Origin of the sequence: Burkholderia sp. FL-7-2-10-S1-D7 (assembly GCF_001524185.1) — a bacterium.
GTDB classification, from domain to species: Bacteria; Pseudomonadota; Gammaproteobacteria; order Burkholderiales; family Burkholderiaceae; genus Burkholderia; species Burkholderia diffusa.
In genome coordinates this window covers 1-57,671 of the sequence record NZ_LOWY01000039.1, presented here as the reverse complement: position 1 = coordinate 57,671, position 57,671 = coordinate 1, and the positions used below count along the sequence as shown (strand labels likewise).

The window sequence follows — 57,671 nt, the reverse complement described above, 5'->3', positions numbered from 1 at the left end:
ATCACGCCCGACGGCAAGGTCACCGTGTTTACCGGCAAGGTCGAGCTCGGCACCGGCGTGCGCACCGCATTACTGCAGGTGGCCGCCGAGGAGCTGAACATGAAGCCCTCGCTGATCACGTTCCTGACCGCCGACACCGGCGCGTCGCCCGACGAAGGCCTGACGGCCGGCAGCCACACGATGGCGGACAGCGGCTCCGCGTTGCTGAACGCCGCCGCGCAGGTGCGCGGGCTGCTGGTCGACGGCGCCGCGAAGCAGTTCGGCGTCGATCCGCGCACGCTGACCGTCGCCGATGCCGTCATCAAGGCGCCGGACGGCCGCACGATGCGCTACGCTGACGCGGTGCGCACCGTCGACCTGCACCGCAACGCCACGCCGACGTCGCCGCTGAAACCGCCGGCCACGTTCGCCGTGATCGGCACGTCGCTGCCGCGTGTGGACATTCCGAACAAGGTCACGGGCGGCGTCAGCTACGTGCAGGACATGGACCTGCCCGGCATGCTGCATGCGCGCGTCGTGATGCCGCCGGTGTACGACGCGAAACTGCTGTCGTTCGACGAAGCCGCGATCCTGAAGATGCCCGGTGTCGCGCGGATCGTGCGCAACGGCAGCATGCTCGCGGTCATCGCGCAGGGCGAATGGCAGGCGGTCGTCGCGCAGCGCGCGCTGTCCGCCGGCTGCCGCTGGTCGCCCGGCCGGGCGCTGCCCGATCCCGCGACGGTTCATCAGGACCTGAAGCGGATCGCGACGCAGCGCATCGAGATCGCCAACACGCATGCGCCGAGCGCGCCGGCGACGAAGACGCTCTCCGCCACGTTCCTGAAGAACTACCTGCTGCACGGCTCGATCGGGCCGTCCTGTTCGGTCGCGCATCTCGAGAACGGCACGCTGACCGTGTGGACGCACTCGCAGGGCGTGTATCCGCTGCGCGACGCGCTCGCCGAGATGCTGTCGATGCCGAAGGCGAACGTGCGCTGCATCCACACCGAGGGCTCCGGCTGCTACGGGCACAACGGTGCGGACGACGCGGCCGCGCATGCGGCGCTGATCGCGGCCGCGATGCCCGGCAAGCCGATTCGCGTCCAGTGGATGCGAGAGCAGGAACATACGTGGGACCACTTCACGCCGGCGATGATCACCGAGCTCAGCGCGTCGCTCGACGCGAGCGGCCGCATCGTCGACTGGAACTACGCGCTGTGGAGCAGCTCGCACAACGAGCGCATCGTCAACGCCGGCCGGCTGCTGCCCGCGCGGATGCTCGAACCGCCGTTCGTCTCCGCGCCGTCGACGCCGATGCTGCAGCCCGAGGGCGGCGGCGATCGCAACGCGATCCCGCTGTACGCGCTGCCGAACATGCACATCGTCAACAACTTCTCGCCGACGATGCCGCTGCAGACGTCGGCGATGCGCTCGCTCGGCGCGCACACGAACGTCTGGGCGATCGAAAGCTTCATGGACGAGCTGGCGCACGCCGCCGGCGTCGATCCGGTCGAATTCAGGCTGCGCCACATGCAGGATCACCGCGCGAGCCAGGTGATCCAGCTCGCCGCCACCAAATTCGGCTGGCCGCGGCCGCCGCGTGCACGCAATCGCGGCGTCGGCTTTGCGTTCGGCAAATACAAGAACCTGATGGCCTACGTCGCGATCGCGGTCGAGGTGTCGGTCGTTCCGGAAACCGGCCAGGTGACGCTCGAACGTGCGGAAGCGGCCGTCGACGCCGGCCAGGTCGTATCGCCCGACGGCATTCGCAACCAGATCGAGGGCGGCATCATCCAGTCCGCGAGCTGGACACTGTACGAGGCACTGAAATACGATACGCAACGCGTGCGCAGCTTCGACTGGAGCAGCTATCCGATTCTCCGCTTCGACGCCGCACCGCAAAGCATCAAGGTGCATCTGATCAATCGTCCGGGCGCACCGTTCCTCGGCGCGGCCGAGGCGTCGATGGGGCCGACCGCGGGCGCGCTCGCCAACGCGATCTTCGACGCGACCGGCCAGCGCCCGCGCGAAATGCCGTTTGCCGGTGAAGGGCTCAGGAAACGCATCGACGCATAGCGGCATCATACGACTACAACAAATCGCGCCGGCACGAACCGGCGCGGGCAACAAACAGGCTGGAGATTTCTGAACGATGGATACCTTGCTTTCGATGCGCGTGTTTACGCGCATCGTCGAGACGGGCAGCTTCACGCGCGCGTCGGACACGACCGGGCTCACGACGCCGCGCGTGTCCGCGCTGCTGAGCACGCTCGAGCAGCATCTCGGCTGCCGGCTGCTGAACCGCACGACGCGCCGTATTTCGCTGACCGAGGACGGGCAGGCCTATTACGAACGCTGCGTCGGCGTGCTGCGCGAGATCGACGACATGGAAGCGGCCGTCTCGCAGGCGCGCAACGTGCCGCGCGGCCGGCTGAAAGTGAACCTGCCGCCGGCCATGGCCAAGCAGATCATGGTGCCCGCCCTGCCCGAGTTTCTCGCCGCCCATCCGGGCATCTCGATCGAGCTCGGCGTGACCGATCGCCAGATCGATCTCGTCGGCGAGGGTGTCGATTGCGTCGTGCGGATCGGCGCGCTCGACGATTCGGGGTTGGTCGCGAAACGGATCGGCAGCCTGACCACCTGCACGTGCGCGGCCCCCGCGTATCTCGAACGATGCGGCGCACCCGAGACGGTGGACGATCTCGCTCAGCACATCGCGGTCACCCACATCTCGGCCGATACGGGCCGCCCGCGGTCCTGGGACTACGTCGTCGACGGCGAAACGCGGATCATCCAGATGTGCGGCACGGTCGCGGTCAACGACGCCGACACCTACATCGCGGCCGGCGTCGCGGGCATCGGCCTGATCAAGACCTCGCTGTACCTGGTCGAGCCGTATCTGCAATCGGGGCGCCTGCGCGAGGTGCTGACCGATTTCAACACGCCGCCCCGGCCGATCTCGATCCTCTATCCGCCGAATCGGCATACGCCCGTCAAGCTCAAGGTCTTCGTCGACTGGCTCGCGGGGCTGTTCGCGCAGATTCCGACGCTGCAGGGCAAGCGCGCTTGAAGCCGGCAGTCGACACCCGCCGTTGAAACCGATCGTCCGCGCCGCCGCGCGCACCAAATGAATCAAGTGAATTAAGACGCGATTTAGGACTATTCAGTCCGCTCGATCCAGACTGCTCTCATCGGGCTTCGCGAACCGCGACATCCGCGCCGGAGGCCCGTTTCGAGAGGCGCGTCATGAAGATCGCGATCGCCACGCCGTCCGTCCCGGCCGGTTTCGATGTCCTCTGTTCCGCCTTCGCCAGTGGCCGCATCGTGTCGGCCGGCGAAGGTATCCACGCATGAACCCGCCCACGATCTGCCCCCTTTGCGTGCCACGCAATGCTCGATTGCGCCCCGGACGTATTCCCTTGTTATCGATCGATCAATAATCTTGACGGCAATGCAGCGGCGTCCGTTTCGCCGCGACGGCAATCGTAGCGCCCGCCCGATGAACGGGCACCCGACCTCACTTTTCAAGGAGTCGACCATGTCAGCAGAATCCACCCCGGTTGCAGCCCACGGGCACGCGACCAAGCTCACGCAGGGCCTCATCCTGCTGTTCGCGTTCAGTTGCGGCGCGATCGTCGCAAACCTGTATTACGCGCAACCGATCACCGAGCTCATCGCGCCGAGCCTGCACATGTCCGGCGGAACCGCGAGCCTCATCGTGTCGCTGACGCAGATCGGCTACGCGCTCGGCCTGTTCTTCATCGTGCCGCTCGGCGACCTGCTCGAGAACCGCAAGCTGATGATCGTCACGGCCGTCGTGTCGATCGCGAGCCTCGCGGCCGCCGCGGTCGTCCAGACGCCCGGGCTGTTCCTCGCGATTTCGCTGCTGGTCGGCTTCAGCTCGGTTGCCGTCCAGATCCTGGTGCCGCTCGCCGCGCACCTCGCGCCGGATCATTCGCGCGGCCGCGTGGTCGGCACGATCATGAGCGGGCTGCTGCTCGGCATCCTGCTCGCGCGCCCGCTGTCGAGCGTGGTGGCCGACGCGTTCGGCTGGCGCTTCGTGTTCGCGGCCGCCGCCGTGCTGATGACGCTCGTGACGGCCGTGCTCGCGCTGACGATCCCGTCGCGCCAGCCCGATCATCGCGCAACCTACTTCGAACTGATCGGCTCGCTGCTGCATCTGGTCCGCACGATGCCGGTGCTGCGCCATCGCGCGTTCTACCAAGGTCTGATGTTCGCGTCGTTCAGCCTGTTCTGGACCGCCGTGCCGGTCGAGCTGACGCGTCACTACGGGCTGTCGCAATCGGCCATCGGCCTGTTCGCGCTCGTCGGTGCGATCGGCGCGACGTCGGCGCCGGTCGCGGGCCGCCTCGCGGATGCCGGCCACACCGTGCGGGCGACGCTGATCGCGCTGGTCGCCGGCACGCTGTCGTACGCGGTTGCGTTGATCCACGGTGCCGGCCTGTATGGCCTCGTCGTCACGGGCATCGTGCTCGACTTCGCGGTGCAGATGAACATGGTGCTCGGCCAGCGCGAGATCTATGCGCTGCATGCGACGAGCCGCAACCGCCTGAACGCGCTGTACATGACGAGCATCTTCGTCGGCGGCGCGGTCGGCTCCGCGCTCGCCAGCCCGCTGTACGAGCATGGCGGCTGGTCGCTCGTCGCCGCTGTCGCCGGCGCATTCCCGATCATTGCGCTTGCTCACTACCTCGTGATCGGGCGTCCGCACGCCGAACGCCACGCACAAGCCTGAACCGGCGCCGGCACCGGTTCACGCGCGAATCCCGCCCGGGCCGTTCGCGCGCCGGAACGCTGCCGGCACGTCACCCGCATCCCAACCGAACTTTCCGCAGGGCCCGTCACACGATACGCGGCGTCGCCCTGCTCCACGCAAAAGGAATCCATCATGTCTTCCCTGCTCAGCAACTACGATCTGCGCGGCCTGCCGCTTCCGAACCGTGTCGTGATGGGGCCGATGACGCGTTCGCGCGCGCCGTCGCGCGGCCAGCCGACCGAACTCATGGCCGAGTACTACGCGCAACGCGCGTCCGCCGGCCTGATCGTCACCGAGGCGACCAACGTCAGCCCGGCCTCCGCGTCGTTCGAACTGACGCCGGGGCTCGTCACCGACGAGCAGGCGGCCGGCTGGAAGCAGATCACGGACGCGGTCCACGCGAACGGCGGCCGCATCTTCGCGCAGCTGTGGCACGGCGGCCGGGTCAGTTCGCTGACGCTGCTCGGCGGCGACGCGCCGTTGTCGCCGTCCGGCGTCAACGACGATCTCGAGCACTTGCAGGTGTGGGCGCAGTTGCAGAACGGCTACTACACGAAGATTCACGCGACGCCGTCGCGCGCGATGACGACGGACGAAGTCGCCGGGACGGTCGACGAATTCCGCCAGGCGGCCGTCCGCGCGATGGCGGCCGGCTTCGACGGCGTCGAGATCCACGCGGCCAACGGCTACCTGCCGCACCAGTTCCTGTCGTCGACGCTGAACCGCCGCGACGATCGTTACGGCGGCTCGGTCGCAAATCGCGCGCGCTTTCTCGAGGAAATCGTCGATGCGGTCGGCGGCGTGATGCCGCTCGACCGGGTGGGCGTGCGCATCTCGCCGTACGCGAAGTACAACAACGTGCGCGACGCCAATCCGGATGCGACGTATGCGTACGTCGGCCGCATGCTCGACGAAGCCGGCGTCGCCTACGTGCACGCGGCGGATACCAACGGCTGGAGCGGCGAGCCCGATCTGCCGCGCATCGTCGAGAACACGCGCAAGCACTTCGGCGGCACGCTGATCGTCAACGGCGGCATCGCGCCGGATGCCGCGAATTCGCTGATCGATGCGGGCGACGCGGATCTCGTCGCATTCGCACGTGCGTATATCGCGAACCCCGATCTGGTCGAACGCCTCGCGGCGAATGCGCCGCTCGCCGCGCCGAAGACGGTCGGCTGGTATGGCGGCGACCGCGCCGGATACGTCGACTATGCGCGTCACGACGTGGCAAGCCGGACCGCCTGAGCCCGCACCGGCGGCCGCCCGGCGCGACAATCGCCGGGCCGCCCCGACGGCCGACGAAGCCGGCCGGATCGTCCGGAACTAACCCTTCAGGCGTCTTTCCAGCGCGCGCCCAGCACGCGTCCGCAGAAATTCGGCCGGTGAAAATCCGGATCGGCCCGCTCGAGCACATCCGCGCTCCACGTGCCGAACGTCGACGCCGGCCGGTGCGCGACCCCGCGTGCGATCGCGTCGAGAAACGCATCGCTGAACCCGTCGCCGCGCGGGTACGCGGCGAGCAGCGCCCGCCGCTCGTCGGCCGAATACGCGTCGAAGTCGGTTGCCATCAGGTCGGTCGACACGGCGGACGCCAGCGCACGCGCGAGCGGCGACACGCGCGCGGACACGCCAGGCGTCGTATGCAGTGCGATCGCGCGCCACACGTCGTCGCGCATGCGCTGCGACGTCTGATGGCGCAGCAGGAACGCCTGCGCGGCATCGGCGCTGTCGAGCTCGTAGCGCTCGGTCGAGCGGCCATACGCGGTGCTCAGTCCCATGTTCGCGTACATCGCGGCCACGTACAGCGCATCCGCATCGAGTGTCTCGCCTGCCCGGCGCGCAGCCAGCGACGCGAGGACGAACACCCGGCAAGCGTGATCGGTGATCACCTGCGGTAGCGACGCGCATGCCGCTTCGACGGCCTCGATCGCCATCGGCGTCCGGGGAATGCGGACGCCGGCGACTTCGTCACCGGCCCGTGCGCAGGTGTGCGCAGAACTCATCTCGTCTCCTTCTGCCCCGCGCCGGGGGCGAATAATCATTCATTCATCGCGCGACACGTGCCAGGATAGCCGGCCTGCCCGTTGACCGACGCCATCCTAAAACGCGACACCGGGTTGACCGAATGCTTCGCACTGCTCGACAGCCTCCCGCGCGGCCACATGAAGGCGCTGCGCGAAACGGCGCCCGCGACCGCGCGCAAAACCGGCGTCCGGGCCGTCGCCGGCCGCCGCGCGCGGCTGCGCCGACGCGGCCGGACGACGTTGGCCGATTCCGCCGGCGCCGCCGAATTCGGCCACCGGCGACCACGCCGGGCTGACCGGCAGCGGCGGCGGCGCGAGCGGCGCGAACTCGTCGTCCGCATGCACGACCTTGCCGTCGACGACCGTCAGCACCGATGACAGCGACTTGATCCGCGGTTCGTCGATCGTGAAGTAGTCGTCCGTCAGCACCGCGAAGTCCGCATACTGGCCGGGCACCAACGCGCCCTTGCGATCGTCCTCGTTCGAGAACCATGCACTGCCGACCGTGTAACGGCGCAGCGCTTCCATCCGGCAGAGCCGGTTGTGTTCGGGATAGAGCGCCGTGCCGCCGACGGTGCGCCCGGACACCATCCAGTACAGCGAGACGAACGGGTTGTAGCTCGCGATGCGCGTCGCATCGGTGCCCGCGCCGACCGGCAGCCCGGCCGCCAGCATCGCGCGGATCGGCGGCGTGCGCGTGGCCGCTTCCGCGCCGTAGCGCGCAATGAAGTACTCGCCCTGGAACGCCATCCGGTGCTGGACCGTCACGCCGCCGCCGAGCGCGGCGATGCGCGCGATGTTCGCATCCGAAATCGTCTCGCAGTGATCGAAGAACCAGCGCAGCCCGTCGAACGGCATGTCGCGGTTCACGGCTTCGAGCACGTTCAGGAAGCGGCCGATCGATTCGTCGTAGGTCGCGTGCAGCCGGAACGGCCAGCGATGCCGCACCAGCAGCCGCACCACCGAGGCCAGTTCGGCCTCGAGCACGTCGGGCAGATCGGGGCGCGGTTCGAGAAAATTCCCGAAGTCGGCTGCGGAGTACACCAGCAGTTCGCCCGCGCCGTTCATCCGCAGGAACGCGTCGCCGTCGCCGGGCTTCGCCAGCGTCACCCAGCGCGCGTAGTCGTCGAGTTCCCGTCCGGGATGCTGCACGAACAGGCTGTATGCGATGCGCACCGTCAGTTCGCCGCGTTTCGCGAGCGCCAGGATCGCGCCGTAGTCGTCCGGAAAGGCCTGGAAATCACCGCCGGCGTCGATCGCGCTCGTCACGCCGAGGCGGTTCAGTTCGCGCATGAAGTGCCGCATCGAATTCATCTGGTCGTCGTGACCGAGCTTCGGGCCCTTCTCGAGCGCGGTGTGCAGGACGGCCATGTCCGGTCGCGCGATCAGCATGCCGGTCGGCCTGCCGAGGCGATCGCGCTGGATTTCGCCGCCGGGCGGATCGGACGTGTCGCGGCCATAGCCGATCGCGCGCAGCGCGGCCGCGTTCAGCAACGCGCTGTCGCCCAGGTGCATGATGAAGACCGGCGTGTCGGGCGCGATCGCGTTGAGTTCGGCCACGGTCGGCCCGCGCTTCTCCGCGAACTGGAATTCGGTCCAGCCGCCGACGACGCGCACCCACTGCGGCGCCGGCGTGCGCAGCACCTGGCGGCGCAGCATGGCGAGCGCGTCGGCCAGCGTCGGCACGCCGTCCCAGCGCAGTTCCAGGTTGAAATTCAGGCCGCCGCGAATCACGTGCAGGTGCGAATCGTTCAGCCCCGGAATCACGGTGCGGCCGTTCAGGTCGATGCGAAGCGTGTCGGCGCGCGCGTGGCGCATCACGTCGGGCCCGCTGCCGGCCGCGAGGATCCGGCCGTCCTTCACCGCGAGCGCGGTCACGAACGACTGCCGGTCGTCCTGCGTCGCGATCTTGCCGTTGTATACGATGAGGTCCGCCGATTCCGCGGGTTCCGTCGCCTTAAGCACCGTCCTGCCTCCTGCTTGCGCCCAAAGCCGGCATACGGCCGCACGCGGCAGGCACCCGGACTGACGATACACGGACCATCCACTCCCCCTTGATCATTGAACGATCGGACCGGCAGGCCGCGGCGCGATGGCGCGGCGGCGTCTTGCGCGGGCCCGGCGCGCCGTTACGCCACCTGCTGCATCGCATCCGCCGCCTCGTGCCGCATGCGCGTCCGGGCCGTCGACGGCGTCGTCTCCGGGCGAACGAAGTTCTGCACGCGCGCCAGCCGGCGCACATCGAACGCGCGCGATTGCGGATCGAAATGCCCCGTCAGATTGGCCACCAGCGCCGAAGCCTGCGCGGTACGCCCACGCTCTATCAGGTGATCGGCGAGATCGAGCATGCCGCGCAGCGCCCACATGGCTGCCCCTTGCCCGTTCGCGGTATGGATCCCCATCAGCAGATGACGGTGCCCGTCGGCTTCGCAGGCGATCGCGAGGTCCGCATCGGCGGTGCGCGCCTGTTCGAGCATCGCGAGCCCCCGGGCGCGCAACAGTTCGGGCACGAACAGATGCTCGCCGTGCGCGCGGCAGCGCGCGAGCGTCGCGTCGAGCTTCGTGCAGGCCTCGGCCGCGCGGCCCGTGCGCGTCAGTCCCTCCGCGTACGCGACGGTCAGCGGTGCGAGCGCGCGCCGGAATCCGCTCGTTTCGATGCGCTGCAGCGCAGGCTCGAGCCGCGCGAGACCGGCACCGGGGTGCCCGGTCTGCATGTCGAACTGCCCGGCCAGACATTCCGCGTGACTGAGCCAGATGTCGAACCCGTTCGCCTCGGCGGTCGATCGCAGCGTGCCGAGATAGTCGGAAATCACGTCGTGATCGCCATAACGCAACGCAATCGGCACGGCCGCGGCGCCGAGCACGACGCACAACGCCAGCCCCGCCCCGGCGCGGCGCGCGCATTCGACCGCCTGCGCCGCCAGCCGCATCGCATATTCCGGATCGCCCTGCATCCATACGAGCCGCGTCAGCATCGTCCGGCCGAGCGTCGCGACGTCGATCCCCAGCGCCGCCTCCGCGCACGACGGTTCGCCGGCTTCGGCCAGCTCGTCCGTCGCCGCCTCCAGCCGCTCGCGCGCCTGCGCATGCTCACCGAAGTAATGCAGCGAGGTCGCGACCATCGCGTTCCCCAGCAGCCGCTGCGACCGGTCGCCGCGCCGCTCGGCGGCGCGCTCGAAGCGCGTCGCATAGCGCAACGATTCGTGGATATCGGAGCGCGTCAGCATCGTGTTCCACAGCCCGACCAGCGCACGCGCGTCGAATGCCTCGTCGCCGATCCGGCCCGCGAGCGCGAGCGTCCGGTCCCACATCGCGGTGGCCGTATGCGTATCGCCATCGGTATGCAGCAGTGCCCCTGCATAGGCCGCGCGCAAGCGCATCTCGCGCGCCGCGTCGACGGACGCGGCCCCCCCGGCCTCGATCGCGTCGAGCGCTCGCCGCGCCGGTATCGAACATTCGCGCATCCGCGCCGGCTCCAGCAACGCGAGCACCAACGCGTCCGCTTCCAGCGCCTGCGGCTCGGCCGCCGCAGGCTCGCGCGGTGCCGGCGCGTCGGCGGCGAGACGCAGGCTTGAGAGGTCCGCGGCTTGTGCCTGCGTCTGCATCCGTGCTTCCGCCTGCTCGCGCTCGTAGCGCGCATGACGCTCGGCGATGGCGTCGAATTCGCCCTCGTTGTGCAGCTTTTCGAGCGCATACGCACGCGTCGATTCCGTCAACCGGTAGCGCGCCTGCGTGCCGTCGAACTCGACGGTCACCAGCGACTTCGCGACCAGTTCGCCGAGCACCGCGATCATCTCGGCGGCCGACATGCCGGGCTCCATCGCAACCTCGCGGGCGGCATCGAACGTAAACGGGCCGATGAAGCACGCCATCCGACGAAACAGCGACCGCGCGGCCCCATCCAGCAGCACATAGCTCCAGTCGAACGTCGCCCGCAACGTCTGGTGGCGCGGCAGCGCCGAGCGCAGCCCGCCCGTCAGCAGGTTCAGCCTGTCGTCGAGACGCGACGCGACGATCTCGAGCCCGAGCGTCGCGACGCGCGCGGCAGCCAGCTCGATGGCAAGCGGCAGCCCGTCGAGACGCCGGCAGATGTCGCCGATCAGCCGGATGCCGGCCGGATCGACCGCACAGTCGGGCGTAGCGGCACGGATCCGCGCCAGGAACAGCTCGACGGCCGAATAGCGCTCGATCTCGTCGACGGATGCACCGCCGTCCGGCACCGCCAGCGGACTCACGCGAAACACGGCTTCGACCGAGATATGAAGCGGTTCGCGACTCGTCACGAGCACACGCAGCGATGCGGCGCGCGACGTCAGCGTATCGACGAGGTCGGCAACCAGATCGACGATGTGTTCCGCGTTGTCGAGCACGAGCAGGCCTGGCGACGCGGCGAGCGCATCGCCGATCGGGTCGATGCCCGGCAAGTCGTCCGTCTCGAGTCCCAGTTCCGCGGCAATCGCGAGCAGCACGTCGTCGCGCGTCGCGGCACTCGCCAGCGCCACGAACAGGACGCGCTCGCCGGACCGGCTGCGCAGTTCGTGCGCGACCCGCTCGGCCAGGCTCGTCTTGCCGATGCCGCCCGCACCGACCAGCGTGACGACCGGCGCACGTTCGATCATGTCGACGATCTGCTCGATCTCGGCCTGACGTCCGACCAGCGGAACCGGACGGGCAGCCACGACGGCGTCGTGCGGCAACGCGGTCGCGCGCGGCGGCACCTCGTGTGCGACGGCGGGATTCGCGATCAGCAGGTAACCGCGGCCCGGCACCGTCTTGATCAGGTCGCGGTTCGCGCCCAGCGCCTTGCGCAACGTCGCGACATGGACCTGCAGGCGGTTCTCCTCGACGATCAGGCCGGGCCAGACGGCATCCATGATGTCGTCCTTCGACACGACGGAACCGTTGGCGCGATGCAGTACTTCCAGTATGTCAAGCGCGCGTGCGCCGATACGCAACGACGCGCCGTGGCAGCGAATGTCTCGCTGCTCGAAATCCACCGACAACGTCCCGATCTGGATCATGGCCGCCTCCAGGTTCCCCACGATGACCGCCATGTGAACACGGCAGTTCACCGGGGCGGGAGTGCGCACCCGGCCAGCCCTACGGGCCGGATGCGATATCTCAAAAAGTGGGCCGAGTGTAAACGCCGTATAAATAAAAATCTTGAAGGAAAATGCACTAGCGACCTCCGCATGGGCACGCCCCCGAACCCGCGTCGCGCAAATACAAATGGGGCAACATCGATCGGAATAGCGCCTTCGCGCGCCTGCCGGGCCGGCGCGGCACGAATCGGTTCGCGGCAAGCATTTCGTCAGCCAGCGGACATTTATTCAAGTTATCTTGGGGGCTGCCGGGCGCACCGTATAAACTGCGCGTAAAAATGATCGCGCGCCGTACCCAACCGAAGGATTTTTCCGCCATGCCAGCCTCCCTCGTCGCGCCACCCGCGGCGCCGCCGAAAGACACGCTCGGATGTCTGTCGAGCCTGCTGTCCAAGGATATTGAAAGGTCGGTCGGCGGCCTGAAGCTCCATCGCAAATGCATGCGCGACGAGCAATTCGAGCGTATCGAGATGGCGGCCAGCGATCGCGGCTTCCTGATCGGCGTGTCGCTCAATGGCGGGCACCGGCGCACGATCTACGGCGGGGCCGGCAAATCCGAGCGGCGGTTTCAGCACAACTCGATCTATATTCGCGACTTTTCCCGGAATTTCCGCGCCGACCTGTACGGCAAGTTCGACTTCGTGCTCGTCGAGTTGTCGCACAGCTACCTCGACCATCTCGGCCGCGAGCACGACGGCACGGAAATCGGCGGGCTGACCTGCGCTCCCGACGTGCAGGACGCGGTGCTGGGCCATCTCGCGCACGCCGTCGCCGACAGCCTCGACGCGCCGGGCGCGCTGAATACGCTGTTCGTCGAACAGATGGGCCTCGCGATCGGCACGCATCTGGCGTGCCAATACGGCAGTACGCGCGCGCGCGACCTGCAGCGCAAGGGCGGCGTACTGTCGCCGGCCAAGGCCGCGCTCGCCAAGGAGCTGCTGATGGAAAAGGCGGATCTCGGCGTGTCGATCGAGGAAGTCGCGAACGAATGCGATCTGTCGCGCGGTTATTTCATCCGTGCGTTCTCGCGAACGACGGGACGCACGCCGCATCAGTGGCTGCTCGAACAGCGCGTGATCCGCGCCCGGCAACTCATCGAGACGACCGACATGACGCTCGCGGAAATCGCGGTCGCCTGCGGCTTCTCGGACCAGAGCCACCTGAATCGCGTGTTCGCGCGCATCGTCGGCCATCCGCCCGGCGCATGGCGGCGCGAACTGTCGCGCTGATTCCGTCACGCGCGGCCACTGCTGCCGCGCGCCTTCGCGTCATCGAAGCGGTGTCGTGTCGTAGTTGACCGGCACCCAGTCATACTGCTCCCCGTCCCTGCGCAAATGCCCGAGCCCGGGAAACGCGATGTGCGCGGCACCGACCAGATAACGCTTGTCCACAACGCGTTTCAGCGTATCGCGCCGGGTGCGGCGTGCCGTGTCGGCATCGTTGTCGTACTGGACGGTCGCGTCCGGATCCTGCAACTGGATCGCCGCGACGTGCACGATGTCGCCCCACGCGAGCAGCCCGGCATTGCCGCTCTCGATGAGATAGGCCGTATGGCCCGGCGTATGACCGGGCATCGGCACCGCGCGAATGCCGGGGGCGAGCGTCGCTTCGCCGCGAAACGTCGTGAAGCGCCCGGCCGCGATGTACGGCGCGACCGACGCGGCCGCCGCATCGAAAAACGACGCGAGGAACGCCGGCGCCTGTGCCTTGTTGTCCGGATCGAGCCAGTAATTCGCCTCGATCTCGTTTACGCGGACGACCGCATTCGGAAAGGTCATCCTGCCGTTCGACACGATGCCGCCGACATGATCCTTGTGCAGGTGCGTGAGCAACACTTCGTCGATCTGCCCGGGCGCATAGCCTGCCGCACGCAAGTTGGCGAGCAGCTTGCCGCAGCAATCGCCGTACAGCACGCCGGCGCCGGTATCGACGAGAATCCGCTTCGTTCCCGTATCGACCAGGAACGCATTGATCGACCCCTGCACCGGCGGCTCGAGAAACGCGCGATCGAGATCGCGCCGGATTTCGTCCTTCGACACATCGCGGAAGACGGTATCGATCGGAAACGGATGCGTGCCGTCGGACAGCGCGACGATCTGCAGATCACCGAGCTTCTGCCGATAGAAGCCGGGGGCCTGGTCTCGGCCGCCCGGCCCACCGGCGAACGCGACCGACGCGAGGATGCCGACACACCACGCGACGAGCAGCATGCCGCCCGCGCGCAGGCGCCAGTTCAGGTTCTTCATGTCCGTTTCCCGGTTGCATATCGACGTTGCGACGTTGCGCACCGGCTTGCCGACCCGGCCGGCGAGGTGCGCACGACACCGAGCTTACCGGCCGGGTTCGCAATAATCCTGAGCGCGGCATGAATCGTTCTGAAAGCCTTGCCTCGGCGGCGCCGGCCCGGATTCAGGCGATCTGGTCGAGCGCGCGCTGCGCGTCAATCAATGCATCGCGAAACACGACAGCCGGCTGCGCGCCACTGACGACCGACAGGCCGATGCGCGTCGACGGCACCGAAGCGACGCCTTCACGCACCGCCTCCGCTTCGAGCGCGACCACCGCGTCGAGCCCGTCGCCGGACGCGAGGAACGCACGCACCGCGTCGCCCGGCAAACCGGCGCCCGTCGCAATCTCGACCAGCACGTCCGCGTCGCCGATATCGCGGCCGTCGCGGAAATACGCGGCGAACAGCGCATCGACGAGCGCGACGGCGCTGCCGCGTTGCTGCGCAAACCAGACGAGCCGGTGTGCAAGCCGCGTGTTCGGCGTGCGCGCGATCCGCGCATGATCGAACACGAGGCCCGCCGCGCGGCCGGCTTCGGCCACATGCGCGTCGAGTGCCTGCGAGCGCGCCCAGCTGCCGAACTTCGCGCTCCGGTACGCCTTGCGGTCGATGCCGCCAGCCGGCATCGTCGGGTTCAGTTCGAACGGCACGAACCTGACGCTCACGTTGCCGTCCAGGCCTGCTTCGTCGATCGCTTCCGCGAGCCTGTGCTCCGCGATCCAGCACCACGGGCAGATGAGATCGTAGGTCACCGTTACTTCGAGGGGTTTCATCGCACACTCCTTCCTGTACATTGCCAGTCCTGAAGATAGCGCTTGCGGGCCGGCGATAGAATGCGAACGGCACGCAACGCATCGTTGCGATACGCACAAAGGCACCCAGTCACGAAGTCACAAGGGCGACGACATGGACAAGTTCTCCGCGCTGCGCGCGTTCGTGGAAGTAGCGGAAGCCGGCGGCTTCTCGAGCGCGGGACGACGTCTCGATCTCGCGGCCTCGTCGGTGGTGCGCGCAGTGGATGCGCTCGAGGCGTCGCTCGGCACCGTGCTGCTGAACCGCACGACGCGACAGGTCACGCTGTCCGATGCGGGCGCCGTGTACTACGCACGCGCGAAGCAGCTGCTCGAGGAACTCGCGGAAGCCGACGCACTGGTCGCCGATCGCGGCGACGAGCCGTCCGGGCCGCTGCGCGTGTCGGTGCCGGTCGCGTACGGCATGCGCCGCATCGCGCCGCACGTCGCGGCCTTCCTCGCGCGCTATCCGAAGCTCGATCTCGACCTGCAGCTCACCGACGAACGCGTCGATCTCGTCACCGGCCGGATCGACGTCGCGATCCGGCTCGGCGAAGCGGCCCCGTCCGCGGAAGTCGTCGCGCGACAGCTCGGCACGTTCCAGCGCTATGTCGTCGCGAGCCACGACTACCTCGATGCACACGGCACGCCATCGGCGCCGGGCGAGCTGGTCGATCACGGGTGCCTGCGCTTTCATTTCGGCGGCGACCAGCAGGCGTGGACGTTTGCGGATGGGCACGGCACGACGAAAGTGCTCGTCACCGGGCGCCTCAAATCGAACCACAGCGAAGTGTTGCGCGATGCCGTGCTCGACGGCGCCGGCATCGCGCTGCTGCCCGACTGGCTGGTCGATGCCGACGTCCAGTCGGGCCGCTTGCGCAGGCTCTTCGAACAATACGACGTCACGCCCGATGCGGCGCGCTCGGTCGTCACCGCGCTGTACCTGCCGAATCAGCGCGGCTCGAAGCGCGTCACGGCGTTCATCGATTTCGTCGAGGCGCTCACCGGCGCGCAGCACTGAGCCGCGCGGCACGCCGCGTCACCAGCCGAACTTCGCCTCCACGCCGACATAGTCGGCATTGCGCGCGCCCAGCGCGCGAATCGAATCGGCGAGCTGGAAGTGCACCGCCTCGACCGCCAGCGCCGTGTTCGCATTGACGAGCCAGTCCACGCGGGCCTGCGCGTACATGCCCGTCCACGCGCCGCCCTTGCCGGCCGTGCCGGGCACGGCCTGCATCCCTTGCCCGTAGATCGCGTCGGCCGTCGTCGCGCGCCACTGGAAACCGACCGCGGTCAGCACCGTCACGTTGCCGGCCGGCTTGAACGTCAGCGACGGCTTCACGTGAATCAGGTTGGTGTAGCCCGTATAGCCGGCGAGCGTGAAGTACGAGCCGTTCGGGAACAGCGGGTTGAAGGTGCCCATGCGTCCGTCGCCGGGATGCTTGTCGCCCGACGCGCCGTCGACCTGAATGCCGATGCGCGGCGTGCCCGGCGTCTTCGCGAACGTGTAGCCGCCCAGCGCGCCGAACGCCCACGCACCGATCGTGTCCTGCCCGATGTGCCCGGTCTGCAACATCGCCTCGGCGTCCCAGTCGAACCCGGCAGACTTGCCCGCGTAGCGCATGTCGAACACGTCGCGCCGCTCGGTGCCGGCTCCGTCCAGATAGCGCGCGTTGTCGCGCGTATAGCGCGACCAGTAGGCCGACAGGTCACCAGGCCCCACACCGTTGCGCTCGACGCGCACGCCGTCGAATCTGAGGTGCCGGTTCGACACGTCGTCGAATACCGCGTCGTTGCGATACTGCACAGGACGCGTCGCATAGCCGATCAGCCGCCACTTGCCGATTTCGTAATCGGCCCACAGCGCATCGAACGCCTGGCGCACGTTCGGGCCGTCGCGCACCGACACGAACCGCTGCAAGTCGAACGCCATCTCCTGCCGGCCGATGCGCGCCTTGAACGTGCCGCCGCCGACCTGGTCGACATATGCGACGAACGCCTGCTCGATGTCGAGCTGATCCTTGTCGACCGGGCCGACCGTATCCTTGCCGAACGGCCGCGCATCGACGAACTGGACGAACGCCTGGAAATGTCCGGCATAGCGCAGATCCGCGTGCACCGTCGCGCGCTGGATCACGTAGTTGTCGTCGTGGACGGCGCCGAGCCCGAACAGCGGCGCGTTGTTCAGCTCGAAGCGCTCGCGCAGGCTCGCGCCGAGCGACAAGTAGGTCGACGGGTCGGCGCCCAGCGGGATGTACTTCAGCCCGTCGAGCGGCTTGCGCGGCACGCATGGATTCGCGAGCACCGACCAGTCTTCCTGCCAGCGATTGAACAGCACCGCGGGACGCGTCGCGGTGCACGTCGCGGCGGCGGTCGATGCCGGCGCCGCGGTTTCCTCGGCGCCAGCCGCCGCCCCGGCGTGCGTCGCGACACCACCCACCAGCATGGCGGCCGGCAATACGCCCCGCCACGCCCGCTTTATCGACCGCCGTTCCATCACTTCGACCGCGCGTGAATCTCGGCGACATAGCCGCCCGGGAACTGCACGAGCGCCGCATCGCGCCCGTCCGACGTGAAGGTCGGTACGAGAACGGTCACGCCGGCGGCCTTGGCCTTCTCCAGCGTGGCGGCAAGGTCCGCCACTTCATAGCCGGTCATCTCGCGCCCGAACGGATAAGGCAGATGGCCGTCGGTGGCCAGCACGGTCATCTTGCCGAAGCCCGACTCGATGCGGATGCGGCGGTACGTGTCGTTCGGCCGGCCGATCTCGATGCCCGGCGCCTTGCGCACGTCGGACACGACCTTGCCGCGCGAGAACGCGACGAAGTCGTGCACCAGCTTGCTCGCGCTTTCCGGCGACACGTACACGCGGTTTTCCGGCACGGTCTGCAGCGGATCGTAGTGCGGCGCCTGGGTGTGCCAGTACAGCTGCATGTTCACGCCGCCCGGCCAGCGAATGATCGCGTCGCGGCCGATCGGATCGGGGAACGTGTCGACGACCACGTCCGCGCCATGCGCGCGCGCCGACTTCATCGCGACGTCCATGTCGGTGACGAGGTAGCCGGTGCGCTCCGCGCAGAACGGGTATGGGATCGGCGTCTTGAAGCCGAACACCGAGATCGTGCCGGACGGCGTGAACACGAGCTGCGACATCGTCTGGCTCGGCGTCGGCGTGACCTGGAACACACCCTGCTGCGACTTCTTGCCGCCGAACGTGGCGACGAAGCTGTCGGTGAAGCGGTCGAAGTCTTCCGGCGCGACGCACACGTGCGTCGTGTCGTATTGCGGGCCGACCGAGACGGCCGGCACCTTCGCGGACGAGGTCTCGAGCAGACGCGTCTCGTCCGCTTGGGCCGGCGCGGTCGCCAGCAATGCGCCGAGCACGGCCGTCGACGCGGCCGTCATCCGCAATACCTGTCGCAACTTCAGTGCAATCATCGAAATTCTCCTTGAAAGTGGTAAGCGCTGCCGTGCGTCGCGCGCGGATTCAGCGTGATGCCGGCCCGACGTCGGGCCGGCCGGATCGGTAGGCGAGGAAGCACAAGGTCGCGAGCGGCAGCGCCAGCGCCCAGAAGGCGGCGAATACGTACGCCGCGGCCCCCGCGCCCGCACCGAGCGCGAAAGCCGCGACCGGCGGCAGCGTGCGCCGCAGTCGCGCGCGCGCGGCGTCGCGTTCGGCCGGCGCTGCAAGCGGCACGAGCCAGTCGAACGCATCGATCACCGCCTGCGTGACGTTGCCCGTCATCACCGTGTTGGCGACGACCGAGCGGGCCGTCAACCGGCCGTGCGCGTTCTGGACACCCATTGCCGCGGCGCCGAGCAGACCGCACAGGATCGTGCGCGGCGCATCGGCGTCGGCGATCGGCGACGCCATCACGCCGGCCAGCATGAACCCGGCCAGCAGCACGGCCTGAAGCGCATAGAGCGAACGCGCGCGCGGGCCGTGGCCCAGCGAACGCATCCGGTGATCGAGCACGCGCGCGCCGACGATACCGGCGATGAAGGCCGGGAACGCGAGCCATTTGATCGCGAGCCCTTGCCCGACGCCGGCCAGCCCCGAGCCGATCAGGATGAAGTTGCCGGTGACGTGCGCGGTAAACAGGCCGAACAGCGCGACGAAGCCGAGCGTGTCAACGTAGCCGGCGATCGACGCAAGAAAGACGTCCTCGCCGCGCACGTGATCGGGTGCCGCGGCCGCGGTTACCGGCTGCGTCGGCATGCCCCGGCCTCCTGGATGGCAACGGTTGCGCCGGCGCACATGATGCCTGTGCCCGGCGAGATCAGATCACGCATGTTCCGCTCCGGTTGTGCCGAACGGCCCGGCGGTGCCGACTGGCGTCCGGTCCAAACGGCTGTTCGGAAGCAAGACTAGTTAAGGCGCGTCTTAATGTCATGGCGATGGGCCTGAATTTTCCTGAATCGGCTGCCCGGAGGCCCGGCCGGACGGCGCGGTCGACGCGACGCGACGCACATGCGCAACGGTTCCCGCATCGCGTCGACAGGCACGCCGCGAGCGGCCCTCGCGGTCCGATCGTGTTATTTTTCGATCGATAGCTTAAGCGCGCACGCAATCAGGAGCCGATGCATGACCGAAAGAAAACGCAGCACGCCAGCCCGCGAGCGCGGGACGGACGCCGACGGCGACGTCGTCACGCCGGGCCGGCGCCTCGCGCCGGAAGCGCGCGAGCGGCAAATCGTCGAGAAGGCGATCGAGCACTTCGCGACGCACGGCTTTTCCGGCAGCACGCGCGAGCTGGCGCGCCAGATCGGCGTCACCCAGCCGCTGCTGTACCGGTACTTTCCGAGCAAGGAAGCGCTGATCGATCGCGTGTACGACGAGGTCTACACGTGGAACCCGGACTGGGAAAAAATGATCGCGGACCGTACGGTCCCGCTGCAGGAGCGGCTGGTGGCGTTCTACCGCGCGTACGCGCAAACCATCCTGCGGCGCGAATGGATCCGTACCTTCATCTTCGCGGGGCTCAGCCGCGAGGGCTTCAACACGCGCTATCTGTCGCGGCTGCGCGAACGCGTGTTCCTGCCGGTGCTGCGCGAACTGCGCCACGAATACGACATCGCCACGCCGGCGACGGAGGCCCAGCGCAACGCGGAAATCGAGCTCGTCTGGAGCCTGCACGCGAGCATCTTCTATTTCGGCGTTCGCAAGTGGGTCTACGGATTGCCGGTGCCCGACGATCTCGACACCGAAATCGAACGGCTGGTCGACGCGTTTCTCCACGGCACGCCCGCTACGCTGAAGCAGCTCGCGTCCGGCGCGGCCGCGCGGCGACGCCGCCGCGAGTAGCGCGGCCCCGCGCGCCGCCCGACGAATTCAGAACAATTCATCCGGCGTGCCGGTGCCGCACCATGCGGGCGTCGCTTCGGTCGACCGGACATGATGCCGGACCCGAGCTGCAGCCTTCGCGCGATCTAGTGCAGCCCGTCATGCGCGGACGCCGGCTTCCCGGCCTCGGAATCGTGCGCATGCTGCACGGGATACGGTGCGCGGTCGTGCGACGGCGGGCGCATGTCGACGTCTTCCCGGAAGGACGGTGACGCCGGGGCGTCGTCTGCGTTCGCGGGATCCTCGCGAACGCGCTGCGCTCCGCTCCGCTCCGCGCAGAATGTCACGGGTTTGCCTGCGCGTGTCGTTCATCGAAACCTCCCCGTCGAAACGTGTGCTGAGTGATGCTGCCTGGTCGGCATACCCCCGAGCGGTCCCGTTTATTCCGGCGACGCGCGGTATCCGGCGCATGAAGCGCATCGCGCCGCCCCGGGAATAGGCGCCTCGCTCGCCCGGTATACCGGGTGTGAGCACGACGGATGCCGATCGCGATGCGTTGGCCCCGCCACAACGACGCTAGCGAAATCAAGGAGGCCCATCATGTCCAACGTCCTGTCCCACTGGATCCTGATCGGCTGCGACGCATACGACGAGTACGTATTCGTGCCGTGGCTCAATAAAGCCGTGTATCAGCGCACAGTGACCTTGCAACGCGTTTGCCTCCTATGACGGCGAACAGGCCGACAGTTTCAACTGACCGGGGCCTGATTGCGCCACACCACCGCCGTACTCATCCCGCCTGAGTGCCGCCGCAGCGAACACCGTGAAGCAGTCGCATACTTGATGCATGGCCGTCGTTGGAGACGCCTCTTGCTCACGGTCACGGCAGAACCCGGCGCAGCCGACTATCGAGCCCTGGCCGGCCGGCGCTTGGCCGGACACCACCCCGTCGACGCGGCCGCCTCCTCCGGCAAACATCACAATTCCTTTAACTTTCCGTGAGGACTTCGACACCGGCCGCTGACTACGATGGGCGCATGTTTTCAGGACCTGCTTCCAGGAGCCCATCATGCCCACCCGCAGACATCTGCTGCTGTTCGCCGGCGCCACCGGCCTCGCCACGCTCGCGGCGCTGTCGTCGGCCGGCCGCCGCACACTGGTCAGCCGCGCGTTCGCCGCGTCGACGGCTGCGCCGAAGATGGCCGCGCCGTACGAGGTCACCCTCAGCGACGCCGAATGGCATCGCCGGCTCACGCCCGCCCAGTACGCGATCCTGCGCGACGCCGGCACCGAGCGGCCGTACACCAGCCCGCTGAACGACGAGCACCGCCCCGGCACGTTCGCGTGCGCGGGCTGCGGCCTCGCGCTGTTCTCATCGGCCACCAAGTTCGACAGCCACACGGGCTGGCCGAGCTTCTGGAAGCCGCTCGACCACGCGGTCGCGACCGACGCCGACACGTCGTTCGGGATGGTCCGCACCGAGGTGCATTGCCGCCGCTGCGGCGGCCATCTCGGCCACGTGTTCGACGACGGCCCGCCGCCCACCCACCTGCGCTACTGCATGAACGGGCTCGCGCTCACCTTCCACCCGGCCGCCGCCTGATCCGGCCCCACCTCCGACCGACTGGAGAACGCACCATGCTGCTCATCGTCCTTGCCTATCTCGGCGGCGTGCTCACGATCCTGAGCCCGTGCATCCTGCCCGTGCTGCCGTTCGTGTTCGCGCGCGCCGACCAGCCGTTCGTGCGCACCGGCCTGCCGCTGCTGGCCGGCATGGCGCTCACGTTCGCCGTCGTCGCGACGCTCGCCGCCGTCGGCGGCGGCTGGGTCGCGCAGGCCAACCAGGCCGGCCGCTGGGCTGCCATCGTGCTGCTCGCGATATTCGGCCTGACGCTGCTGATGCCGCGCCTCGCCGAACACCTGACGCGCCCGCTCGTCGCCGCAGGCAACCGCCTCACCGGCCTCGCGCAGCGCGACGGCCGCGCGGCCGGCCCGCTGTCGTCGCTGCTGCTCGGCGTCGCCACCGGCCTGCTGTGGGCGCCGTGCGCCGGCCCGATCCTCGGGCTCGTGCTGACCGGCGCCGCGCTGCGCGGCGCGAGCGTCGGCACGACGCTGCTGCTCGTTGCGTATGCGGCCGGTGCGGCGACGTCGCTCGGCGTCGCGCTCGTGATCGGCGGCAAGGTGTTCGCCGCGATGAAGCGCTCGCTCGGCGCGGGCGAATGGATCAAGCGCGGGATCGGCGCCGCGCTGCTGGCCGGCGTCGGCGCGATCGCGCTCGGCCTCGATACGGGCGCGCTCGCGCAGCTGTCGACCGTCACGACGGGCGGCCTCGAGACGAAGCTCGTCGACCGGCTCGGCGGGCGCTCGAACGGCGCGCCGGCGGCGATGGACGCGACGGGTTCGCCGGCAAACGGCTCGGCAGACCACACCGCGAACGGTTCGGGCGGCGCGCTGATGGCCGCGACGGCCGATGCCGTGCAGTCCGGCGGCGCGATGATGCGCGCGGCGGAGATCACGCCCGCGCCGAAGGCGCCCGCCGCGCTGCCCGTCGAAGGCACGCTGCCGTCGCTCGACGGCGCCGTGCAGTGGCTGAATTCGCCGCCGCTGACCGCGGCCGGCCTGCGCGGCAAGGTCGTGCTCGTCGACTTCTGGACCTACTCCTGCATCAACTGCCTGCGCACGCTGCCGTACACCACGGCCTGGGCACGCAAGTACGCGCCGTACGGTCTCGTCGTGATCGGCGTACATGCACCGGAGTTCGCGTTCGAGCGTGACATCGGCAACGTGAAAAAGGCCGTGCACGACCTTGGCATCGACTTCCCGGTCGCGATCGACAACCACTTCACGATCTGGCGCGCGTTCAACAACGAATACTGGCCCGCGCACTACTTCGTCGACGCACAGGGACGCGTGCGCCGCCACCACTTCGGCGAAGGCGAATACGCGCAGTCGGAACGCGCGATCCAGTCGCTGCTCGCCGAGGCCGGTCACCCGGAAGCGCTGAACGTGCCGCTCGGGCTCGCCGGCGCCCCCGCGAAAGGCGCGCTCGCGGCAGCCGACGGCACCGACGTCCGCTCGCCCGAAACCTATGTCGGCTATGCGCGCGCGGACGACTTCACGTCGCCCGGCGGCGTGGTGCGCGACGCGGCACACCGCTACGACGCGCCCGCCCACCCCGACCTGAACGACTGGGGCCTCGCCGGCACCTGGCAGGTCGGCGCCGAGCGCGCGTCGCTCGCCGCGCCGTCCGGCCGGATCGTCTACCGCTTCCATGCGCGCGACTTGCACCTCGTGCTCGGCCCGGGTGCGAACGGCAAGCCGGTGCGCTTTCGCGTGACGCTCGACGGCGCGGCGCCCGGTGCGGCACACGGCACCGACGTCGACGCGCAGGGCTACGGCACGGTTACCGGGCAGCGCCTGTACCAGCTCGTCCGGCAGCCGGGCGCCATCGCCGACCGCACGTTCGCGATCGAGTTTCTCGATCCGGGTGTCGATGCGTACGCATTCACGTTCGGTTGAACGCATGCCAGGCCGACACCCGACCGCCGTCTTCCCCAACGCATTCCGAAGGAGCCCACCATGAACCCGACACCCACCCGCGCTTCCACGCCGCGACGGCGCACAGCGATGCTGCGCCGCATCGGCGCCCTCGCCGTCGCGGCCGCCGCCGTGTTCGGCTATCAGCGCATCGTCAACTCCGCCGAGCCGATGCGCACCGTGCCCGCGCCGACACTCGACGAAACACCCGGCGCATCGCATGACGAGACGGCCGTGTTCGCGGGCGGCTGTTTCTGGGGCGTGCAGGGCGTGTTCGAGCATGTGAAAGGCGTGAAGCAGGTCACGGCCGGTTATGCGGGCGGCGCGTCCGAAACCGCGCACTATGCACTCGTCGGGTCCGGGCTGACGGGGCACGCGGAATCGGTACGCATCGTCTACGACCCGACGCAGATCACCTACGGCCGGCTGTTGCAGGTGTTCTTCTCGGTCGCGCACGATCCGACCGAACTCAACCGGCAAGGCCCCGACGAAGGGTCGCAGTACCGGTCGGCGATCTTCCCGACCACCGCGCAGCAACGCGCGGTCGCGACCGCGTACGTCGCGCAGCTCGGCTCCGCGCACGTGTTTCCGGCGCCGGTCGTCACGCGTATCGAGGACTACAAGGGGTTCTACCCGGCCGAGGCCTATCACCAGAACTACCTCGAGCTGCATCCCGACGCGCCATACATCGCGTTCAACGACCTGCCGAAGGTCGCCGGGCTGAAACACTACTTCCCGGCGCTGTACCGCGCCGACCCGGTGCTGTGGCGCGATGCCCGCTCGTGACCGGCCACCGGCCGCAGCCGGGCGGCCGCGCATGCCGCGCGCGCCGCCCGCGCCCCGGTTGCGCCGCATCAAACAAACCGCGCACGCCGTGCCGGTGCAAACCCGCATCGCGTCCGCCATGCGGTGCAACTTCGCGTAGACTTCTCCCAAGCCACGCCGCTTGTTGCGGCGTCCGGACCTTCCGTCCAGCCAGGAGGCGTCACGCATGCGCGCAGTGCCTTTGTCTGACCGCGGCACCCTCGAAGACCCGTCCACCGGCGCGGTCGTGCGCGACCTGCGCCGCGTGCCCATCCATCCCGATCACTGGTATCCGCTCGCGTGGTCGCGCGAACTGAAGCGCGGCAAGACGCTCGGCGTGCGCTTCGCCGGCGATCCGATCGTGCTCGTGCGCACCGAATCCGGCGCCGTGTATGCGCTCGAAGATCGTTGCGCGCACCGCCAGGTGCCGCTGCATGCGGGCGTCGTGAGCGGCGAAACGCTGCGCTGCTGCTACCACGGCTGGACCTATGCGTGCGACAGCGGCCGTTGCGTCGACGTGCCCTACCTCGGCCGCGAGCGTTTGCCCAACGGCGTGCGGGCGTACCCGTGCCGCGAGGCGCACGGAGTGATCTTCGTGTTTCCCGGCGACGCGACGCTCGCCGACGAACGCCCGTTCCCCGCGCTCGAATCGGCGGACGACCGCGCATTCAAGACGCGCCGCTTCGGCCGCGAGGTCAAGTGCCACTACTCGTTCATGCACGAGAACCTGATGGACATGAACCATCAGTTCCTGCATCGCAAGCAGATGGGGCAGATGCGGGCGCGCGCACTCGGCCGGCGCCGCGGCGACGACTGGGTCGAGGTCGATTACACGTTCGCGCGCATGGAAGGCAAGCAGCCGGTCGGCGAGGCGCTCGTGTTCGGCTCGAGCAAGAAGCCCGGCGACCAGGCCGACAAGAGCGTGATGACAGTTCGCACCGGCTACCCGTACCAGACGCTGCAGATCCGCTCGAGCGAAGGCACGCTCGTGATGGACCTGTGGATCGTCTACGTGCCGCTCGATGCGGAACAGCGTACCAACCGCACGTTCGGTCTGCTGTCGATCCACAAGCCCGGCATCCCGTTCGCGCTCGATCTCGCGTGGCCGCTGCTCGTCTGGTTCACCGAGCGGATCTTCCGCGAGGATCGCTGGATCGTCGAGCGCGAGCAGGAAGCGCACGACCGGCAGGGCGCCGACTGGAACCACGAGGTGTTTCCGGTCATCAACGAACTGCGCGACCTGCTGCGCCAGTGCGGCGCGCGCACCGTGATCCCGATCCGGGACGCGCGTGACGGCACATGATGCGGGCAGCGTGCCGCGGCGTGTCCGTTACAGGCTGAACGCGCCCGGCAGCAACGCGCGGGCCGTCGTGACCTCGACGGCCCCTTTCAGGTTGGCCAGGATCACTTCGATGTCGGGCTTGCCGATCTCGATGATCACCTGGCGGCACGCGCCGCACGGCGCGATCGGGCCGTCGGTATCGCCGACGACCGCGAGCCGCGTGAAGTCCCCCGGACGATAGCCGGCCGCGATCGCCGCGAACATCGCCGTGCGTTCCGCGCAATTGCACAGTCCGTACGACGCGTTCTCGACGTTGCAACCGTGAAAAACCGTTCCGTCGCGCGCCTGCAGCGCAGCGCCGACCATGAAGAGCGAATACGGCGCATACGCGCGTTCGCGCGCCGCCCTGGCCTGGTCGATCAGTTCGTCTCGTTCCATCTCGATGGTGCCTCCAGTCGTGTGCGGGGATGCGTCGACACGGCGCATACCGGCCGGCACGATACTCCCCCGTCATGTGAGGTGGGCACCGATACCCGCACGTTCCGCCGTGCCGGCATCGGCGCACGGTCAGCCGATCTGCTCGTAAATGGTCGGGTTCGCCTCGCCCGTGTCGCCCAGCACGTAGCTTTGCCGCACCTCGTCCACCGCACGGGCGGCGGCCGCGTCGTCGCGGGCATGCACATAGCCGAGCGGCTGGCCGGCTTCGACACGCTGCCCGATCTCCGCGAGTGCCGTCAGGCCGACACGGTAGTCGATCGCATCCTCCGCGCGCGTGCGGCCGCCGCCGAGCGCGACGACCGCGAGCCCGAGCGCGCGGCAATCGACCCGCTTCACCACACCGCTCGCGGGTGACGGAACCGGCACGATCACATCCGCCCGCGCAAGATGATGCGCGGGCGCTTCGATCAGGTCCACGGGGCCGCCGAGCGTCGCCACCATTCGCGCGAAGCGTTCCGCCGCCGCGCCCGAGTCGAGCGCCTGCTGCAACATTGTGCGCGCCTGTGCGACATCGTTCGCCAGCCCGCCGGTGACGAGCAACTGCGCCGACAGCGCCATCGTGACGTCATGCAGGCGCGCCGGTCGCGACTTGCCCGTCAGGTAGTCGATCGCACACGCGACTTCGAGTGCATTGCCCGCGCACGGCGCGAGCGACTGGTTCATGTCGGTCAGGATCGCGGTCGTCTTCATGCCGGCGCCGTTTCCGACGGCGACGATGCTCCGTGCCAGCTCGGCCGATTTCTCGGCAGTCGGCATGAACGCGCCGGAGCCGACCTTGACGTCCATCACGAGCCCGTCGAGCCCCGCCGCGAGCTTCTTCGACAGGATCGACGCGGTGATCATCGCGACCGACTCGACGGTCGCCGTCACATCGCGAATCGCATAGATGCGCTTGTCCGCCGGCGCGAGCCGCGCGGTCTGCCCGATGATCGCGACGCCGACGTCACGCACCGTACGGCGAAACGTGTCCGTATCCGGTGTCACGTCGTAGCCGGGGATCGCACTGAGCTTGTCGAGCGTGCCGCCAGTATGGCCGAGCCCGCGCCCCGAGATCATCGGCACATAGCCGCCGCATGCGGCCACCATCGGCCCGAGCATCAGCGACACGACATCGCCGACGCCCCCGGTCGAATGCTTGTCGATCACCGGTCCGCCGAGATCGAGCGCACGCCAGTCGAGCACGTCGCCGGAGTCGCGCTGCGCGATCGTCAGCGCGACGCGCTCATCGGTGCTCAGGTCGTTGAAGTACACAGCCATCGCGAACGCCGCCACCTGGCCCTCGGTCACGCTGCCGTCGGTCACGCCGCGCACGAACGCGGCAATCTCGTCGCGATCGAGCGGCTGCCGGTCGCGCTTGCGGCGAATGAACTCCTGCGGCAGAAACATCGTTGCGTCTCCTTGATCGCTCAATTCAGCGAAAAGAACAGGCCGGCAATCGCCGCGCTCATCAGGTTCGACAACGTCGCGGCCGTCAGCGCACGCAAGCCATGCCGCGCGACTTCCGAGCGGCGCTCCGGCGCGACCGCGCTGAAGCCACCCGCGAGAATCGCGATCGACGAGAAGTTCGCGAAGCCGCACAGCGCGAACGACACGATCGCGAGCGTCTTCGGGTCGAGCACCTGCAGGCCGGCCGCCGCGACGTGCGCGCTGCCCTTCAGATACGGCGACAGGTCGCCGTACGCGACGAACTCGTTGAAGATCAGCTTCTCGCCGATGAAGTTGCCGGCCAGCGCCGCGTCGTGCCATGGCACGCCGATGATCCACGCCAGCGGCGCGAACAGGTGGCCGATGATGCCCAGCAGCGTCACCTGCGGAAAGCCCGCGAACGCGGCCACGCCGCCGACGATGAGGTTCATCAGCGCGATGAGCCCCACGAACGCGATCAGCATCGCGCCGACATTGATCGCGATCCGCAGGCCCACCGACGCGCCGGACGCCGCCGCCTCGATCACGTTGGCGGCCCGCTTGTCGTCGAAATCGAGCCCGTCGAGCACGACACGGCTCGGCTCCACGGTCGGGAACAGCAGCTTGCCGAACAGCAGCCCGCCCGGCACTGCCATGAACGATGCAGCGAGCAGGTACTCCATCTTCACGCCGAGACCGGCGTAGCCGACCAGCACCGAGCCCGCGACCGACGCCATGCCGCTCGCCATCACCGTGAAGATCTCGGCGCCCGTCATGTGCCGCACGAACGGCTTCACGAGCGCGGGCATTTCGCTCTGCCCGAGAAAGATCGTGGCGACGGCCGAGCACGCCTCGATGCGGCTCACGCCGAGCACTTTCGCGAGCCCCGCGCCGAGGATCGCGACGATCCACTTCATCACGCCCACGTAATACAGCACCGCGATCAGCGCGGTGACGAAGATGATCATCGGCAGCACGCGCAGGCCGAACACGAACCCACCGTCGCCGAACAGCTGGAACATCCGCGCGTCGACCAGCCCGCCGAACACGAACGCAATGCCGTGATTGCCCATGTCGAGCACGCGATTGACGCCGTTCGCGGCCGCCGCCAGCGCCGCGCGGCCCGACGGCACGAACAGCACCAGCGCGCCGATCGCAAACTGCGTGAGCAGCGCGGCGATCAGGGTCCGGCCGCTCACGGCGCGCCGGTTGTTCGACAGCAGATAGGCCAACAGCAGCAGGAACAGCATGCCCAGGAGACTGCGCAGAATATCCACCTCGTACTCCTTTCTCTCGATGTTTATTTGAATGATCGGCAGGCGGCCCGGCACGCCCGTGAACGCCGTCGGTGGATATTACTCGCCGTCATGCATGACGGCAACGCAATCAAAATGGCATGCGCCGTGCGGTTTCGCTCGCGTCGTGGATTTGCTCAGTTCTTCTATGTACCTGGAAATCGGACGGGCGCGACGATGCTCGATGCGTCCCATATGTTGAGAGAATTGACGGGAGGCCGAGAAGAGGCAGGGACGGCGATGCACGCGACCGGCCGCGTAAACGCGCGCGGGGCGTGCCGTTCGAACAGACACGCCCCGCGCAACGGACGCAGTACGCCGCTCAGCCCGCGCGTTCGACCGGATGTGGCTCGCGCAGCCGGTTCGCGATGCGCGCGGCCTCGTAGTAGCCGGCCGCGGGCGGACGCTTCAGATAGCGCCCCGCGCCGCGCACAGCACGCAGCTCGCCGTCGGCCCATGCGAGTGCGCCGCGCGTGAGGGTGTGGGTCGCGACGCCCTGCACCGTCATCCCTTCGAACACGTTGAAATCGACCTGCTGGTGATGGGTCTTCACCGAGATCGTCTTCGTCGCGGACGGGTCCCACACGACCAGATCGGCATCGGCGCCGACCTGCACCGCCCCCTTGCGCGGATACAGGTTGAAGATCTGCGCGGCGTTCGTCGACGTGATCCGCACGAATTCATTCGGCGTGATGCGGCCATGATTCACGCCGTGATGCCACAGCACCGACATGCGATCCTCGACGCCGCCGCAGCCGTTCGGGATCTTCGTGAAGTCTTCGCGGCCCATCGCCTTCTGCGACGCGCAGAACACGCAGTGATCGGTCGCCGTCGTATGCAGCTGCCCCGCCTGCAGCCCACGCCACAGCGCCTCGCGATGCTCCGCCGAGCGGAACGGCGGGCTCATCACGTGCGCGGCCGCACGCGTCCAGTCCGGGTCGCGATACACCGACTCGTCGATCACCAAGTGTCCCGGCAGCACCTCGCCGAACACGCGCAACCCTTCGCTGCGCGCGCGCGTGATCGCGTCGACCGCGTCCTTCGCCGACACGTGCACGATATACACGGGCACGCCGAGCACCTGCGCGATGCGGATCGCGCGGTTCGCAGCCTCCCCCTCCACCTCCGGCGGTCGCGACAGCGGATGCGCCTCCGGCCCCGTCATCCCGCGCGCGAGCAGCGCCTGCTGCAGCCGGAACACCAGTTCGCCGTTCTCCGCGTGCACCGTCGGCAGCGCGCCGAGTTCGAGCGAACGCGAGAAGCTGTTCACGAGGACCTCGTCGTCCGCCATGATCGCGTTCTTGTACGCCATGAAGTGCTTGAAGCTCGACACGCCGTGCTCGCGCACGAGCGTGCCCATGTCGCGGTGCACCGATTCGTCCCACCACGTAACGGCCACGTGGAAGCCGTAGTCGGCCGCGGCCTTCTCTGCCCAGCCGCGCCACTCGTGGAACGCGTCCATCAGCGGCTGCTTCGGGCTCGGGATCACGAAGTCGATGATGCTGGTCGTGCCGCCCGACAACCCGGCGGCCGTGCCCGAGTAGAAGTCGTCGCTCGCCGTCGTGCCCATGAACGGCAGTTCCATGTGCGTATGCGGATCGATGCCGCCCGGCATCACGTACTGGTCGTGCGCGTCGACCACCGTCGCGCCGGCTGGCGCGTCGATCGTCTGAGCGATCTGCACGATCGTGCCGCCGTCCTGCGGGTCGGCACACAGTACGTCCGCGCGATAAGTGCGGTCCGCATCGACCACGGTGCCGCCGCGAATCAGGATTGCCATTTGGTTGCCTCCTCGTTGACTGTCGGGTACCGCATGCGTTCGCGCATCACGCGCTCGCGATCTGCGCGCGCTGTCCGGCGCGCCGCTTCATCCAGGTACCGTACACGCCGGACGCCAGCACGAGGCCGACGAACCACGCATACGTGTAGAGCGTGTTGAAGAACGCCGGCACGTTCGGGAACGACGCCGGGAACGCGGTGTGCAGGAAGCCGGGCAGGTTCGGCAGCACGCCGATCGCGAGCGCCGCCAGCGCGGCCGGGTTCCAGCCGCGCGCGTAGCTGAAGTCGCCGCGCTCGTCGAACAGCGCGCGCGTATCGAGCCGCGTGCCGCGAATCAGGAAGTAGTCGACCATCAGGATGCCCGCGACCGGCCCGAGCAGCGCCGAATAGCCGACGAGCCACGTGAAGATGTAGCCGTCCGTCGTCGCGAGGATCTTCCACGGCATCATCACGATCGCGAGCGTCGCGGTGATCAGCCCGCCCGTGCGGTACGAGATCGCTTTCGGCCAAAGGCTCGAGAAATCGTAAGCAGGACCGACCAGGTTCGCAGCGAGGTTGCAGCACATCGTGTCGAGCGTCAGGATCACGAGCGCGATGCCCACGCCGATACCCGTCATCCGGCTCGTCAGGTCGATCGGATCCCAGATCGCGTTGCCGTAGATCACGACGGTGGCCGACGTCACCACGACGGACACCACCGACAGCAGCGCCATCGGCAGCGGCAGCCCGATCGACTGCCCGATCACCTGGTCGCGCTGCGAATGCGCGAAGCGCGTGAAGTCGGGAATGTTCAGCGCGAGCGTCGCCCAGAAGCCGACCATCGCGGTCAGGCCCGGCCAGAACGTCGCCCAGAACAGTCCCGCCTTCTTGCCACCCGCAACGAACTGCGACGGTGCAGACAGCATCGTGCCGAAGCCGCCCGCCTGCGACGTCGCCCACCACACGAGCGCGATGCACATCACGACCTTGATCGGCGCGGACCAGCTCTCGAGCCAGCGGATCGAATCGGTGCCGTGCCAGATGAAGTACAGCTGCAGCGCCCAGAACACGAGGAAGCACGCAACTTGCCCAAACGAGATGCCGACGAGCGGCAGCGCGGCGCCGTGCAATGCGTTGCCGGTCAGGATGTTCAGCAGCGTATAGATCGCGCTGCCGCCAAGCCAGGTCTGGATGCCGTACCAGCCGCACGCGACGATCGCGCGCAGCAGCGCGGGCAGCTTCGCGCCCTGCGTGCCGAACGACGCGCGCACGAGCACCGCATACGGAATCCCGTGCTTCGCGCCTGCATGGCCGATCAGCAGCATCGGCACGAGCACGATCAGGTTGCCGAACAAAACGGTCAGCACGGCCTGCCACGGCGACATGCCTTCCTGGATCAGTCCGGCCGCAAGCATGTACGACGCGATGTTCATCACCATCCCGACCCACAGCGCCGCGAAGTGATACCAGCGCCACGTGCGCTGTGACGCCGTCGTCGGCGCGAGGTCGTCGTTGTACAGGCTGCCGGCCGGCGCCGCGGCGCTGTCGGGATCGGCGGGAATCGCTGCTGGTTTCATCGGACGCGCTCCACGTAAACGTCAGCGCCGGCATCGTGCGATGCCGGCAGAACAGGACACAAGCAGCGGTGCGGACGGTGCCGCGCCGCCGGCCGCCGGTCAGGCCGCTTTCGCATGCTTCGCGGGTTCCGCCGGGCCCGCACCCGCGTCGGCACGCGCCGGGTTGTTCGGATGCGTGGTCCAGTTCGCGTAGTCGCCCGCGTCGACCCGCTCCATCGTGATGCATTGCTCGACCGGACACACATGCATGCAAAGATTGCACCCGACGCACTCCGCGTCCACCACCTCGAAGTGCCGCACGCCGTCCTTCTCGGCCGTGATCGCCTGGTGCGACGTGTCCTCGCACGCGATATGGCACAACCCGCACTGGATGCAGCGGTCCTGGTCGATACGCGCCTTGATGTCGTACTTCAGGTTCAGATATTTCCAGTCGGTCACGTTCGGCACCGCGCGGCCGCGCACGTCGTCGAGGGTCGCGTAGCCCTTCTCGTCCATCCAGTTCGACAGCCCGTCGGCGAGGTCCGACACGATCCGGAATCCGTAATGCATCGCGGCGGTGCACACCTGCACGCTGCCGGCGCCCAGTACGATGAACTCGGCCGCGTCGCGCCACGACGAAATCCCGCCGATGCCGGAGATCGGCAGGTTCGGCGTTTCCGGGTCGCGCGCGATCTCCGCGACCATGTTCAGCGCGATCGGCTTGACCGCCGGGCCGCAGTAGCCGCCGTGCGTGCCCTTGCCGTCGACGGTGGGCATCGGCGCCATCTGGTCAAGGTCCACCGCAACGATCGAGTTGATCGTGTTGATCAGCGACACGCCGTCCGCGCCGCCCTTGTAGGCGGCACGCGAGCCCATCCGGATGTCGCTGATGTTCGGCGTGAGCTTCACGAGGCACGGCAACTTCGTGCCTTCCTTGACCCAGCGCGTGACCATCTCGACGTATTCCGGCACCTGCCCGACCGCCGCGCCCATCCCGCGCTCGCTCATCCCGTGCGGGCAGCCGAAGTTCAACTCGACCGCATCGGCGCCCGTATCCTCGACGAGCGGCAGGATCCATTTCCAGTCGCGCTCGTTGCACGGCACCATCAGCGAGACGATCAGCGCGCGATCGGGCCAGTCGCGCTTCACCTGCGCGATCTCTTTCAGGTTCACGTCGAGCGGCCGGTCGGTGATCAGCTCGATGTTGTTCAGCCCGGCGATCCGCTGGCCGTTCCACTGCACCGCGCCATAGCGCGAGCTGACGTTGACGACGTGCGGATCGAGCCCGAGCGTCTTCCAGACGACGCCGCCCCAGCCCGCCTCGAACGCGCGATTGACGTTGTACGCCTTGTCGGTCGGCGGTGCGGAGGCCAGCCAGAACGGATTCGGCGAAGTGATGCCTGCGATGGTGCAGCGAAGGTCGGCCATGTTCGGCTCCGTAGAAATGGGGCGTCTATCGTGATTCGCGTGGCGCGCGCAATGCACGCGATGCGCGGGATGCCGTTGCGTATGCCGCGCTCACGCGGCCTTGGCGGCGCGCCGCGCGAGCGCCGCGTCGATCGCCGCCGCCGCGCGCTTGCCGTCCTGCACGGCCTGCACCGTGAGGTCGATGCCGTCCGTCGCCGCGCAATCGCCGCCGGCCCACACGTCGGGCAACGCCGTGCGTCCGTCCGCGTCGACCGCGATGCGCGTGCCGTCCGCTGTCAGCAGCGCGGCCGCGACACCGTCCGGCACCAGCGTCTGGCCGATCGCCTTCAGCACCATGTCCGCGTCGATGGTGAAACGCTCGCCCGACGCGGCCTCGAATTCGACACCCGTCACATGCCCGCCCGCGCCCACGATACGCACCGGCTTCGCGTGCGTGACGAGCGTGACGCCGTTCTTTTGCGCGAACTCGCGTTCGGCCCAGGTCGCGCTCATCGCGTCCACGCCGCGCCGGTACACCATCGTCACGCGCTCCGAGCCGAGCTTGCGGCTCTGCACGGACGCATCGATCGCCGTATTGCCGCCGCCGATCACGACCACGCGCCGCCCGACCGGCACGTGCTCCAGCGCGTCGGCCTGCCGCACCTGCTCGATGAAGTCGACCGCGTTCATCACGCCGCTCAATTCCTCGCCGTCGATCGCGAGCGTGCGCACGCCGCCCAGGCCCATCGCGAGAAACACCGCGTCATGCCGCTCGCGCAGCGCGTCGAGCGTCACGTCGCGGCCGAGCGCGACGCCCGTCTGCAGCGCGATGCCGCCGACCGACAGCAGCCACTCGACTTCGCGTTGCGCGAAATCGTCGACCGTCTTGTACGCGGCGATCCCGTATTCGTTCAAGCCGCCCGCCTTCGGCCGCGCATCGAACAGCGTGACGCGATGCCCGGCGAGCGCGAGCCGGTGCGCGCAGGCGAGCCCGGCCGGCCCCGCGCCGACCACCGACACATGCCGCCCCGTATCGGGCGCACGCGTAAAGCGCACCGCGCCGCTCGCCATCGCCCAGTCGGTCGCGTGCCGCTGCAGCGCGCCGATCGCGACCGGCTGCGCATCCTGGTGATTGCGCACGCACGCGCCTTCGCACAGGATCTCGGTCGGGCAAACGCGTGCGCACATCCCGCCGAGCGGATTCGCGGACAGGATGTCGGTCGCGGCACCCTTCAGGTTGCCGTTGCCGATCTTGCGAATGAAGCTCGGGATGTCGATCTGCGTCGGGCAGGCCTTCACGCACGGCGCGTCGTAGCAGTAGTGGCAGCGGCTGGCGGCGGCCGCGGCGGCAGTCGGATCGAGCAGCGGCGCGATATCTGCGAATTCGCACGAGAGTTGCGTGGACGACAGGCGATGCGCGGCGATATCGCCGGTTGGCTTGGTGATCATACGCGTTCCTTCGACTGGTGGAGACAAAGCCGTCCCCGCCGGCTGCGAATGCACAGTCGGGGCGGTCCTGCTTGGGAATGCCACGGTCAGGCGATGAGCGGCCTGCCGGCTGCGCTAGATCCGGTCCGTCATGAAGCCGGCTCGCATGCGCGCGACAGCATCGCGTGCAGCAGCACGTTCGCGCCGGCCTCGATCCACGCAGGCGTCGCGTCCTCGATCTCGTTGTGACTGATGCCGTCGACGCAGGGTACGAACACCATCGACGTCGGCGCGACCTGCGCCAGGTAGCACGCGTCATGCCCCGCGCCCGACACGATGTCGCGATGCGAGTAGCCGAAGCGATCGGCCGCGCCGCGCACGGCCGCCACGCAGGCCGGATCGAACGCGACGGGCTTGTAGTAGAAAATCTGCTCGAGCGCGGTTTCGAGCCCGATCTCGCCCGCGATGCGCGCCACACCATCGCGCAATGCAGCATCCATCTTCGCGAGCACCGCGTCGTCCGGATGACGGAAATCGACGGTGAAGAACACGCGGCCGGGAATCACGTTGCGCGAGTTTGGGTGAACCTGCATCATCCCGACCGTCGCGCAGCCGAACGGCGCGTGATCGAGGCCGATATGGTTCACGAGATCGACCACGCGCGATGCGCCGAGCAGCGCGTCGCGGCGGCGCGGCATCGGCGTCGGCCCCGCGTGCGCTTCCTGGCCGGTGAACGTGATCTCGTACCAGCGCTGCCCCTGCGCGTCCGTCACGACGCCGATCGTCTTGCATTCGGCTTCGAGAATCGGCCCCTGCTCGATATGCAGCTCGAACGCCGCATGCAGCTTGCGGCCGCCGCAGGGTACGTCGCCCGCGTAGCCGATGCGCGCGAGTTCCTCGCCGATCGTCTTGCCGTCGACATCCTTGCGCGACAGCCCGTACTCGAGCGGGAACACCCCCGCGAACACGCCCGACGCGACCATCGCCGGCGCGAAGCGCGAACCTTCCTCGTTGGTCCAGATCACGACCTCGACCGGATGCTCGGTCTCGATGCCGTGATCGTTCAGACTGCGAATCACCTCGAGGCCGCCGAGCACGCCGTAGATGCCGTCGAAGCGGCCGCCCGTCGGCTGCGAATCCGCGTGCGAGCCGGTGACGACCGGCGCCGCGTCGGCCACGCGGCCCGCGCGGCGCATGAACACGTTGCCCATCGTATCGACCGTCACCGTGCAGCCGGCGGCTTTCGCCCAGCCGACGATCAGGTCGCGTCCGGCCTTGTCGAGATCGGTCAGCGCGAGGCGGCACACGCCGCCCTTCGGCGTCGCGCCGATCTTCGCGACTTCCATCAGGCTGTCCCACAACCGCTTGCCGTCGACCTTGATCGACGTGTCGAATGCTGCCCGCTTCACTGTTTCCGATACCGCGTTCATTCGTATCGCTCCTGTGGGGTCGGTCATGTCGTCATTCCGGTTGCCGCCGGTGCACGCACTGCTGCTGTCGGGGCAAGCCCGCACCGGCAAGGTGCAGATGCGCATCGTTCGCGTGATTCGTCCGACCGATCGGCGGATTGCCGGCACTGCATTCCGTCGATCATCAAATCCTGTCCGATTGGACAGGTTTTAGACGATCAAAATGCCCAGCGCAATGTCTTTCTTGCGTGAATCGAGCGAGCGAGAAACGTGCCACCGCATCGCAGCATCCCGCGCGCCGATGTGGGCGAGCACGTGCGTTCGATGCGAACCAGCGGCTAGAATGAAGCGCAACGCGGCACGCAAGCCGCGCGAGGGTAACGATGAGACATGACGAAGCGGCCGCCGAAGCCACCGGCGACGACGAAACGAACACGCCCTTGCGGCGACGCAAGGCGCACATCCGCGAGTCCAACGAAGCGCATCTGCTGGCCTGTGCGGAAGCCGTATTCGCGGAGCGCGGGCTCGACGGTGCGAGCACGGCGATGATCGCCGAACGTGCGGGCCTGCCGAAGGCGAACCTGCATTACTACTTCCCGACGAAGCTTGCGCTGTACCGTCGCGTGCTCGACGACCTGTTCGAGGACTGGCATCGCGCGGCAGGTTCGTTCGAGGCCGGCGACGATCCGGTGGAAGCGATCGGCGGCTACGTGCGCGCGAAGATGGATCTGTCGCGACGGCGCCCGCTCGGCTCGAAAGTGTGGGCCAACGAGATCATCCACGGTGCCGCGCACATGCAGGACATCCTGTCGGAACGCGTGAAGCCCTGGTTCGACACGCGCGTGAAGGTGATCGAAGGCTGGATCGCGCGCGGGCTGCTCGCGCCGATCGATGCACACGCGTTGATGTACCTGATCTGGGCAACGACGCAGCACTATGCGGATTTCGATGCGCAGATCCGCGCGCTGAGCGGCAAGCGTGCGTTCACGCAGAAGGCGTTCGCCGAGAAGACCGAGCAGGTCGTGCAGCTCGTGATTCGTGCGTGCGGTGCGGTGTCGCCGAAAACACCGCGAGCGTCGTGACGGGGTGGCCGATCGCCGACGGAACGGTCGGGCCGAACGGGCACCGTTCGACCCGCCGGTGTGCGATCCGCGCGGCGTTTAAACGGCTACCTTGCGTCTGGGCGTGCCGGTGCGCTGCAGCGCCTCCCATTCCTCGACGAAGCCGACCGGTGCATCGGATGGTTCGAGCATTTTCCGGCCGCGCACCAGATCGGCAGCCCGCTCGGCCAGCATGATGGTCGGTGCATTCAGGTTCCCGTTCGGTTCGGTTGGGAATACTGACGAATCGATCACGCGCAGGCCCTGAATGCCGCGCACGCGCAATTCGGAATCCACCACCGCCATGTCGTCCTCGCCCATTCGGCATGACCCGCACGGATGCATCGTGCTTTCCATGTTGGCGCGCACGAACGCGTCGATCTCGTCGTCGGTTCTCACGTCCGGCCCGGGCGCCAGCTCCACCCCGCGGAAGCGATCCATGGCCGGTTGCCCGACGATTTCGCGCGTGAGACGCACGCAGCGGCGGAACCCTTCGCGGTCTTCCTCCCGCTCGAGATAGTTGAACCTGATCTCGGGATGTTCGAACGGATCGGCGGATCGAACCCGGACATACCCGCGGCTCTTCGGCTTGTTCGGTCCGGTGAGCACCATGAAGCCGTGCCCCTTGTACGGCTTGTCACCGTCGTAGCGCATGGCCGCCGGCAGGAAATGGAACTGGATGTCCGGCCAGCGCAGGCCGGCTTCGGAGCGGATGAATCCCCCCGCTTCGAAATGATTGCTGGCGCCCAGCCCGTCCTTGAACAGCAGCCAGCGCAGGCCGATCATCGCCTTGCCGAACCACCCCATCTTGCCGTTGAGCGACACCGGCTCCTTGCACTGGTACTGGATATAGATTTCCGAGTGATCCTGCAGATTCTCGCCGACGCCCGGCAGGTCGTGTCTGACCTCGATCCCTGCTTTGCGCAACACGTCGGCCGGCCCGATGCCCGAACGCTGCAGCAGGTGGGGCGATCCGATCGGCCCGGATGACACCAGTACCTCACGCGTGCAGCGAACGGTATGCTGGACACCGCCCTGCTCATAGACCACGCCGACGGCACGCGTGCCTTCCATCAAGATCTGGCGCGTCATCGCATGCGTGACGACGGTCAGGTTGTGGCGCTGCATTGCCGGGCGAAGATACGCGTTGGCGGTCGACCACCGCACGCCATTCTTGACCGTCATGTGCATCGCGCCGAACCCTTCCTGCATGTAGCCATTGCAGTCGTCTGTCTTGATGTATCCGGCGTCGGCGCCCGCTTCCACCCACGCGCCGTACAACGGGTTCTGCATGTTGTTGCCGTTGTTGGTGCTGAGCGGGCCCGATGCGCCGCGATATTCGTCGCCGCCGAACTTGTAGCTCTCGGCCTTGCGGAAATACGGCAGGCAATTGCGGTATCCCCAGTCGCGGGCGCCGAGCGACTCCCATTCGTCGAAATCGCACGCATGGCCGCGAATGTAGACCAGCCCGTTGATCGACGAGGAGCCGCCGAGCACCTTGCCGCGCGGGCAGTGCAGGCGACGTCCGTCCAGATGCGGCTCCGGTTCAGTCTCGTAGTGCCAGTTGAACTTCTTCGTGTTCATCGGCATCGAGAATGCGCTCGGCATCTGGATGATGACGCTGCGATCGCTCCCGCCGTACTCCAGCACCAGCACGCTGACGTTCGAGTCCTCGGTCAGGCGACTCGCCAGCACGCATCCGGCCGACCCGGCTCCCACAATGATGTAGTCGTAATACTTGGTCATCTTGATTATCCAGCTCAATGAGTGATGCGCGAGCGCCGCTTCAGCCGCGTTTCTTCTCGCCGGTCGTGTATTCCGGCAGGTGCTCTTCGATGTGCGTGATTTCCGCCTCCTCGCGCCGCAGGTCGAGCGATAGGCAGAGCACGTAGTACGCGAGCGCCGACACGATCAACCCCACCAGCCAGGCCAGATCGACGCTGCCCATCGCCTTCGCGAGCGGACCGACGTACACTTCGCGATCTCCGTCGAAGATGCAGAAGAACGGGATCATCGACGCGAAACCGATCAGATACGACAGCAGGCCACGGCCTCCCCAGTTCCCGTACAGGCTGTCGTGCGGTCGAAAGAAATGCGGCACGGCATAGCGGCCCTTGCGCACGAAGAAGTAATCGGTCAGGTTGACCGCCGTCCACGGCACCAGGAAATACAGCATCACCACCAGATAGATATTGAGTACCGACAGGCCAGACCCCGATGCATAGATGCGCAATGCGACGCCGAACTGCAGCAGCACGACGAACAGGATCGCCAGGACGCGTGCCTTCGCGGTCGGCTCGATCTTCCGGAACGAGTCCACGCTGGTGATGGCCGTGAGTTTCGCGCTGTAGATGTTCATCGCGATCACCGGAAGAAACGCGACGATGGTGATGGCCACGACCGCGGTGCCGAGTTGCGGCGCGACCCCGGCGCCGACGCTGTGGAGTGCGACCAGGACATCGGTGGCGTGCAGGTGGGCGCCGAGCCATCCGCCCACCGCGATCATCCAGGCACCGGACAGCGACGCACCGATGAACACCGCGGCAATCAATTTGCCGCTCGGCGTGTTCTTCGGCAAATAGCGCGAATAGTCCGACACGTACGGCGCGTACGCGATGTTGTAGCTGGCCGCCGCCGCGAACTGGGCAATGAAGCCGGTCCAGTTGAAGCCCAGTCGCACGGCGGGAACGCCTGCCACAGCCGGCGCGTCATGGATCCATCCCGTCAGCACGGCCAGCGTCACCAGCCCGTATAGCGGCAGCGAAAGATAGAGCGACCATTTGAACGTCCGGTGCATCCAGTCGTGACCCAGGATGGCGAGGATCGTCGCCGGCACGGTCACGACCAGTGCGACCTGCATCGGATTCCAATGAAACAGCGTCTTGAGGCCCTGCATCATCAGCACGAGGTTGACGATGTTGAAGCCCGCGAATACGAACAGCGTCGCCATCAGCACCAGCACCACGCCGCGATAGCCGAACTGCGCGCGCGACTGGATCATCTGCGGCAAGCCCAGGTGCGGGCCCTGCGAACCGTGGAACGCCATGAACAGCGTGCCGAACATGATGCCCAGCGTGCCGGAAACGGTCGTCCAGAATGAATCGAGACCGACGCTCGGCCCGACGAAGCCGATGGTCATCGTGAAGAACGTGAAGTTACCGACAAACCAGAACGGCCCCTGGCTGGACAGCTTGTCGGTGCGCTCGCTTTCCGGGACGAAGTCGATCGAACGCGCTTCAATCGCGCTCTGGTCGCCGCCCGCCACTTTCAATACGTTTGTTTCTGCTTGCATGTCATACCCCGTGATCGCAAAGGGTAAAGCAGGACGAATTCATCAGACCTGTTCCGAGGAACGGGACGATGGCTTCATTTCAGGATCATGCCGTCCCCGGCCGGCTGCGGACCCTTGCCACGCATGCCGGCGCGGAGCGGCACATCACGCGCACGCTCAGGGCAGCGTGATGCAGACCGCCTTGGTCTCCATCAGGTAGTCGAGCTGCTCCGGTCCCAGGTCCTTGCCGAATCCGGAGGTCTTGAATCCGCCGAACGGCAATGCCGGATCGATCGTGCTGTGCGCATTCACGTAGACCGTGCCGGCCTGCAGTTGCGGAATCAGGCTGTGCACGCGGCCCAGATCGTTCGAGTAGATCGCCGCGGCCAGACCGAACGACGAATCGTTCGCGAGCGCCACAGCCTCGTCGAGCGTGTCGAACGGCGCGGTCACAAGCACCGGGCCGAAAATTTCTTCCCGGACGATGCGCATGTCGTTGCGGCAATTCGCGAAGATCGTCGGTTCGACGAAATACCCCGATCCCGCATGGGGACGCCCGCCGTAGTAGCATTCGGCGCCCTCCCGGATGCCGGTCTCGATGTACGACAGCACCGTGTCCTTCTGCCTGGCCGACACGAGCGGGCTGATGAAGCAGTCGCGATCCAGGCCGGGCGCGATCTTCAGCGTCGACGTGTATTCGGCCAGTGCCGCCAGGAAGGCGTCGTGGATGTCGCGGTGGATATAGGCGCGGGTGCCCGCGTCGCAGACCTGTCCCGAGTTGAAGAACACGCCGTTGGCCACGGCCTGTGCAGCGGCGCCGATATCGGCATCGTCGAGCACCAGCACGGGCGACTTCCCGCCGAGCTCCAGCGTCACGCGCTTGATGTGCTGCACCGCGTTCTGCCCGACATTGCGGCCGACCGGCGTCGAGCCCGTGAAAGTCACTTTGTCGATGCCCGGGTGGCTCGCCATCGCGGCGCCGATCACGCTGCCGCGCCCGGTCACGATATTGACCACCCCGTCCGGAATGCCCGCCTCCTGAACCAGTTCGGCAAAGCGCAGCGTCGACAGCGACGTGAGTTCGGCCGGCTTGACGACGGTCGTGCAGCCAACCGCCAGTGCGGCCGCCAGCTTCCACGCCATCGTCTGCAACGGATAGTTCCACGGCACGATCGCGCCCACGACGCCGATCGGCTCCTTGCGGGTATAGGCCAGGTAGTTGCCGGGCAGCGACGGCTCGACCGTGCGCCCATGCAGCTTGGACGCCCAGCCGGCGAAATAGCGGAACGTGTCGACGGTGCCCTGGATGTCGATCGCGCGGGCCTGCGCGACGGATTTTCCCATGTCGATCGATTCGATCTCCGCCAGTTCGTCGGCGTGGGCTTCGATCAGGTCGGCCAGCCGGTGCAGCAGGCGTTCGCGCTCCAGCGGCTTGAGACGACGCCATGCGCCGTGGTCGAACTGATGACGCGCCGCGGCCACGGCACGGTCGAGATCGGCCGTCGTCGCAAACGGAATCTGCGTGATGACGCCTTCGGTCGACGGCTCGGTCACGTTGCTGAACTGGCCATCGCTGCCGTCTACCCATTCTCCGCCGATGAACATTTTCATCGGCGTGGCCAGAAAGCTGCGGGTCGCATGGGAAACGCCATGGCGTTCGAGATATTGCGCTACAACGGCATCCATTGTGATTTTCCTTGATGGCCCGTCCGGAACCTCGCGGCGAGGTCCGCCGTGCGGGCGACGATGACTGCCGACGTCCTGCGTGACGTCGATCGCGATTACGGATACGAACGCTCAGCGTCCCTTCGCCAGGCTACGCGCGTGGAAAATGAAGCCGATGCTGTTCATCAGCAACTGCGCGGCCAGGATCGACGTCGTTCCGGTCGGGTCGTAAGCCGGTGCCACCTCCACCAGGTCCATGCCGATGATGTTGCCCCGGCTGCGCTTCGCGAGTGCCTGGATGATCTCGAGTACTTCGTAGTACTGGAATCCGCCGTGGCTGGGAGTACCCGTACCCGGTGCGATCGACGGATCGAAGCCGTCGATGTCGATCGTGATGTAGTAGGCGCCGCGCTGCGGAATCTGCTCGAGCACGCCTTCGGTGCCGAGGCGCCTGACGTCGCGCACGGACAGGATGTTGGAGCCCGCCGCACGCGCCGCGTCGTAATCGCTGCGGTTGGACGACGACACGTTGCGGATGCCAAGCTGAGTCATGCCAACGATATGGTCCATTTCCGAAGCGCGACGCAGCGGGTTGCCATGGCCGTATCGCACGCCGTGTCGCTCGTCGACGAAGTCGAGGTGCGCGTCGAAGTGCACGATGTGAATCGGCCCGCGGCCCTCGAACGCCTTGATCACCGGCGCATGCACGGAATGATCGCCGCCGAGCACCACTGGCATCGCACCGGCGGCGAGAATCTTGCTCACGGCCAGTTCGATGTTCGCGTTGCTCGTGGCCATGTCGGTATGCACGATGTCCGCGTCGCCGACGTCCACCATGCGAACCTGATCCTCGGTCAGGTACAGCGCGTCGTCCTCGTGATCGTAGGCACCCGAGTGCCCGAACGAAAACAGGGTCGACGCCTCGCGAATGCCGCGGGGGCCGAAGCGCGCACCGGAACGCCACTGGGTGCCCATGTCGTTGGGCGCGCCGAGGATCGCGACGTCCGCATCGATGTGTTCCCAATCGAGACACACCGGCGCCTTCGCAAAGGTGCAGTGACCGACGAACGGCAGGTTCAGCCGGCCTTTCTCATAGCTGTTGTTCTGCATTGTCTCCATCTCCATCCATGTGGATTCGTATTCAAGCGCCCGACGTTCGCGCGCTTGCCTTTGCAGCAACTATGGGCAAAAATTTTCACCGAAAAAATAGCAAGCAACAGATGTCCATATCGGATTTTCCGATGTACGGGACGGAGGAGAGCGGGACATGAAACAACTGCAGGATGTCGACCTGAAGCTGCTCAGGATCTTCATGACCATCGTGAAATGCGGCGGGTTCTCCGCCGCGCAGGCAGCCCTGAACGTGAGCCAGTCGACCATCAGCGAACAGATGACGAGCCTCGAAACGCGTCTGGGCGTCAAATTGTGCGAACGCGGGCGCAGCGGCTTTCGTCTGACGGAACATGGCGTCGCGACCTATGAATCGGCGCAGCGCCTGTCGCTCGCCGTCGAGGCGTTCTGCATGGACACCCACGCACTCAAGCGGCGCATCTCGGGCAAGCTCCATCTCGGCATCATCGACAACACGGTCACCGATACCGACAGTGTCCTGCCGCGCGCGCTGCGCCAGTTCGTCTCGCGCGGCCACGACGTCCAGCTCGACATCTATATCGGCACGCCGGCCGAACTGGAGGAGCGCGTGCTGGACGGGCGGCTGCACATCGCGATCGGGCACTTTCCGCTCACCGTTGCCGGCCTGTCCTATACGCATTTGTACGAGGAACCCGACGGGCTTTACTGCAGCCGCTATCACCCGCTCTTTTCGAGCGACGCCACCGGCGATGCGCTGATCGATCGCATCCGGCAAAGTCAGGTCGTCGCCCGCGCGTTTCTGCAGCAGCGCGATCTGCAGCTGCTCGAATGCGGCAGCGCCGCCGCGACCGTCGACAATGTCGAGGCACAGGCGATCCTGATCCTGACGGGTGCCTATATCGGCTTTCTGCCCACGCATTACGCGAAGCAATGGGTCGACGCCGGCCAGATGCGCCTGATCGCGGCGGAGCAGTTCACGTCGACATGGCCGTTCTCGTCGATCACGCGACGCGGCGCCGCGCAGCCGACCGTGCTTCGCGCGTTCCTCGACGATCTGATGGCCAATTCGGACAGCCATTCCCTGCCAGCGGAAAGATAGTCAACATCGGATATACATTTCGGACTCCGCCGAAGTATCGGCTCGCCGCGCTTGCGGCAAAGCCTTGTGCCGCAAGTGCTTCATCGTTTTCACGGCGTGCACGCCACGCACCGGAAACCGCTGCCGCCGAGGGCCGGCCTGAATGAGGTGTTGACGACGCGTCCGGCGTGCGACTAGATTGTCGCCAGCTATCGGGATGTGTCAGGAGAGACCGCCGTCCGGCGGCGCCGAAGGGGAATCGCCCCAGAAACTCTCAGGCAAAAGGACTGACGCATCGACTAGCGCTCTGGAGAGTAGGCCTCTGGTCATCGACCAAGCCTCGCCGAAGGAAAAGCGCCCCGTCGGGCGCGTAATCTCTCAGGCAAATGGACAGAGGGGGCATCAGGCACGCAGCCTGGAATGCCCCTGTCGGGTCCGGATGCCGACGCGTCGATCATCCCCCCGCCATTGCACTTCCGGCTTGCGTTTGCCGTTCCATTCAACGCAACCCCGTCAGGAAGAGAGCACATGAGCGAAGTCAGGTACACCGAATCCCACGAATGGCTGCGTCTGGAAGCCGATGGCAGCGCGACGGTCGGCATCACCGATCATGCGCAGTCGCAGCTCGGCGATCTGGTCTATGTCGCCCTGCCCGGCGAAGGCGATACCTTTGCGCAGCATGACGAAGCCGCGACCGTCGAATCGGTCAAGGCCGCCGGCGAGGTCAAGATGCCGGTGTCGGGCACCGTGCTGGAAACCAACGCAGCCCTTGCCGACACGCCGAGTCTCGCGAACGAATCGGCGGAAAGCGACGGATGGTTCTTCCGGATGCGCATCGACGATCCGGTACAACTGGCCGGATTGATGGACGCCGCCGCGTATCGCGCCTATATCGGCGATTGATGGAGACGGCCATGAGCGCTTTCGACTCCCTCACGCAACGCGAGTTGTTCACCCGCCGCCACATCGGCCCCGATGCGTGCGAACAGGCCGCGATGCTGGCCGCACTCGGCGTGGATTCCATCGACGAACTGGTCACGCAGGTGGTACCCGCGGCGATCCGCAGCGATGCGCCGCTCGCGCTGCCCCCGAGCCGCACCGAGGCCGAGGCCCTGGACAGGCTGGCCGCGCTGGCCAGCCGCAACCAGGTGTTCCGTTCGTTCATCGGCATGGGATACCACGACACCCACACGCCACCGGTCATCCAGCGCAACGTGCTGGAAAACCCGGCGTGGTACACGGCCTACACGCCGTACCAGCCGGAAATCTCGCAAGGTCGCCTGGAAGCGCTGCTCAACTTCCAGACCATGATCGCCGACCTGACCGGCCTCGAAATCGCCAACGCGTCGATGCTGGACGAAGGCACGGCCGCAGCGGAAGCGATGACGTTCTGTCAGCGCCTCGCCAAGTCGGATCGCCGGAAATTCTTCGTCGCGCGCGACTGCCACCCTCAGACGATCGAGATCGTCCGCACGCGCGCCGAACCTATCGGCATCGAGATCGTCGTCGGCGATCCGCGCCGGGACTTGCCCGGCGTCGACTGCTTCGCCGCGCTGCTGCAATATCCAGGCACCTTCGGCGACATCCACGATTACCGGAGCGTCGTCGAACAACTTCACGCCGACGGTGCGATGGCCGTGGTCGCCGCGGACCTGCTCGCATTGACGCTGCTCACGCCGCCGGGCGAATTCGGCGCCGACGTGGCGATCGGCACGACGCAGCGCTTCGGCGTACCGCTCGGCTATGGCGGCCCGCATGCCGGTTATTTCGCGACACGCGACGCGTTCAAGCGCACCATGCCGGGACGGCTGGTCGGCGTATCGGTGGACGCGCACGGCCGCCCGGCGCTGCGCCTCGCGATGCAGACACGCGAGCAGCACATCCGGCGCGAGAAGGCCACCAGCAACATCTGCACGGCGCAGGTGCTGCTCGCCAATATCGCCGGTTTCTATGCGGCTTATCATGGCCCACACGGCCTGACCACGATCGCGCGCCGCGTCCACCGCCTCGCTGCAACGCTGGCCGCGGGCCTGCGTCAGCTCGGCCATGCGGTGCCGACCGAGTACTGCTTCGATACCATCACGGTCGACAGCGGCAGTCGTACCGATGCCGTGCACGCGGCGGCTCACGCTCGCCGGGTCAATCTGCGCGCGATCAACGACCGGCAAGTGGGCATCGCGCTCGACGAAACGACCACGGCTGACGACGTCGTCATGCTCTGGTCGATCTTCTCCGATGGTCGCGCCGTTCCCGATTTCACGGCCGTCGAAGCAGCCACCGCAGACGCGTTGCCCGATCCGCTGCTGCGCCACAGCGCTTTTCTCACCCATCCGGCATTCAACAGCCACCATTCGGAAACGCAGATGCTGCGCTACCTGCGCCGGCTCGCCGACCAGGATCTCGCGCTCGATCGCACGATGATTCCGCTCGGCAGTTGCACGATGAAGCTGAACGCCACCGCGGAAATGATGCCGATTACGTGGCCTGCGTTCGCGAAGCTGCATCCGTTCGCGCCGGCCGAACAGGCCGACGGTTATCGCGCGCTGGCGCAGGAACTGGAAGCGATGCTGTGCACGATCACCGGATACGACGCGGTATCGCTGCAGCCGAACGCCGGCTCGCAAGGCGAATATGCGGGCCTGCTCGCGATTCGCGCCTATCACGCAAGCCGCGGCGAAGCGCAACGCGACATTTGCCTGATTCCATCGTCGGCGCACGGCACCAACCCCGCATCCGCGCAGATGGTCGGCATGCAGGTGGTCGTCGTCGGATGCGACGACGCCGGCAACGTCGACATCGACGATCTCGCCGCCAAGGCCGTCCGGTACAGCAACAGGCTGGCCGCAATCATGATCACTTATCCGTCGACCCACGGCGTGTTCGAGGCGCGCGTGCGCGACGCATGCGACATCGTCCATGCGCACGGCGGCCAGGTGTACATCGACGGCGCGAACATGAACGCGCTGGTCGGCCTCGCGCGGCCCGGCGCCTTCGGTGGCGACGTGTCTCACCTGAATTTGCACAAGACCTTCTGCATCCCGCATGGCGGCGGCGGGCCGGGCGTCGGTCCGATCGGCGTCAGGGCTCACCTCGCGCCGTTCCTGCCCGGCCACCGCGAAGGCCGCGTGCCCGGCATCGGTGCGGTGTCCGCGGCCCCGCTCGGCAGCGCGAGCATCCTGCCGATCACGTGGACCTACATCACATTGATGGGATCCCGCGGGCTGCGTCGTGCCACCGAGACGGCGATCCTCAACGCCAACTATGTCGCGAGCCGACTCGCGCCGCACTATCCGATCCTCTACACGGGGCCGAACGGGCGCGTCGCGCACGAATGCATCGTCGACCTGCGGCCGCTGAAGGACAGTAGCGGCATCAGCGTCGACGACGTCGCGAAGCGACTGATCGATTTCGGTTTCCATGCACCGACGATGAGCTTTCCGGTCGCCGGCACGCTGATGATCGAGCCGACCGAATCCGAATCGAAAGCGGAACTCGACCGGTTCGTCGACGCGATGATCGCGATCCGTGCCGAAATCGCGGCCGTGGAAGCGGGCACGCTGGACGCGGACGACAATCCGCTGAAACACGCACCGCACACGTCGGCCGAACTCGTGGGCGAATGGCGTCACGCGTATTCGCGTGAGCAAGCCGTCTACCCGCATGGCGTCGCGAAGATCACATCGACCAAGTACTGGCCGCCGGTTTCGCGCGTCGACAACGTGTACGGCGACCGCAATCTGGTCTGCTCGTGCCCGCCGATGGAAGCGTACGAGGCATAACGTGGCCGGCCCGCTCGGTGCGGAAATCGCATCTTCCGCGCATGAACCGGCCGTTCCGCTCACTACCGCACTCAACCCATACAGGAGCGAACGAGACGCGCAGACCGCGACGCCTGACCCGGCGTTGCGCATGGCTACGCGGCTCCGACGCCGGGAGCAACAAAAATGTTCAGCAAAGACATGCAAATCGAAGGTTTCGACAATGAACTGTGGGCGGCGATGGAGCACGAGCGCATTCGCCAGGAAGACCATATCGAACTCATCGCTTCGGAAAACTACACGAGCCCGCGCGTCCTGCAGGCGCAAGGCTCGGTGCTGACCAACAAGTACGCCGAAGGCTATCCGGGCAAGCGGTACTACGGCGGCTGCGAATTCGTCGACATCGCGGAGCAACTGGCGATCGACCGCGCGAAGCAGCTGTTCGGAGCGGACTACGCGAACGTGCAGCCGCATTCAGGCAGCCAGGCCAACGCCGCTGTCTACATGGCATTGCTCGAACCGCACGACACGATCCTCGGCATGAGCCTCGCGCACGGCGGCCACCTCACGCACGGCGCGCACGTGAATTTCTCGGGCAAGCTCTACCGGGCCGTGCAGTACGGACTGAACGTGGAAACCGGCGAAATCGAATACGACCAGGTCGAGGCGCTGGCCCGGGAGCACAAGCCGAAACTGATCACGGCCGGTTTTTCCGCGTACTCGCGCGTCGTGGACTGGGCCCGCTTCCGTCGGATCGCCGATGCGGTGGGCGCGTACCTGTTCGTCGACATGGCGCACGTGGCCGGCCTCGTGGCTGCCGGGCTGTATCCGAACCCGCTGCCTCACGCCGACGTGGTGACGACCACCACGCACAAGACCCTGCGCGGCCCGCGCGGCGGCCTGATTCTCGCGCGCGCGAACCCGGAGATCGAGAAGAAGCTCAACTCGATCGTCTTCCCCGGCATTCAGGGCGGCCCGCTGATGCACGTCATCGCCGCGAAGGCGGTCGCGTTCAAGGAAGCGCTGTCACCCGAATTCCGCGCGTATCAGCAGCAGGTGATGGACAATGCCCGCGCGATGGCCGCCGTGTTCGTCGAGCGCGGCTACGACATCATCTCCGGCGGGACGGACAATCACCTGTTCCTCGTGAGCCTGATCCGCCAGGGCCTGACGGGCAAGGTTGCCGACGCGGCACTGGGCCGCGCGCACATTACCGTGAACAAGAATGCGGTGCCCAACGATCCGCAGAGTCCGTTCGTCACCAGCGGGATCCGCATCGGCACGCCGGCCATCACGAGCCGCGGGTTCAAGGAAACCGAAGCACGCGCTGTGGCGGGCTGGATCTGCGACATCCTGGCCGATACGGAGAACCCGGCGGTCGTCGAGCGCGTCAAGCGGCAAGTCGCCGAACTCTGTGCCGCATTCCCGGTATACGGCGAGTAACGGTCGCCAAGACCGTCTCGCAACCGTTCGTCGCGAGCGATATCGACGCCCTCGACGAACGGCAGACATCACGGGAGACGAGGCACCGCCAGATATTTCGAAGTCCAAATCCACGTCTCTCCCTAATAAACCGGTACCGACACGCAGGCCGGGCGACTCCCCGCGAAGCCTGCCCGAGGTGCCCTTTTTCCGAAATGACGATGAGCACCCAACCTTCCCGTACCCCACTTCACGACCTGCACATCGAGCTCGGCGCGAAGATGGTTCCGTTCGCCGGCTATGCGATGCCGGTGCAGTATCCGCTCGGAATTCTGAAGGAGCATCTCCATACGCGCGCCCACGCAGGCCTGTTCGACGTTTCGCACATGGGGCAGATCAGGCTGTCGGGCGCAGATGCCGCCGCCGCACTCGAAACGCTGGTACCGGTCGACGTAATCGATCTGCCGGTGGGGATGCAGCGCTACGCGCTGTTCACGAACGAGCAAGGCGGCATTCTCGACGACCTGATGATCACCCGCTTCGGCGACGACGAGCTGTACGTGGTCGTCAATGCTGCGTGCAAGGCCGCGGACATCGACCATCTGAAGCGCAGGATCGGCCATCGCTGCGATGTCGCCGAGCTTGCCGACCGTGCGCTGCTGGCGCTGCAGGGCCCGGCAGCCGCGTCCGTCCTGGCGCGCGCCGCCCCCCGCCTGGCCGAACTGACCTTCATGCAGAGCACCCGGGTCGAGCTAGCCGGTGCGCAATGCTATGTCAGCCGCTCGGGATACACGGGCGAAGACGGTTACGAAATCTCGGTGCCGTCCGACCGAGCGGCAGCGCTGGCGTGCCTGCTGCTCGCCGATCCGGCGGTCGAACCGATCGGCCTCGGCGCGCGCGACTCGCTTCGCCTCGAAGCTGGCCTGTGCCTGTACGGCCATGACATCGACACCGATACCACCCCGATCGAAGGTGGCTTGCTGTGGGCGATCTCCAAGGTGCGCCGCCCCGGCGGCGCACGCGCGGGCGGCTACCCCGGCGCGGACGTCATCGGGAAGCAACTCGCCGAAGGCGTGAAAAGAAAGCGCGTCGGCCTGGTCTCGAAAGACAGGACGCCGGTGCGCGAGGGCGCCGATCTCACCGATTCCGAAGGCCGGACGATCGGCAGGGTGACGAGCGGCGGGTTCGGTCCGACGTACGGCGGCCCGGTGGCCATCGGATATGTCGCCACCGAAAGCTCCGCGCCCGGCACGACGTTGAACGCCATCGTTCGCGGCAAGCCGATCCGGATGGAAGTAGCGAGGCCCCCGTTCGTCCCGCAACGCTACTATCGGGGCTGAGCCATGACGAACACGACAACCCGCCATGCGTCGATGCCCTCGGGAACCAAGCTTTCCGCCGCGGAGAAAATGGCGCGCATCCCGGTGAAGATCGTCGCGACCGAGCCATCCGGCATGCTGCGCAAGCCGGAATGGATTCGCTCGGCTTTCCCGGGCTCGCGCGAAGTCATCGCGCTGAAGAAGGTCCTGCGCGAACGGAAGCTGCATACGGTATGCGAAGAGGCCAGTTGTCCGAACCTCGGCGAGTGCTTCAGCCACGGGACGGCCACCTTCATGATCATGGGCGACATCTGCACGCGGCGCTGCCCGTTCTGCGATGTCGGCCACGGCCGCCCCAATCCGCTCGATCCGGATGAGCCGGCGCGCCTCGGCGAAACTATCGCGGCCATGCAGCTCCAGTACGTCGTGATCACGTCGGTCGATCGCGACGATCTGCGCGACGGCGGCGCCGCCCACTTCGCAGCCTGCATTCGCGACGCCCGGCGAGCCAGTCCGAACCTCACGATCGAAGCGCTGACGCCGGATTTTCGCGGACGGCTCGGGGTCGCGCTGAACCTGCTTGCATCGTCCCCGCCGGACGTGTTCAACCATAATCTTGAAACCGTGCCGCGCCTGTACCGCGAGGTGCGACCGGGCGCCGATTATCGGCACTCGCTCGATGTGCTGCAGGCATTCAAGTCTGTGCTGCCGAATGGGTCGACCAAATCGGGCCTGATGCTGGGTCTCGGCGAACAGCTCGACGAAGTCGAACAGGTGATGCATGACTTGCGCGCACACGGCGTGGACATGCTGACGCTCGGCCAATACCTGCAACCGACCCGCCATCATCTGCCCGTGCAACGCTTCGTCACCCCGGCGGAATTTGCGCAGCTTCGTCAGCGCGCGCTCGCGCTAGGCTTCAGCCAGGTCGCGGCCGGGCCGATGGTGCGGTCGTCCTATCACGCCGATCTGCAGGCGAAAGGCGAAACGGTCGAATGACAGCGACGAATCGGAACGCGACCGCATAGCGCGATTCATCGTCCGGAGCGCTGCGGTACGGCATGCCAACCGTACCGCACGCGCCAGCGTCGCTCGCGTTACGCGATGCGCTCGATCGCGATCGCCGTCGCCTCGCCGCCGCCGATGCACAGCGACGCGACGCCGCGCTTCAGGCCGTACGTTTCGAGCGCGGCCAGCAGCGTCACCATCACGCGTGCGCCCGATGCGCCGATCGGATGGCCGAGCGCACATGCGCCGCCGTGCACGTTGACCTTGTCGTGCGGCAGGTCGAGATCGCGCATCGCGGCCATCGGGACCACCGCGAAGGCTTCGTTGATCTCGAACAGGTCGACGTCGCGCAGGCTCCAGCCGGTTTTCTCCGACAGCTTGCGGAGCGCGCCGATCGGTGCCGTCGCGAACAGGCCGGGCTTGTTCGCGTAGGTCGAATGCCCGACGATCACTGCCTTCGGCGCGAGGCCGAGCCGGTCCGCTTCCGAGCGACGCATCATCACGAGCGCGGCCGCGCCGTCAGAAATCGACGACGAATTGGCCGCCGTCACCGTGCCGCCTTCGCGGAATGCCGGCTTGAGCGTCGGGATCTTGTCGAGCTTCGCTTTGCCCGGTTGCTCGTCGATCGACACGACGGCTTCCGTCTTGCCGGCCTTCACGGTCACCGGCGCGATCTCCGACACGAAGCGTCCTTCTGCAATCGCGCGCTGCGCGCGCGTCAGCGATGCGATCGCGAACGCATCCTGCTCCTCGCGCGTGAACTGATATGCCTGCGCGCAATCCTCCGCGAACGTGCCCATCAGCCGGCCCTTGTCGTACGCGTCCTCGAGCCCGTCGAGGAACATGTGATCGAGCACCTGGCCATGCCCCATGCGCATCCCCGCGCGCGCCTTCGGCAGCAGGTACGGCGCATTCGTCATGCTCTCCATCCCGCCCGCGACGGCCACGTCCGCCGATCCGGCCAGCAGCAGGTCGTGCACGAACATCGCGGCCTTCATCCCGGAGCCGCACATCTTGTTGACCGTGGTCGCGCCCGCCGCCAGCGGCAAGCCCGCCTTCAGCGCGGCCTGCCGCGCCGGCGCCTGTCCCTGGCCGGCCGGCAGCACGCAGCCGAACACGATTTCATCGATGCGCTCGGCGGGCACGTTCGCGCGTTCCAGCGCCGCACGAATCGCCACCGCGCCAAGCTCGCTCGCGCTGGCCGCGGCCAGGTCGCCCTGAAAACCACCCATCGGCGTGCGCGCCGCGCCAACGATTACGATCGGATCCTGTGTCGTCATGATTGCATTCCTCCAGTGTCAGCGCGGTGCCATGCGCAGCGCGCCATCGAGACGGATGACTTCGCCGTTCAACATCGTATTCTCGGCGACGTGGCGCACCAGCGCCGCAAATTCTTCCGGGCGGCCGAGCCGCGGGGGGAACGGCACGCTCTTGCCGAGCGCGTCCTGCACGTCCTGCGGCATGCCGGCCATCATCGGCGTCGCGAAGATGCCCGGCGCGATCGTCACCACGCGAATGCCGAACCGCGCGAGTTCGCGCGCGATCGGCAGCGTCATGCCCACCACGCCGCTCTTCGATGCCGCGTACGCGGCCTGCCCGATCTGTCCATCGAACGCCGCGACCGACGCGGTGTTGACGATCACCCCGCGTTCGCCTTCCGCGTCGGCGTCCTGCTTCGACATCGCTTCCGCCGCCAGCCGGATCATGTTGAACGTACCGACCAGGTTGATCGACACCGCACGCGCGAAACGGTCGAGCGAATGCGGGCCTTCGCGGCCGACGACCTTCTCGCCCGGCGCGACGCCCGCGCAGTTCACGAGCGCATCGATGCGGCCGAACGCGTCGCGCGCAGCGGCAACGGCGGCCTGCCCGTCGGCTTCGCTCGTCACGTCGGTCTTCACGAAGCGTGCGGACGCACCTAGTTCGTGCGCGAGGCTCGCACCGGCGTCTTCATTGACGTCCAGCAGTACGGTCTTGCCGCCTTCGGCGACCACCATGCGCGCCACCGCTGCGCCGAGGCCCGAACCGGCACCCGTAATCAGAAAAACGCGATCCTTGATGTTCATTCGCAGTCCAAAGTCAATATTCAGGATTGAGCAGCCTTCTCGGCTTCCAGCTTGCGCAGCATGAAGCGCTGGATCTTGCCGCTCGGGGTTTTCGGCAGCGCGTCGACGAAGTCGATCGCGCGAGGATAGGCGTGTGCCGACAGCCGCCGCTTCACGTGCTGGCTCAGTTCTTCGGCCAGCGCTGGTGTGCCGTCGAAATCTTTCGACAGCACGACGAACGCCTTGACGATCTCGGTGCGCTCAGGGTCCGGCACGCCGATCACCGCGGCCTCGCTGACGGCCGGATGCTCGATCAGCGCGCTTTCCACGTCGAACGGACCGATCCGGTAACCGGACGATGTAATCACGTCGTCCGCGCGGCCGATGAAGCTCACGGTGCCGTCCGGCTCGAGTTCGACGTTGTCGCCGGTGCGGTAATAGCCGCCCGCGATCGCCGGCGTGTCTTGCTGCCAGTAACCGTCGAACCACAGCAGCGGTGAGCGCGCGATGTCGATCGCGAGGATGCCGGGCTCGCCGGGACCGAGTTCGCGGCCGGCATCGTCGAGCACCGCGACGCGATAGCCGGGCATCGCGAAGCCCGCCGAGCCGGCGTGGACGACGTGCTCGAGCCCGTGATGATTGTTCACGACCATCCCGAGTTCGGTCTGGCCGTAGTGGTCGTAGATCGGCGCGCCGAGCGCCTCGTGGAACCAGCGCACGACTTCCGGATTCAGCGGTTCTCCCGCGCTGCTGACAACCCGCAGTTGCCCTTTCACGCGCGCGGCCGCTTCGGTGCCGGCCGCCATCAGCATCCGGAACGCGGTCGGCGAACCGGCGAGGCTCGTGATGCCGAGCCGTTCGATCACGTCGTAGGTACTGTCGACCGTGAAAGCGCCCTCGTACAACGTCGTTGCATGGCCAAGCAGCAGCGGGCCCGTGATCGCGTAATAGAGGCCGTATGCCCAGCCCGGATCGGCGATGTTCCAGAAGCGGTCACTGGCGCGCAGGTCCACCGCGTCGCGCATGTACGCGCCGAACGCGAGCAGCGCGTGCAACGGCACCGGCACGCCCTTCGGCAAACCCGTCGTGCCCGACGTCGACATCATCATGGACAGGTCGGTGCCCTTGCGCGGGACCGGTTCAAATACGTCGCACTGCGCGTCGAGCGCCGCGCGGAAATCGATGTCGCGCGCCGGCAGCCCGTCGCCCGACTCGCGCACCGTCGCGACCCGCGGGCAATCGACGATCTCGTCGAGCTTCGCGCGATTCGCGATGTTGGTGACGACCAGCCGCGCATCGCTCATGCGCAACCGGTGCTCGATCGCCTTCGGCCCGAACGCGGTGAATAGCGGCTGATAGACGGCACCCGCGCGCCACGTGCCGAGGATCGTCGCGACGAGTTCGGGCGTGCGCGGCAACAGGCCGGCAACCACGTCGCCCGGCTTCACGCCCTGCTCGACCAGCAGGTTCGCGACCCGCGCCGACAGCGCCTGCATCTGCGCGAACGTGAAGCTGCTGTGCTGGCCGCCGACGTCGATCCAGTCGAGTGCGATCGCATTCGCGTCCGCCGCCGCATGCCGGTCGCAGCATTCGACGCAGGCGTTCAGGCCCTGCTCCAGGTCGCCGTGCAGATATGCGGCGGCGGTCTCGATACGGAAGCCGGCCACGGCGTCGGCGTAGGCCGGCACCACCCGGGCGGTTGCTCCATCACGCATGCGTGTCTCCTATTCGTTATGTCCGCCGGCGAACCGGGGGTATATCGATGATGGTAGACAGCCGTCACATTGCAATCAATGACAAACAGAATCTAGAATCGTGATCGCTTTTGCCATGTCTGGAGGGCATGAAAAAATGGGGCCGCAGATGATCTCGCCGGATTTCGTCGAGGATGCGCTCGAGAGCCTGCGCCGGCAGCGGATTCCGACCGAGCCCGTGCTGCGCGTTGCCGGCCTGCCGGCCACCGTGCGCGAGCCCGTCACGCCACAGCAGTACGGTCGCCTGTGGCTGGCGATCGCCAACGCGATCGACGACGAATTCTTCGGGCTCGCGGCCCGCCCGATGCGGCGCGGCAGCTTCACGCTGCTGTGCCACGCCGTGCTGCACGCGGGCACGCTCGAGAAGGCGCTGCGGCGTGCGCTGCAGTTCCTGCGCGTGGTGCTCGACGAACCGCGCGGCGAGCTCGTGATCGCCGACGGCCAGGCGCAGATCGTCCTCACGCAGGCGGGCGCACCGTATTCGGCGTTCGCGTACCGGACGTTCTGGCTGATCCTGCTCGGCGTCGCCTGCTGGCTGATCGGCCGACGCATTCCGCTGCAGCGCATCGATTTCGCGTGCCCGAGCCCCGACCAGCGCAGCGACTACCACCAGTTCTTCGGCGTGCCCGTGCATTTTGACCGCCCGGACAGCCGGCTCGCGTTCAACGCCGCGTACCTCGCGCTGCCGACGATCCGCTCCGCGCAGGCGCTGAAACCCTTCCTGCGCGGCGCGCCCGGCAACCTGCTCGTGCGCTATCGGCACGACACCGGCTGGGTGGCGAAGACGCGCGCGCATCTAAAAGCGCAACCGGCCGCCGAGTGGCCGGACTTCGACACGCTGGCCGTGCGCCTCGGCACGACGCCCGCGACGCTGCGGCGACGGTTGCGCAGCGAGGGGCAGAGCTTCGCGTCGATCAAGGATGAGTTGCGCGGTGCGCTGGCCCAGTCGCTGCTGCGCGGGCACACGCTAAGCGTCGCGGAAATCGCGGTGGAACTCGGCTTTACCGAGCCCAGCGCGTTTCACCGCGCATTCCGGAAATGGACCGGGACGAGCCCGGGCGCATTTCGGCGGGATGTCAATGCGGCGCAGGCGGAGCACTGAATTGCGGCGCGGGCGAGCGTCACACTCGGTGCGAGCGCGCTAAAGGGTAAGCCAGTTGGTTGCGGGTGCCGGACCGTCCGCATGGTGCACGGGAGCGATTGCACTCACCTGCTTTCTGACTTTCGTCGCGTGCCCGCTTCTCGAAATCTCAGCGGAGGCAATAGAAGGATCGATCGACTACGTCGCCGAAGCCGAGGGGATGGTGATCGGGTTCTGGATCCGTACGTCGGCGGATTCGGATCTCCCGATGGCCGGTTGGCTATTCGTCCATCCGGAGCATATGGGGCAAGACGTTGCCCGCGCGCAACGGAAGGAGATCCGGACACCTCCCTGCACTCGCGCATTTCCGTCGCTGAAGTGCAAAAACCCCCGCCTTTCGGGCGGGGGTTTCTGGCTTAGGGAGCCTGACGATTACCTACTTTCACACGGGAATCC

At 67.3% G+C, this 57,671-nt stretch carries 43 protein-coding genes and 1 riboswitch (1 of these 44 running past the window's edge); of the genes, 20 read left to right on the top strand and 23 right to left on the bottom strand.

Annotated features, from left to right (window positions below):
• The 4 genes from WS75_RS16320 to WS75_RS16305 form a co-directional block, all read left to right on the top strand.
• On the top strand, positions 1 to 2,055 hold the 3' portion of the coding sequence (locus WS75_RS16320) for a xanthine dehydrogenase family protein molybdopterin-binding subunit (RefSeq protein ID WP_059681417.1). Its footprint begins 207 nt before the window's first position; 2,055 of the gene's 2,262 nt are visible here — the last part of the coding sequence; its start codon lies off the left edge, out of view; the stop codon is at positions 2,053 to 2,055.
• A gap of 76 nt (positions 2,056 to 2,131) precedes the next feature.
• Positions 2,132 to 3,049: a LysR family transcriptional regulator gene (locus WS75_RS16315; protein ID WP_059681416.1), complete on the top strand. Its 918-nt coding sequence runs from the start codon at positions 2,132 to 2,134 to the stop codon at positions 3,047 to 3,049.
• Positions 3,050 to 3,517: 468 nt separating this feature from the next.
• Positions 3,518 to 4,735 (top strand): MFS transporter, encoded by a 1,218-nt coding sequence (locus WS75_RS16310; protein WP_059681415.1) that lies wholly within the window; start codon positions 3,518 to 3,520, stop codon positions 4,733 to 4,735.
• A 153-nt stretch (positions 4,736 to 4,888) separates the two neighbouring features.
• A complete protein-coding gene (locus WS75_RS16305) occupies positions 4,889 to 6,001 on the top strand; it encodes an alkene reductase (RefSeq protein ID WP_059681414.1) in 1,113 nt (370 codons plus the stop codon).
• Between the two features lie 86 nt (positions 6,002 to 6,087).
• Here WS75_RS16305 and WS75_RS16300 read toward each other — a convergent pair whose 3' ends face one another.
• The 3 genes from WS75_RS16300 to WS75_RS16290 all read right to left on the bottom strand — a co-directional run bounded on the left by WS75_RS16300 (position 6,088) and on the right by WS75_RS16290 (position 11,801).
• Positions 6,088 to 6,759 (bottom strand): hypothetical protein, encoded by a 672-nt coding sequence (locus WS75_RS16300; RefSeq protein ID WP_059681413.1) that lies wholly within the window; start codon positions 6,757 to 6,759, stop codon positions 6,088 to 6,090.
• A gap of 96 nt (positions 6,760 to 6,855) precedes the next feature.
• Complete coding sequence (locus WS75_RS16295) at positions 6,856 to 8,745, bottom strand: amidohydrolase (protein ID WP_059681412.1); 1,890 nt, start codon at positions 8,743 to 8,745, stop codon at positions 6,856 to 6,858.
• Positions 8,746 to 8,909: 164 nt separating this feature from the next.
• On the bottom strand, positions 8,910 to 11,801 hold the full coding sequence (locus WS75_RS16290) for an ATP-binding protein (protein ID WP_059681441.1): 2,892 nt from the start codon (positions 11,799 to 11,801) through the stop codon (positions 8,910 to 8,912).
• Between the two features lie 398 nt (positions 11,802 to 12,199).
• Between WS75_RS16290 and WS75_RS16285 the strand changes: the two genes are divergently transcribed.
• The gene (locus WS75_RS16285) at positions 12,200 to 13,111 is read left to right on the top strand and encodes a helix-turn-helix domain-containing protein (RefSeq protein WP_059681411.1); all 912 of its coding nucleotides are present in this window, start codon (positions 12,200 to 12,202) and stop codon (positions 13,109 to 13,111) included.
• A gap of 39 nt (positions 13,112 to 13,150) precedes the next feature.
• Here the strand turns inward: WS75_RS16285 and WS75_RS16280 are convergent, their stop codons facing one another.
• Both WS75_RS16280 and WS75_RS16275 read right to left on the bottom strand, forming a co-directional pair.
• Complete coding sequence (locus tag WS75_RS16280; RefSeq protein WP_156429809.1) at positions 13,151 to 14,092, bottom strand: MBL fold metallo-hydrolase; 942 nt, start codon at positions 14,090 to 14,092, stop codon at positions 13,151 to 13,153.
• A 199-nt stretch (positions 14,093 to 14,291) separates the two neighbouring features.
• Positions 14,292 to 14,942, bottom strand: a complete 651-nt coding sequence (locus tag WS75_RS16275; protein WP_059681409.1) for a DsbA family oxidoreductase — start codon at positions 14,940 to 14,942, stop codon at positions 14,292 to 14,294.
• A gap of 133 nt (positions 14,943 to 15,075) precedes the next feature.
• Between WS75_RS16275 and WS75_RS16270 the strand changes: the two genes are divergently transcribed.
• Positions 15,076 to 15,981 (top strand): LysR family transcriptional regulator, encoded by a 906-nt coding sequence (locus tag WS75_RS16270; protein WP_059681408.1) that lies wholly within the window; start codon positions 15,076 to 15,078, stop codon positions 15,979 to 15,981.
• An 18-nt stretch (positions 15,982 to 15,999) separates the two neighbouring features.
• Here WS75_RS16270 and WS75_RS16265 read toward each other — a convergent pair whose 3' ends face one another.
• Genes WS75_RS16265 through WS75_RS16255 form a run of 3 tightly spaced genes read right to left on the bottom strand, consistent with a single transcriptional unit; the run spans position 16,000 to position 19,179 of the window.
• Positions 16,000 to 17,457, bottom strand: a complete 1,458-nt coding sequence (locus WS75_RS16265; RefSeq protein WP_059681407.1) for an alginate export family protein — start codon at positions 17,455 to 17,457, stop codon at positions 16,000 to 16,002.
• Positions 17,457 to 18,398, bottom strand: a complete 942-nt coding sequence (locus tag WS75_RS16260) for a hypothetical protein (RefSeq protein ID WP_059681406.1) — start codon at positions 18,396 to 18,398, stop codon at positions 17,457 to 17,459. Before WS75_RS16260 ends, WS75_RS16265 begins: the two co-directional genes overlap by 1 nt.
• A 49-nt stretch (positions 18,399 to 18,447) precedes the next feature.
• On the bottom strand, positions 18,448 to 19,179 hold the full coding sequence (locus WS75_RS16255; RefSeq protein WP_059681405.1) for a YoaK family protein: 732 nt from the start codon (positions 19,177 to 19,179) through the stop codon (positions 18,448 to 18,450).
• Positions 19,180 to 19,545: 366 nt separating this feature from the next.
• Between WS75_RS16255 and WS75_RS16250 the strand changes: the two genes are divergently transcribed.
• The 6 genes from WS75_RS16250 to WS75_RS16225 all read left to right on the top strand — a co-directional run bounded on the left by WS75_RS16250 (position 19,546) and on the right by WS75_RS16225 (position 25,888).
• Positions 19,546 to 20,265, top strand: coding sequence for a TetR/AcrR family transcriptional regulator (locus WS75_RS16250; protein WP_059681404.1), 720 nt, complete (start codon positions 19,546 to 19,548; stop codon positions 20,263 to 20,265).
• 579 nt (positions 20,266 to 20,844) lie between these two features.
• Positions 20,845 to 20,973, top strand: a complete 129-nt coding sequence (locus tag WS75_RS34595; protein ID WP_257129397.1) for a hypothetical protein — start codon at positions 20,845 to 20,847, stop codon at positions 20,971 to 20,973.
• Positions 20,974 to 21,313: 340 nt separating this feature from the next.
• Entirely contained in the window at positions 21,314 to 21,847 is a 534-nt protein-coding gene (msrB, locus tag WS75_RS16240; protein WP_059681402.1) for a peptide-methionine (R)-S-oxide reductase MsrB, read from the top strand.
• A 35-nt stretch (positions 21,848 to 21,882) separates the two neighbouring features.
• Positions 21,883 to 23,763 carry a cytochrome c biogenesis protein DipZ gene (locus tag WS75_RS16235; protein WP_059681401.1) on the top strand — a complete coding sequence of 627 codons (1,881 nt, stop codon included), beginning with the start codon at positions 21,883 to 21,885 and terminating at the stop codon, positions 23,761 to 23,763.
• A gap of 60 nt (positions 23,764 to 23,823) precedes the next feature.
• On the top strand, positions 23,824 to 24,567 hold the full coding sequence (gene msrA, locus WS75_RS16230) for a peptide-methionine (S)-S-oxide reductase MsrA (RefSeq protein ID WP_059681400.1): 744 nt from the start codon (positions 23,824 to 23,826) through the stop codon (positions 24,565 to 24,567).
• A gap of 205 nt (positions 24,568 to 24,772) precedes the next feature.
• The gene (locus tag WS75_RS16225) at positions 24,773 to 25,888 is read left to right on the top strand and encodes an aromatic ring-hydroxylating oxygenase subunit alpha (protein WP_059681399.1); all 1,116 of its coding nucleotides are present in this window, start codon (positions 24,773 to 24,775) and stop codon (positions 25,886 to 25,888) included.
• Positions 25,889 to 25,915: 27 nt separating this feature from the next.
• Here the strand turns inward: WS75_RS16225 and WS75_RS16220 are convergent, their stop codons facing one another.
• The 8 genes from WS75_RS16220 to WS75_RS16185 form a co-directional block, all read right to left on the bottom strand.
• The gene (locus WS75_RS16220) at positions 25,916 to 26,305 is read right to left on the bottom strand and encodes a cytidine deaminase (protein ID WP_059681398.1); all 390 of its coding nucleotides are present in this window, start codon (positions 26,303 to 26,305) and stop codon (positions 25,916 to 25,918) included.
• Positions 26,306 to 26,434: 129 nt separating this feature from the next.
• Positions 26,435 to 27,751: a thymidine phosphorylase gene (gene deoA / locus WS75_RS16215; RefSeq protein WP_059681397.1), complete on the bottom strand. Its 1,317-nt coding sequence runs from the start codon at positions 27,749 to 27,751 to the stop codon at positions 26,435 to 26,437.
• A 20-nt stretch (positions 27,752 to 27,771) separates the two neighbouring features.
• Positions 27,772 to 29,046 (bottom strand): NupC/NupG family nucleoside CNT transporter, encoded by a 1,275-nt coding sequence (locus WS75_RS16210; protein ID WP_059681396.1) that lies wholly within the window; start codon positions 29,044 to 29,046, stop codon positions 27,772 to 27,774.
• Between the two features lie 340 nt (positions 29,047 to 29,386).
• On the bottom strand, positions 29,387 to 30,844 hold the full coding sequence (hydA, locus tag WS75_RS16205) for a dihydropyrimidinase (RefSeq protein WP_059681395.1): 1,458 nt from the start codon (positions 30,842 to 30,844) through the stop codon (positions 29,387 to 29,389).
• A gap of 46 nt (positions 30,845 to 30,890) precedes the next feature.
• Positions 30,891 to 32,399 carry an NCS1 family nucleobase:cation symporter-1 gene (locus WS75_RS16200; protein WP_059681394.1) on the bottom strand — a complete coding sequence of 503 codons (1,509 nt, stop codon included), beginning with the start codon at positions 32,397 to 32,399 and terminating at the stop codon, positions 30,891 to 30,893.
• A 99-nt stretch (positions 32,400 to 32,498) separates the two neighbouring features.
• On the bottom strand, positions 32,499 to 33,806 hold the full coding sequence (preA, locus tag WS75_RS16195; protein ID WP_059681393.1) for an NAD-dependent dihydropyrimidine dehydrogenase subunit PreA: 1,308 nt from the start codon (positions 33,804 to 33,806) through the stop codon (positions 32,499 to 32,501).
• A 90-nt stretch (positions 33,807 to 33,896) separates the two neighbouring features.
• The gene (locus tag WS75_RS16190) at positions 33,897 to 35,234 is read right to left on the bottom strand and encodes an NAD(P)-dependent oxidoreductase (RefSeq protein WP_059681392.1); all 1,338 of its coding nucleotides are present in this window, start codon (positions 35,232 to 35,234) and stop codon (positions 33,897 to 33,899) included.
• Positions 35,235 to 35,362: 128 nt separating this feature from the next.
• Positions 35,363 to 36,643 (bottom strand): Zn-dependent hydrolase, encoded by a 1,281-nt coding sequence (locus tag WS75_RS16185; protein ID WP_059681391.1) that lies wholly within the window; start codon positions 36,641 to 36,643, stop codon positions 35,363 to 35,365.
• A gap of 362 nt (positions 36,644 to 37,005) precedes the next feature.
• Between WS75_RS16185 and WS75_RS16180 the strand changes: the two genes are divergently transcribed.
• Complete coding sequence (locus tag WS75_RS16180) at positions 37,006 to 37,704, top strand: TetR/AcrR family transcriptional regulator (protein ID WP_059681390.1); 699 nt, start codon at positions 37,006 to 37,008, stop codon at positions 37,702 to 37,704.
• A gap of 78 nt (positions 37,705 to 37,782) precedes the next feature.
• Here WS75_RS16180 and betA read toward each other — a convergent pair whose 3' ends face one another.
• The 4 genes from betA to speB form a co-directional block, all read right to left on the bottom strand.
• Positions 37,783 to 39,468 (bottom strand): choline dehydrogenase, encoded by a 1,686-nt coding sequence (betA, locus tag WS75_RS16175; protein WP_059681389.1) that lies wholly within the window; start codon positions 39,466 to 39,468, stop codon positions 37,783 to 37,785.
• Positions 39,469 to 39,508: 40 nt separating this feature from the next.
• Positions 39,509 to 41,014, bottom strand: coding sequence for a purine-cytosine permease family protein (locus WS75_RS16170; protein ID WP_059681388.1), 1,506 nt, complete (start codon positions 41,012 to 41,014; stop codon positions 39,509 to 39,511).
• Between the two features lie 156 nt (positions 41,015 to 41,170).
• Positions 41,171 to 42,679: an aldehyde dehydrogenase family protein gene (locus tag WS75_RS16165; protein WP_059681387.1), complete on the bottom strand. Its 1,509-nt coding sequence runs from the start codon at positions 42,677 to 42,679 to the stop codon at positions 41,171 to 41,173.
• 111 nt (positions 42,680 to 42,790) lie between these two features.
• The gene (gene speB / locus WS75_RS16160; RefSeq protein WP_059681386.1) at positions 42,791 to 43,768 is read right to left on the bottom strand and encodes an agmatinase; all 978 of its coding nucleotides are present in this window, start codon (positions 43,766 to 43,768) and stop codon (positions 42,791 to 42,793) included.
• 157 nt (positions 43,769 to 43,925) lie between these two features.
• Between speB and WS75_RS16155 the strand changes: the two genes are divergently transcribed.
• The 6 genes from WS75_RS16155 (at position 43,926) to lipA (ending at position 52,326) form a co-directional block, all read left to right on the top strand.
• On the top strand, positions 43,926 to 44,849 hold the full coding sequence (locus WS75_RS16155; RefSeq protein WP_059681385.1) for a LysR family transcriptional regulator: 924 nt from the start codon (positions 43,926 to 43,928) through the stop codon (positions 44,847 to 44,849).
• Between the two features lie 192 nt (positions 44,850 to 45,041).
• A riboswitch (glycine riboswitch) is annotated at positions 45,042 to 45,128 on the top strand.
• Between the two features lie 228 nt (positions 45,129 to 45,356).
• Positions 45,357 to 45,731 (top strand): glycine cleavage system protein GcvH, encoded by a 375-nt coding sequence (gcvH, locus tag WS75_RS16150; RefSeq protein WP_059681384.1) that lies wholly within the window; start codon positions 45,357 to 45,359, stop codon positions 45,729 to 45,731.
• An 11-nt stretch (positions 45,732 to 45,742) separates the two neighbouring features.
• Positions 45,743 to 48,607 (top strand): aminomethyl-transferring glycine dehydrogenase, encoded by a 2,865-nt coding sequence (gene gcvP, locus WS75_RS16145; protein ID WP_059681440.1) that lies wholly within the window; start codon positions 45,743 to 45,745, stop codon positions 48,605 to 48,607.
• Positions 48,608 to 48,772: 165 nt separating this feature from the next.
• Complete coding sequence (gene glyA / locus WS75_RS16140) at positions 48,773 to 50,029, top strand: serine hydroxymethyltransferase (RefSeq protein WP_059681383.1); 1,257 nt, start codon at positions 48,773 to 48,775, stop codon at positions 50,027 to 50,029.
• A 194-nt stretch (positions 50,030 to 50,223) separates the two neighbouring features.
• Positions 50,224 to 51,348, top strand: coding sequence for a glycine cleavage system aminomethyltransferase GcvT (gene gcvT / locus WS75_RS16135; RefSeq protein ID WP_059681382.1), 1,125 nt, complete (start codon positions 50,224 to 50,226; stop codon positions 51,346 to 51,348).
• A gap of 3 nt (positions 51,349 to 51,351) precedes the next feature.
• A complete protein-coding gene (lipA, locus tag WS75_RS16130) occupies positions 51,352 to 52,326 on the top strand; it encodes a lipoyl synthase (protein ID WP_082729623.1) in 975 nt (324 codons plus the stop codon).
• A gap of 98 nt (positions 52,327 to 52,424) precedes the next feature.
• On the opposite strand, the gene WS75_RS16125 is transcribed toward lipA, so the two are convergent.
• From WS75_RS16125 to WS75_RS16115, 3 genes are read right to left on the bottom strand one after another with little or no spacing between them, the layout of a single operon-like run.
• Complete coding sequence (locus WS75_RS16125) at positions 52,425 to 53,615, bottom strand: acetyl-CoA C-acetyltransferase (protein ID WP_059681381.1); 1,191 nt, start codon at positions 53,613 to 53,615, stop codon at positions 52,425 to 52,427.
• Between the two features lie 18 nt (positions 53,616 to 53,633).
• Positions 53,634 to 54,401: a 3-hydroxyacyl-CoA dehydrogenase gene (locus WS75_RS16120; RefSeq protein ID WP_059681380.1), complete on the bottom strand. Its 768-nt coding sequence runs from the start codon at positions 54,399 to 54,401 to the stop codon at positions 53,634 to 53,636.
• 20 nt (positions 54,402 to 54,421) lie between these two features.
• On the bottom strand, positions 54,422 to 56,095 hold the full coding sequence (locus WS75_RS16115) for an acyl-CoA synthetase (protein ID WP_059681379.1): 1,674 nt from the start codon (positions 56,093 to 56,095) through the stop codon (positions 54,422 to 54,424).
• 136 nt (positions 56,096 to 56,231) lie between these two features.
• On the opposite strand from WS75_RS16115, the gene WS75_RS16110 reads away from it, so the two are divergent.
• The gene (locus WS75_RS16110; protein ID WP_059681378.1) at positions 56,232 to 57,236 is read left to right on the top strand and encodes an AraC family transcriptional regulator; all 1,005 of its coding nucleotides are present in this window, start codon (positions 56,232 to 56,234) and stop codon (positions 57,234 to 57,236) included.
• Positions 57,237 to 57,671: the final 435 nt, after the last annotated feature.

What these genes read in the sequence shown, in the direction of transcription:
- glyA (WP_059681383.1), top strand. Translation starts at nt 48,773, where the DNA reads ATGTTCAGCAAAGACATGCAAATCGAAGGTTTCGACAATGAACTGTGG.
- gcvH (WP_059681384.1), top strand. Translation starts at nt 45,357, where the DNA reads ATGAGCGAAGTCAGGTACACCGAATCCCACGAATGGCTGCGTCTGGAA.
- deoA (WP_059681397.1), bottom strand. Translation starts at nt 27,751, where the DNA reads ATGTTTCTGCCGCAGGAGTTCATTCGCCGCAAGCGCGACCGGCAGCCG.
- betA (WP_059681389.1), bottom strand. Translation starts at nt 39,468, where the DNA reads ATGACCAAGTATTACGACTACATCATTGTGGGAGCCGGGTCGGCCGGA.
- WS75_RS16265 (WP_059681407.1), bottom strand. Translation starts at nt 17,457, where the DNA reads ATGGAACGGCGGTCGATAAAGCGGGCGTGGCGGGGCGTATTGCCGGCC.
- WS75_RS16280 (WP_156429809.1), bottom strand. Translation starts at nt 14,092, where the DNA reads ATGCTGCTCGTCGCGTGGTGTGTCGGCATCCTCGCGTCGGTCGCGTTC.
- gcvP (WP_059681440.1), top strand. Translation starts at nt 45,743, where the DNA reads ATGAGCGCTTTCGACTCCCTCACGCAACGCGAGTTGTTCACCCGCCGC.
- WS75_RS16220 (WP_059681398.1), bottom strand. Translation starts at nt 26,305, where the DNA reads ATGGAACGAGACGAACTGATCGACCAGGCCAGGGCGGCGCGCGAACGC.
- WS75_RS16260 (WP_059681406.1), bottom strand. Translation starts at nt 18,398, where the DNA reads ATGATTGCACTGAAGTTGCGACAGGTATTGCGGATGACGGCCGCGTCG.
- WS75_RS16310 (WP_059681415.1), top strand. Translation starts at nt 3,518, where the DNA reads ATGTCAGCAGAATCCACCCCGGTTGCAGCCCACGGGCACGCGACCAAG.
- WS75_RS16180 (WP_059681390.1), top strand. Translation starts at nt 37,006, where the DNA reads ATGAGACATGACGAAGCGGCCGCCGAAGCCACCGGCGACGACGAAACG.
- WS75_RS16315 (WP_059681416.1), top strand. Translation starts at nt 2,132, where the DNA reads ATGGATACCTTGCTTTCGATGCGCGTGTTTACGCGCATCGTCGAGACG.
- WS75_RS16250 (WP_059681404.1), top strand. Translation starts at nt 19,546, where the DNA reads ATGACCGAAAGAAAACGCAGCACGCCAGCCCGCGAGCGCGGGACGGAC.
- WS75_RS16305 (WP_059681414.1), top strand. Translation starts at nt 4,889, where the DNA reads ATGTCTTCCCTGCTCAGCAACTACGATCTGCGCGGCCTGCCGCTTCCG.
- WS75_RS16125 (WP_059681381.1), bottom strand. Translation starts at nt 53,615, where the DNA reads ATGACGACACAGGATCCGATCGTAATCGTTGGCGCGGCGCGCACGCCG.
- WS75_RS16200 (WP_059681394.1), bottom strand. Translation starts at nt 32,399, where the DNA reads ATGAAACCAGCAGCGATTCCCGCCGATCCCGACAGCGCCGCGGCGCCG.
- preA (WP_059681393.1), bottom strand. Translation starts at nt 33,806, where the DNA reads ATGGCCGACCTTCGCTGCACCATCGCAGGCATCACTTCGCCGAATCCG.
- WS75_RS16170 (WP_059681388.1), bottom strand. Translation starts at nt 41,014, where the DNA reads ATGCAAGCAGAAACAAACGTATTGAAAGTGGCGGGCGGCGACCAGAGC.
- msrB (WP_059681402.1), top strand. Translation starts at nt 21,314, where the DNA reads ATGCCCACCCGCAGACATCTGCTGCTGTTCGCCGGCGCCACCGGCCTC.
- speB (WP_059681386.1), bottom strand. Translation starts at nt 43,768, where the DNA reads ATGCAGAACAACAGCTATGAGAAAGGCCGGCTGAACCTGCCGTTCGTC.
- WS75_RS16255 (WP_059681405.1), bottom strand. Translation starts at nt 19,179, where the DNA reads ATGCCGACGCAGCCGGTAACCGCGGCCGCGGCACCCGATCACGTGCGC.
- lipA (WP_082729623.1), top strand. Translation starts at nt 51,352, where the DNA reads ATGACGAACACGACAACCCGCCATGCGTCGATGCCCTCGGGAACCAAG.
- WS75_RS16285 (WP_059681411.1), top strand. Translation starts at nt 12,200, where the DNA reads ATGCCAGCCTCCCTCGTCGCGCCACCCGCGGCGCCGCCGAAAGACACG.
- WS75_RS16270 (WP_059681408.1), top strand. Translation starts at nt 15,076, where the DNA reads ATGGACAAGTTCTCCGCGCTGCGCGCGTTCGTGGAAGTAGCGGAAGCC.
- WS75_RS34595 (WP_257129397.1), top strand. Translation starts at nt 20,845, where the DNA reads ATGTCCAACGTCCTGTCCCACTGGATCCTGATCGGCTGCGACGCATAC.
- WS75_RS16235 (WP_059681401.1), top strand. Translation starts at nt 21,883, where the DNA reads ATGCTGCTCATCGTCCTTGCCTATCTCGGCGGCGTGCTCACGATCCTG.
- WS75_RS16120 (WP_059681380.1), bottom strand. Translation starts at nt 54,401, where the DNA reads ATGAACATCAAGGATCGCGTTTTTCTGATTACGGGTGCCGGTTCGGGC.
- WS75_RS16155 (WP_059681385.1), top strand. Translation starts at nt 43,926, where the DNA reads ATGAAACAACTGCAGGATGTCGACCTGAAGCTGCTCAGGATCTTCATG.
- hydA (WP_059681395.1), bottom strand. Translation starts at nt 30,844, where the DNA reads ATGGCAATCCTGATTCGCGGCGGCACCGTGGTCGATGCGGACCGCACT.
- WS75_RS16185 (WP_059681391.1), bottom strand. Translation starts at nt 36,643, where the DNA reads ATGAACGCGGTATCGGAAACAGTGAAGCGGGCAGCATTCGACACGTCG.
- WS75_RS16275 (WP_059681409.1), bottom strand. Translation starts at nt 14,942, where the DNA reads ATGAAACCCCTCGAAGTAACGGTGACCTACGATCTCATCTGCCCGTGG.
- msrA (WP_059681400.1), top strand. Translation starts at nt 23,824, where the DNA reads ATGAACCCGACACCCACCCGCGCTTCCACGCCGCGACGGCGCACAGCG.
- WS75_RS16115 (WP_059681379.1), bottom strand. Translation starts at nt 56,095, where the DNA reads ATGCGTGATGGAGCAACCGCCCGGGTGGTGCCGGCCTACGCCGACGCC.
- WS75_RS16165 (WP_059681387.1), bottom strand. Translation starts at nt 42,679, where the DNA reads ATGGATGCCGTTGTAGCGCAATATCTCGAACGCCATGGCGTTTCCCAT.
- gcvT (WP_059681382.1), top strand. Translation starts at nt 50,224, where the DNA reads ATGACGATGAGCACCCAACCTTCCCGTACCCCACTTCACGACCTGCAC.
- WS75_RS16225 (WP_059681399.1), top strand. Translation starts at nt 24,773, where the DNA reads ATGCGCGCAGTGCCTTTGTCTGACCGCGGCACCCTCGAAGACCCGTCC.
- WS75_RS16110 (WP_059681378.1), top strand. Translation starts at nt 56,232, where the DNA reads ATGGGGCCGCAGATGATCTCGCCGGATTTCGTCGAGGATGCGCTCGAG.
- WS75_RS16190 (WP_059681392.1), bottom strand. Translation starts at nt 35,234, where the DNA reads ATGATCACCAAGCCAACCGGCGATATCGCCGCGCATCGCCTGTCGTCC.
- WS75_RS16300 (WP_059681413.1), bottom strand. Translation starts at nt 6,759, where the DNA reads ATGAGTTCTGCGCACACCTGCGCACGGGCCGGTGACGAAGTCGCCGGC.
- WS75_RS16290 (WP_059681441.1), bottom strand. Translation starts at nt 11,801, where the DNA reads ATGATCCAGATCGGGACGTTGTCGGTGGATTTCGAGCAGCGAGACATT.